The following is a 57671-nucleotide window of genomic DNA, read 5'->3' as shown; positions in this document are numbered from 1 at the left end:
TTTCATAACTAATAGATTGCGCTGCTGCCCGCAACCCCCCTAAGAGGGAGTATTTGTTATTAGATGCGTAGCCAGCCATCAATAAACCAATGGGTTGAATGCTTGACAAGGCAATCCACAAGAATACGCCCATGCCCACATTGCTAATTACGATATTCTGTCCAAAGGGCACAATCAGGAACGACAGAAACACCGGAATTACAACAATAATTGGCCCAAGGGTAAACAGCCAAGGGTCAGATTTGGCTGGTACTATATCTTCTTTAAATACCAACTTCAAACCATCCGCTACAGGTACCAGCAACCCAAAAGGGCCCTGGTATTCTGGGCCAATTCGCTGCTGTGCGGAGGCAGAAATTTTCCGTTCTAGCCAAGTAGCAACTAATACCCCGACTGTTGCCCCAATCAGCATCAGTACCATTGGCAGGGGCATCCAAATCGCTTTGGCTGTTCCTGCTGGTATACCTAAATCCCGGAGGGATTCAATAAAAGTTCCTTGGAGGTCAATTCCTGAATTCATGTTTCCGCTCTTTAAGACATCGAGTCATGGTGAGTTACAACTATTACTTGAACTAATAACTGTAAATTCACCCATTTATAATTTTTGCTGTGATGACGCCCGATTGAAAATTTGTTGCCAATTCCCATGCCTAGTATATCGTTGGATGGTTTGACCACTCTGAAGCGAGATAAGAACTTCTACTTATGGTTGGCATTGAGATTGGCTATTTAGGGGGCGCAAGGACAAGAGGACAAGGGGAATAATCTGCTCAATGCCCCATGCCCCATGCCCAATCCCCAATCCCCAGTTACCGTTGCTCAATAGGAGTATAAGTAACTTCGTGCAGACCGTTGTAAACCTGGGTAGGACGGAAAATCCGGTTTTCTGCTAGTTGTTCTTTCCAATGGGCTAACCAACCGGCAACGCGAGCGATCGCAAATATTGGCGTAAACAAGTCTGTAGGAATTCCCATCTTCCTATACACTAAACCAGAGTAAAAGTCAATATTGGGATAAATCCCCTTGCTACCGAGTTTTTCCTCTACCACTCGTTCCATTTCTTGAGCAATGTCATAAAACTTGTCATGGCCAAACTTTTCAAACAATTGCTCTGCTAGTCCTTGTAAAATTATGGCTCGTGGGTCTTTCACTTTATACACACGATGTCCAAAGCCCATAATCTTAGATTTACTTTCGAGACAATGGTCTATGTAAGGACGGACATTTTCCACAGAGCCAATTTTTTCCAACATCTGAATTACTTCTTCATTGGCTCCACCATGCAGAGGCCCACCCAAAGTTCCGACGGCACTTGCAACTACAGCGTAAGGATCAGTCAAGGTGGAAGCTGTCACCCTGGCACTGAAAGTAGAAGCATTCATTGTATGCTCGACCTGAAGGATCAAGCAGATATCAAACACTCGCGCCATCAGAGGATCAGGTTCTCGCTCATCAAGCATGTATAGAAAGTTGGCGGAGTAGTCTAAGTCATCACGAGGACGTACAGGGTCATTGCCTTTTCGCATCAGTTGGAACGCCGCCACCATCGTGGGAATGGTCGCTATCAGGCGCACCACCGACTCTCGAATGTAGACAGGGTTATGTAAATCGCGGAGCGAATAAAACAAGCCTAAAGCCGCAGCAGAGGCTTGCAAGGCATCCATTGGGTGGCCGCTTTCTGGAAAGCATTTCATCATGTCCCGAATGCGGTACTTTATTCGCCTGTGGAAACGAACTTCATGCTCAAATGTTTTTAGTTCTTCCTTGCTTGGCAGTTCGCCCCAGATTAAGAGATAAGCAGTTTCTAGGAATGTACTTTTTTCTGCTAGTTCTTCAATCCGAATGCCACGATATTCTAGTATTCCCTTTTGCCCATCAACATAGCTGATACTTGATTGAGCGGCGGGAATGCCTTCTAAACCAGGCTTGTATTCGCACACCATCATGGCAACACCATTTACTTTTTGAAATATCTGATCAAGCTAACTTACCAGAAATTTATTGTCGCCATAACAGTAGCCGTTCTAACAACAATCGAAAATGTTGAAAAACTGTTATAGCAGGTACTTGGGTGGTGTCAACCAAAACATCTGACTACGACCCAAAGGAGAACCTGTTTCTGGTAGTTTTATCCCAATCATACCTGCTTTTTTCAAGACTAAGCTTTCTTTGACTTCCCCCCATAGGAGAATTTCTGCCCAATTGGTCAAATCTGGTTCGTGTCCAACCAGTGCCAGTTGAGTATTTTGGGAATAATTTCTTGGCTCTAACCAGTCTTTTAGCCAACTAGAAAGTTGACCATCATGGACAAGGTGGCTAGATTCCTCTAACTGGGCGCTTAGTTTTTCTGCTATCAGGATATCAGCCGTTTGGCGGGCCCGCACTAAGGGGCTGCTGAGAATCAAATCAAACTTTAATCCCAATTTAACAAGTTTCTGGGCAACTTTCTCAGTTTTTTGCCTTCCTTCCTTGGTAAGGCTGCGCTCTTCATCCTTAATGCCTAATCCCTTGTCTTCGGCAATGCCATGACGAATTAAGTATAGTTCCATACTCTGTATTATGAGTTATCAGTTAGGCTGCTCTTATGCAATGTTAGAACGCTATCCACCACTTAGCAATCTGTCATATTCTGGATGCGATCCAATCCAAAACCATACAAAATTATCATCTTCTTTTACAGCAAGCGCCCGATAATATATACCAATACGCACTGACGAAAACTGACCGAATTTTTTGAAATTCATAATTTAGATAAATCAAGCTTGTCATTCTCTAACTTAAATATACAAGTACTTTCGAACAAAATAACTGAATTTATTTAGGCTAAATATTTTGATGCCATTTACACTGCTGCAACCTCTGCTTCAAAAATTCTTGGTTGGGACGGCACGTTTCATCTTTTGGAACTCGTATCTCTTTACCATCGATTGTTTTATATTCAGTTTCTTTGAGAAGAGGGGAAATATGTACCTTCATTGTTTTTGGATCGATAACAATGAGGTTTAAATCAAATAAGGTATGTAAGTCAGCACGTAACAACAAACCATTTGACGGATGATTATTTTCCGTTTCAATATAAGGAATAATGTGGGCAGCTTCAAGTGCAGCCTCAGCATCAAAATTTGTAATTGCACATTTGCAAGAATAGGCTTTCAGCAAAGATTGACGAAACTGTGATTGACCCTGCCTCCTAACTATTGATACAGCAATTTTTTGACGAGCCTCGGTATCACTTGTAAAAGTGAAGAAATTTTCCTTATCAAGCTCTTCTCTGGCAGGTAATAGTTCCTTCATCTCTGGCGATGTCTTCGCCAGAGATGATTTTTCAGGCTGCGGTTCTATTGGTTTTGGAGGCTTAGATATCTCCCTCTCCCTATTCAAAATTGATTTACAATTCTTTATTCTCTCAATTGCTTTGCCATCTTTTGGATCAACTTCTAAAGCTCGTTGATAAGCATCAATTGCAGCTTGATAGTCCTTTTTTTTCTTCCAGTCATCCCCTTGCTCCACAAATACGTCAACAAGTCTTCGCCCTTTTTCTAACCTTTGGTATTTGAGAGAATGTTCCTTCCATTCTGAATCCAAAGAGGAAGCAGCTTTACTATTAAATCTACAACCACTGCCTCCAAAGTTAAAATTGATACCTTGAAATTGAGGTAATTTTCTTAAATTCTTTTGTTCCAGAGGTAAATCAAAGTCAACAACTGAATCTATTTTAATGCAAACGAAAAAACATCCAGCAGAATCAAATATATATGCTGCACTTAAATCTAAATGTTTATATTTATCTAAAGTCTTGAGTTGTTGAGTTTCTGGTGCTGCAATCACATAACCAGCAGCAATAAAGCCAATAGGTTCATTACCAATATTTCCACTTCTCTTAAAATAGGCTCTATCCCCAACTTCTATAAATTTGGAATTTCCACAACTCCAGGGTGTTTCATAGTATTCTCCTGACGCAATCTCTGATTTTATTAAACCAGGAAGTTCCATATTTTTAATGACTCCTTTTTCAGGGTGGTCATATTCTGCTTCGCCGTTGCAAAGAAAAATTATAGTTTCCATCAAATATAAAAATGACTAATCATGATTATCATGATGTTAGCCATTTAGTATACTAAATATAAGCAGTATATTTACTTACTTTAAGTATGGCATCGTGATTGTCGTAGCGCAAATAACCTTACGATTATTCCTCAGCGTTAGGATAAAAGTCTAAGTCTAAAATCTCATCAACAGAAAACGGACAAGCGATCGCAAAGTTATCTTCTGATAAACTTGTTTCCACCATTGCCTCTCGCCGCGCTCTTTGATAGGTAGTATTTATCCACTCGGCATCATTTAAGAAACGTCGTAAGCTGGGACTTTCTTGCAGCAATTCATTTATATTCAGTCGCTCACGGGTAATGGTCACTTGCCAACTGTGGCTACGACGTTCTGGTGGATACTTCCACTTCAGCAAATGCGATAACACCAACCGCAACGCACTTTGCAACGCCCGTTGTTGACTCTTACCCAAGTCCACCACTTCCTCAATTAAGTGTTCTAAATCCAACGTGTCCCACTGGTGCGATTGCAAAAGCTTTACTGTTTGCTCTACCCAAGCATAAAAATCTTGCTCATATAGAGTTTGTAAGATTTGGAGTTTTATAGACTTCATGGCGCTTCTCCTTGGCAAATAAATAGGTAGGCGCAAGTTAACTTTGATTTAGTTGAGCATTCCTCATAAAAACCAAATTCCCGACTTTTATCAAAAATCGGGAAAGGATGCTATCTGAACAAACACTTTGACTGCTGCATTAGTTAGGAGTTCTCCGCCTCTCCTTGATACGTCTCTACTCCGACTGAATCGGATTATCTCTAGGATTAACTAACCTCAGCAATTTTTGCTTAATTTGAGTGTCAAATACTTCCCATTTCATTTTTGCATAAGCGGAATTTTCGTTGCTGCCGGATAAGAAGCCCATAGGAATTTCAAAACCGCCTGCGCTTGTCCTTCCACCGCCAAAAAAGCGCCCTGCACTATCTTGTCCAAAGGCTTCTTTGATGAATTCATCGGGGTCAAGGGTGAGTTTGCTGGTTCTCAGGGAGCCAATGACTATTTCTAGTTCTTCGTCTTCATCGTGAACAATGCCATAAACTACGGCGGTGTGGACGTTTTCTTCGGTGACGAGAAAATCAGCCGCTTGGGGAATGGCGTCACGGTCTTCGTAGCGTAAATAACCAACACCAGCAATGGAAAAGTTATTTTGGACGATACGATTTTTGAGCGATCGCTCGATCACATCCATTACCCGCTTGGAACGGTTCGCCTGTAAAATGGCGTTTAGCAGTTGAGCGTCATAAAATCGGCTTAAATACGCAGCTGCCATAAAGTCTTCTTCTTGCGCTTGCATTAACCGATTTGTATCCGATCGCAAGCCATGCATCAAGGCAGTAGCGCATTTAACGTGTTGATTTATGCTGGTATCTAATGCTAATAATCCCGTTTGCAGATATTGAGTAAAAATTGTTGCTGTCGCTCTTACATAAGGACGGATATCCTCAAACTCTGATTGCAGATCACCTTGGATACTGTGATGATCGATGAGTACCACTAGGGGAATTCCAGCCTGCTGCACCGATGACAGTAGTTGTGAAGTGGTTCCCTGATTATCAATTAATACAAAACCTTGATAACACGACAAATCTTTGGTTTTTAAGGTTTGCGGTGTCCAGCGATGGATCGGTAAATTAGTCAGCCTCACCAAGGCAATATTTTCTTGATGGCTTAATGCGCCAGCATAAATGATTTCACATTTGATATCATACTGCTGGGCAATTAACTGGTAAGCCCAGGCACAGGAAAGGGCATCAGGGTCAGGAAAATCTTGCAGAATTACCAGTTGGCGATCGTGTCGGTGTGCCAGAAGGGTTTTTTGCAGTTCTTCTGACTTTTGTTGTGCCAGAGAATTACCACGGTGATTGAGATATATAGCTCCTTCACCTACCGATGGCGGTAATGATGGACTTTTAAAGGCAACTTCCACTGGCGCTTTCTCGATTTCAGGTTCCTCTGGGTTTGGCTCTTTGGTTAACGACAAACTCTCAAATTGAGTAACGGGAGAATTCAAGTACATAGGAACTTTTTTAAAGTGTGAGGCTCCTTTAATTCAGAAATACTACGAGCAGCAATTCACTGAATTTAGCCACATTATTATGATCTTCGCAAAAATCTCAAGACATTGCACTATACATCTAAGTATATTTTTTATCAAGAACAACGCTCAACAATCAACTAAATTCCATTAGAGGGAGTATGGGGGTTTGAAAGTATATTCGGCTGTCTCTAGCAGCATAATTCTGTTTTCGGAGTTTTTCCTCTCTTCCATAAATTGAATCAACGGGATTTTTCTCTGACTTAAGGTATATTTTCTATTTTATACTTTAGGGTTAGTCCTTGATATTTGAAATATTCTTATGCTCAATATTCTCATTATTGTGACTATTGAGCAATTAGCAATTATTTTTGATGAATAATACGTGTTTTGTATCCCCTTTGAAATTCTGCTAATTTAGGGACTTTGAGTAAAAAAACTACTGTAGGGGCACAAGACCTTGCCATAGGTGTCAACTTAACGTAAAAACCAGTCTAGAAAAAGCTTTTAGGATTGCCTCGTTCCCCTGCTCCGACTGGGAATGCCCGTCGTTGGGGCTGCCGCCTCCCTTACTGGCGGCAGCAGCCCCAAGAGCAGCATTTCCAGCCCAGAGGCTGGAAACGAGATTTGAAAAGGCTTTTAGCTTAAGTTGACACCAATGAAGGCCTTGCACCCCTCTACTTTTTGCTCAAAGACCTATAACATACTTTTGCCACTCTGTATGCAGCCCACTCTTAAGATGTTTGCTGACCTCGAAATAGAGGCTGCTATAAGGTTGGCGAGGGGGATGACGCAAAGGCATGTGAGCTTCGTGGGGAGTCCTGCTGCCTTTTTTGACATTGCAACGGACACAAGCTGTCACAATGTTTTCCCAACTATCGCCTCCGCCGCGCGATCGCGGTATTACATGGTCTAGTGTCAACTCATCCCCTGTGTAGCCACAATATTGACAAGCATGACCATCACGGTGCAATATATTTCGGCGAGTCAGAGGAATTTCTTTATAAGGAACACGTACATAGTGACGCAACCGGATCACGGTCGGCAACGGGAAATCCGAGTAAAGGAATTTACCGTTGTGTTCCACGCGTTCTGCTTTGCCCTTAATCAACAGAACGACAGCGCGACGCCAGCTCGTTATATTGAGAGGTTCGTAAGAGGCGTTTAAGACTAAAACCTTCCCCATTTATCTGCGCTCAGGGTGTTAGCTTTACATAAATGTTAACACAAATACATCCTGCAAGGGAGATGAGAATAAATTATACTTTCGGAAGAATTCGGAAATTAAGTTATGAGTGAAAAGTTAGGAGTTAGGAAGTAAAATTTCTAACCAAACGCAAAAAAAACTTACCGTAGTTTAATGCAAAAAACGATGTTTTCATCTGGGTAGATGGTTTTTAGCTGAATGGGATGCTCTTTTAGATGGAACGCTTAAGGTTAAAAGACAATTATCTTAAGGGTTTGCGCTTATTTTAGTGTCATTGGTTTTAGAGAGTTTTTGCATAAGTCTTAAACTGCATTAACTCTTCACTTCTAAGTCACAAATCTTAATTTTTACTTTAATACCGCAATATCTTGTATCAATTTCAATATGAAGGTTAAACTTCCTAGTTAATCTGATCTCGCTTTTAGGAGCGTGTATAGATAAATAACTTGAAAGTATAGCTGTGGTGGGATAGGAGTAAGTACAAATGTTAAGTCGCAAACAAATCCCTGGTGTAATTACTAATCAGCAGTGCGACACCTACGCGTGGTTTTCGCAACGAGCTTGGGTAGAAATTGATTTAGGGGCGTTGTCGTATAACGTACAGCAATTAGTGCAGTTTTTATCGCCGCGTACCCAGTTGATGGCAGTAGTAAAAGCTGATGCTTATGGACATGGTGCGGTGACAGTTGCTCAAACCGTAATCGAATCGGGAGCTAGTTGGCTGGGAGTCGCTACAGTTCCAGAAGCTATTCAATTGCGAGAAAGGCGGGATTCAAGCGCCCATTTGATTTTAGGGGCAACTCATACACCAGAGCAGATTCATGCGATCGCAGAATGGAAACTTCAGCCCACACTCTGTAGCCCTAAACAAGCTTTGGTATTTTCTGACACTCTAGAATCGATGAATTATGGTTCTCCAGTGCCAGTACATATCAAATTAGACACGGGAATGTCTAGGCTGGGAACTAATTGGCGAGCAAGCTGGTGAATTTGTCCAGTTAGTCCAGCGCTTACCACATCTATCTATTGCCAGTGTTTATTCTCATTTGGCAACAGCAGATGATCCTGATACGACGGTAATGGAAGAACAGCATAGACGATTTGAGGAAGCGATCGCGCAAATCAAAGCAATGGGAATTCAGCCACCCTGTTTGCACTTGGCAAACTCAGCCGCCGCACTCACAGATTCAGCATTGCACTACGACATTGTGCGAGTAGGTTTAGCTGTTTACGGTCTCTACCCAGCAACCCATTTACAAAATTCGCTCGACCTCAAGCCAGTTTTACAACTTAAAGCACGAGTCACCCAAGTTAAAACAATTGCCGCAGGAACAGCTGTTAGCTACGGCCATCAATTTATAGCCCCGCGTGAACTTCGCCTCGCCGTCGTCGGAATTGGCTATGCTGACGGTGTGCCTCGCAGTCTTTCCAACAAAATGCAGGTGTTAATTCGCGGTCAGAGAGTGTCGCAAATCGGGACAATTACAATGGATCAATTGATGCTGGATGTGAGTGCTATACCTAATATCCAAGAAGGGGAAGTAGTCACCTTACTAGGGGAACAGGGAAAAGAACAAATTTCAGCAGACGATTGGGCAGAACAATTAAATACTATTTCTTGGGAAATTCTCTGTGGCTTTAAGCATCGTTTGCCTCGTGTTGCAGTCATGTAATTGGGAATGGGGCATGGAGAAGAGGCAGAGGGGTAGGGAGCAGGGAGCATTTCTTCTTAATCTCCCCCTGCTTCTTTCTCATTTTCTATTCACAAAAATAATTTCTTATGCTATGATAATAAACTGATGCGGATGTGGCGAAATTGGCAGACGCGCTAGATTTAGGTTCTAGTTCCGAAAGGAGTGAAGGTTCAAGTCCTTTCATCCGCACTTTGAAGAAATTAAATTGCCTTATTTAGGCTGGTAATGATACTTGAGTTAAAACTTCAAGGATAGTTACCAGCCTATTTTAATGTTGCTTAAATAAATAGATGAGCCGTTTTTTTGTCGCCCTCCTACCACCGCAAGACATTCAAGATTACGCCAACCAGATTAAGCAGTACTTTGCCGATCGCTATGCTAGTAGTAACGCGCTAAAATCTCCGCCGCATATTACCTTGCAACCGCCCTTTGAATGGGAAAATACCAGCTTGCCACTGCTAGAAGCATCCTTGGAAGAGTTTGCTAGTAGACAACAGCCAGTATTCATTACACTCAGGGGGTTTGATGCCTTTGCACCTCGTGTCATATACATTAATGTTGTCAGAAGTCAAGAGCTTTTAACTTTGCAAGCTGATTTAATGATTTATATAGAAAGCAACTTAGGAGTTGTTGACAAGGTTTCTAAAACCCGCCCTTTCGCGCCTCATATAACGGTTGCTTTTCGGGATTTAAAGAAGCAAAACTTTAAAGCTGCTTGGACAGAGTTTCAAAAGCGTGAGTTAGATTTTGAGTTTAGTGCTGACAAATTAACCTTGTTACTTCACGACAGTAAGCGCTGGAATATTAAACGAGAGTTTGATTTTTTCTCTGGTAATAATTGAGCTATTTTTTTGTAATTGACGCTGGCGAGATTTGATGCTGGAGCTAATTTTATTTTGGATTAATTGGTGATTTATATATTCTCTGATCATTGGCGCTATAGAAAAAAGAGTAGTATTTCTTTCTACGAGAGAGCGCTCTTGCAAAGATTCCAAAGCATCTAGTATTTGTTGTGGTGGTATAGCAGGTGATATTTGCGATCGCAGTTCTGAAAACGAAGCTGGCTGAGAATTATTTGCTAACCACTCAATAATGATATTTTCTATATCCGACAATCCTTTAAAGTACTCTTTTAAAAACTGGTTAATTTCGTCAAATACTAAGGTTTTTTGGGTTAAGAATTCGGAAATATTACCGTCAAATAACCTGTAAATTTTGTGAGAAGCTATATTTAATAACAATGGATTACCTGCATAGCTCTTAATCAATTGATGCCAATCACTACTTAAACCACAAAAATTACCCTTGGTTTTAAATATTTTTTCTACTTCTATTACTTGTAAGCCTTTTAATTGCAACACCCTAACAGGTAAATTTTCTCCTATCATTCGCCTAATTTCTTTCGGAGTTTCATTACTTGTAAGCACTAAGCAGCTTTGATGAAGTGTTTCTGATACTCGTGTTATGAGTTCGTTATAACCATCATCATCTTGACGGTAATATCTAATATCATATTTACCGGAAGTTTTTTGTAAAACTGTCTCTAAATTATCTAATATCAATAAACAACGGGTATTTTTTAAATAATGTATCAACTGCGAAATTCTACCGTCTAAAGTTTTTGATAAATTAGTTTCCTGCCCATTTGATAAAACTTTGATTAGTTCTGCTAACATATCTTTGGCTGGTGGAGCATTGCGGAGACTCCGCCAAATCACAAACTCAAACTCATGTTGAATTTGCTCTCCTAGCTTTACTGATAAGCTGGTTTTGCCCATCCCATCCATACCTAACAGAGTCACTAGTCGACAATGTTCTTCGAGAATCCAGTGTTTTAGTGTCTTTAGTTCTGCTGTGCGTTCCAAGAATGCAGAGATATCGGGTGCTTCACCCCAATCAGTTAAATTTTTGATTGAATGCTGATTACTAATTGCCTGATCTTTTTGAGCTAGTTGATAATCACTTGGTTCAAGTAATAAATTAAAAGCTCTGAAACAGGTGTTTAGAGTTTGCTTATCAACTCCTACTTGGCAATGAAACACCTTCATAACTGTATCTGGATCTAAGCCAGTGCGATCGCTTAAATCTTCTAAAGTGTAACGTTTATCTAGATTTTCCCAACTTTGTGCTTGACATTTTGCCGTTTGAAGTTTCTGAAATCCTTGAGGTGTAAGAATAACGCCCCGTTTACGCCTACGTTGTAGTTCCATTATTGGCCCTTCACTTTTGTACATACACTCCTAAAGTAATAATCAGTAGTTAGCGCCTATAATATGCCGTCAAATATCTATTCAACTAAAGAGGATGCTACAAAGATGAGATATGCTTTTCCTGAAATCAGGTTTGTTAAATATTATGAATATTTAGATTTTAAGTTTATTTCTTAAGTTTCTTAACTTCGGTTGTTAAAGCAGGGTTATACGTGCAGAATACAAAAAGTTTTCCAATTCAGAAATCCAGTGAAAAAGTTAAGTCGCATTTTCATAGTTATTCTCACCTTTATTCTTTGGCTAGGTGGGCTAAGTCCGGCTTTAGCAGATTCTCCTGCAAAAACAGTATTAGGTATAACCAGCCTTTACAACACCCCAGAGCAACAAAAACAAGGAGTTAAGGTTTATCAAGATATACTCAAATACGGAATTGCTACCCCTTTTGCTCTTCCTCCGAATTTTCAGATTCCTGCCACTAAAGAAGAGTTTGATGAAAAAGTAGTACCAGGACTAATCAAAATACTTGGAGATGGTTCAGTTACTAAAGCTTGGTTCGACTTCCAAGCTGGACAAGCTCAAATTGCTACCAAAGAATTATTTAGTATTGATGCTCCCTTGGGACAAAAAATATATAGTGTAGTAGCTGGAAAGCCTGTGCAGCAATGTCCGCTAAAAATTGAAGATACTCAAATTGATTTCTTTCTAGATTCAGATAAAGCAGCTAATAGAGCTAAAGAACTAGACGAGCAAGGTTACTTTATCTACGTTTCTCCTGTTGAAGAATTACGTCGGAAAGTACTTAATGGTTTGTACGATCAATATAGCAGTGGAAGTAATAATCCATCTTGTTTCTTAGTTAACGGCACTACTAAGAAGATTACAGTTGATTTCCAAGATCCAGATATTTACCCTTTACTTCCTCCTGAATTGCAGTCGCCAGGGAAGAACAAACCACTCGTTTTCTTACCTAAAAATGGTAATGAGTTTTTATACGTTGTCAATGCCAGACAGTTACTTAGCTAGGACTCCACCACATTAATTTTGATAAGTTCGTAGTGGGTAGCACAATTAGCTGTGCTACCTTACTGCGTAGTATCATCAATAGTTGAGAATAAGCGATCGCTCAATATTTTGACGCTGTGTACTTATCTACGCCGAACGTCTGCGAGAAAAGCAGCTTGTCGTTACGCATCGCTTAACTTTTAGAACGCCTTGCAAAGAAGAAATGTTAGATTTATTTATTCCTACTTACCCAATTTTTGTAAAACAGGATACATTAAATGGTAGTTTAGTAGCAAAGGAACCAAAAAGTATGGCCGTTAGCAGCCCTGAAGTCATCCGTCATATATTGATCGGACTGGGATATTTAGCTCCTGAGATTGATCTAAGCCGGATCTGACTAAATTTGCTCCCTGGAAACGGAATAACAACTCCTTGACAGATGATGCTACAGAAGAAGCCATTAAAAAGTTTCAAAAACAGTATTCACAAAAACTTAAGGTTAATGGTAACGCTGATGCGGAAACTCGAACTGTAATGGAAGATACAGTTAAAGGGCTTCAGAATAGATTGAAGTTTCACGGTTTTGCAACCAATGCCGAAATTCCAACAGACTTGCCTTTTTATGGGCCAGCCACTTATACAGCAGTCAAAAAATTTCAGAAATCTCAGGGTTTAACTGAAAATGGCATTGCTACTGTTGAACAGCGTCAACTTCTACAGCAACCTAGCCTAACAGGTAAACCTCAGCCTCAGCCCCAGTCACAACTCAAGTTGATAGATTTGTGCTTCCAATTCAAAAACAATCCTAAAAATCCTTCTTACATCGCAGCCCTAAATAACTTACAACTAAATCTACCCAAGGACGTTTTACACAAAGTTACTAACAAATGGAGGGGAACAAACGATCAAAATCCTGAGATTGTCAAGCTGACAAATCTGTTTACTTATTATGATGACAACAATGCAAACCATCGTGATGCATTACAGCACTTACAAAGTCAGATGACCCCAGCCATCTCTCAAGCATTTTTAAGTCTCTGGAATAAGAAATAAACAATTGAGACGTAGGTAGCAATCCACTCTGATTTTTACTCCCCTTCCCTGCAAGGGAAGGGGCTGGGGGTTAGGTTTTTATTGGATTCAACAGAAAAGCAAAATATATTTTTTCACTTTTGTATCTGTATCATCTGAGACATATTTTTTGATAATCTAAAAAACATCTAATTTGCATAATCGAATTAAATATAACTCTTGCGGGGTGGGCATCTTGCCCGTCCAGCTTATGCAATTTAAATGTGGAACAGCTTATTTTTTAGATTTCATCCTGTAACTAATTTTATTTTCGATTGAGTAGGAAACCTAGTTTTTTAACAATCCTGAATTCTGATTTAATACTCAATTCCAGGTTGTGCTTTGACACCTTGATCGCGGAAAGGGTGCTTAACTAGGGTCATTTCTGTTACTAAATCAGCACGCTCAATTAAAGCCGATGGTGCGCCTCTACCTGTGAGAATAACGTGTTTGTTGGCTGGTTTTTGTGCTAAACCTGCTAAAACGTCTTCTACTGGTAAATAACCCATTTTGAGGGCAATATTGATTTCGTCTAATAACACCAGATGAAAATCTGGATTGCGGATGTATTCTAATGATTTTTCCCAGGCGGCGCTAGCTTTGTCAAGATCGCGATCGCGGTCTTGAGTTTCCCAGGTAAAGCCTTCACCCATTGCGTGGAATTCTATCTGGTCTTCCCAAAAACTGAAAACCCTTTTCTCGGAAGGTTCCCAGCTACCTTTGATGAATTGGACGATCGCTACTTTATACCCATGACCTAGCGATCGCAACACCATCCCCAAAGCCGCAGTTGTTTTACCTTTACCGTTACCAGTATTTACAATAATTAACCCTTTTTCTGGTACAGCTTCTGCTATCCGCTTGTCTTGGACTTCTTTGCGTCGCTGCATCTTTTTGCGGTACTGTTCATCAGTCAAAGATGAAGACATGACTTCATCAATCAAGCGTCCAATCTCTTTGTCTGGGTTTAATTCTTCTGGTGTATCGTTTTTCATCAACCTTGTTTAGAAATTAACTGTTAAAAGTGTTGATAATGAACCAAAATCGTCTCACTTATCCAATTTCACTTAAATCACTCATTAAAAATGTCCAGTAAGTTTTCATTTGAAATATTTAGGACTTACGCAAAAACTCTCTCAAACTCTTATTATTTTGTGACGGCAGTCGCTCATGTGGGAAACCCCAAGACCGCGCTGCCTCTCCTTTGTGTCTTTCTCTAACGAGAGGCTGCGCGTAGCTTGCTTCGACCTAGGAGTATGCAGTTCGTTTTTCATAATTTTGCGTAAGTCCTGATATTAATAGTGTATTAGCTTTATTAACATGATTTACAGACAAGTATGGAAATATATATGATATACGAATTTAAATTATAATTTGAGTTTAGTATTACTGTTTTAAATAATTTAATATGCTTATTAAGGCACTTCACCAATAAAATTTTATCATTTTTTAGTTTGCTACAATCATAACTTATATCAAGTTTGGCTGAATATTTATTATATAGTTGTATATCCACAGTACAAACAAACCCTTCCTGCAAGCTGTTAGTACTTATTCGTTAATAAAAGAACAAGCTATTTATTCCATTTGCTTAATTTAACTAACCCACCTCTGCAATTATCCGTATCTTTGTATCTTTTTAAATGCCTTCATCCTTCATCTTCATCCGATTCATCATCTTCACTCCAATACTGTTGAGGTGCATTTCCATGAACTTCTAAAATCTTGGCTTTTTTGATTTTGTTATCAGGCGAATTAATTGCTTCTAACTGCACATCAAATTTCCAGTTGTCACCAAAATCATAAGTAATCGACCACGGGGCGATCGCAAATTACAACAAAGTTAAACCCATTGAGATCAAAGAGTTAGAGGTCAAAAGAAGCAGATAGCAGACTGATTCAATTTGAGAAATCAAACTGTATAAATTCGTGGGTTTTAAGCAGCATTTTTGACTCTTCAGCAGTGGCAAGAACTTGTGGAAGTAAAGAAGGAGTTGGCTGACCTTGGCGTTTAGCACTAACGGCTTGAGTCAAAAATTCCAAGACATTTCGACGCTGAGACTTAAGAGTGGTCACAACAGTCAACATCCTTTGCACAAAATAACTACCAGCCTGGGTTTGAGAACCAAAACTGGTACGTCGCCATATAACAGCAGGACGTATCGCCCTTTCAGCAGCATTATTAGTTGGTTCTACACCCTCAACTGTCACAAACAACCATAAAGCAGGTTCAACTTTCAGTATTTGGCGGCAAGTGCGGACAGTTTTAGCTAGTGGTGTTTTTTCCTTGGAACCAATCTCATAATTGGCAGCTTCTTCTAGAGAGGAATTAATGGTATTACGAATTGGTTGGACTAAAAGCTGAAACTCACAACGCTTCAAAGTTCCGTCTCTAACTCGATGCCACAGTTCAAATAATTTTTCTTGTTGTTTGACCAGAGCATTTCCGATGTCGCTTGAAACTCCGGGACGCTCGGATATTTTGATGAATTCTCGTTTCAAGTGTGCCCAGCACAATTGGCGTTGCTCTAAACCCACCCAATTGTATGCTGCATACCGATCTGAATTTAAAATCCCGCGAAAGTTTTCACCCAATAGATTACGGGCTGCATCCGAACAACGGGAAAGGGCAATCTCAAAAAACGTCACTAGTGGTGTAACCGCAACCCACAGCCAACCAAGACTTTTTTTGTCATTGCATCCATCAACATTTCCTTGGAAGAAGCTTGTTTCATCAGCTCCAACTACTTGGGAGTTCTGGACGTATATTTTCGCTTCTTCAACTGCACTTTCGACTGCATTGCTTGCTTCAAGTCTCAGGTTATTGACTGTACCCAAGGACATCGAAATTCCAAATATATCTAGCATGGCACTCTGCACCATCCTTTGACTGTGGCGGTAAAGTCCACTCAATACAGTTACAAGAGCCACTACTCTTACACCATAGCCACTTGGATACACATCTTGTGGTAATGTTGCACGAGTTAAAGTACCGCATTCCCCACACATTAGTTGGTGCAGGCGATGTTCTACGATTATTGGGCTGATGGGGGGAATTTCTACGATCTGGTGGCGGTAAGGGTTGGCATCTTCTCCTAATAATATTTCTCCGCAACACCTACAGGTCTTTGGATGGTGGTCTAAAACACTTTCACATTCGGACACATCGTACAAAAACCGACTATGACCCTTGTGCCCTGGTTGCCCCCCTCGCTTTTTACCACTCTTCTTTTTTTCTGGTTTTTTTTCGGCATGAAGTGGATCTAAAGACGGCGGAGATGAGGAATTTTTTGATGTGCAATTGATTTTTTCTAATAGTTCTTGCTGTTTGGCCTCAAGTTCCGCCAACTTTTCTTCTGATTTCTTGATATGCTGCCCCATTCTCTCCACCAGTTGTTTGACCCTGGCTGGAGTCAGGTACCAATCTGAGTCGGAAATTTCAATTCCGTAGGCGAGACAGTTTTCTTCCATGCCTCTTAATCTACCATCTACCTGTACCTATTTTTCACAGTAGCAGCACAACTTCTGTGAACGGTTACAATCATAAAGATAGATCATTTTTCCACCCGGTTCTAGAGGCAAATCACCAATATGTATTTGGTCTGCAAATGGTGGTGTTTCCATATAAGCATGACCGATTTTTATTATGCGACCAAAATGGTCTTTATAACTAAACTCGTACAGGTGATCGTAATCAAAGTCAAAAGCATCAAGAATTGTCTCTGCTAGCCAGCTTAATGGTTTTTTGGCGGGGATAGCAATGCGTCGCCAAGCCTTATAAATGGACACTTTGAAAATATAAATACCATCAGTAAAGCCTTGTTTTGGAACAAGTAAATTATGCTTCCATTCTGGAAAAAATGGTTCTAGATGTGACTGCAATTTTCCAAAAGTTACATTTACATCATCCTGTAATTCTCCGCGTATACCCAGAGGAAAGAGTAACTGTAAAAGAGCATCACCAAAGGGCAAGCGTTGTAAACTAGTGATGCGCCACCCCTTGCCTTCTTGAGGTTTTCCATGTTTGATAGATAACAATCCAAATAACTCTAACAGGGCAACGTTATGCAGACCGGGGTAATAACTAATATCGTGTTGGTGTTCATACTTAGGAAATTTTAAGCCTTTATCTGGGACACGCGGCCAAAGTTGAATACATCTAAATAAATTCCCTAATGAATCTTGATGTTCACCCAAAATTTCGTTATTTCCCCAAATTAACCAAGCTTCTAACAAGTTAAAATAGCGTTCTGTCGAGTTCAGATTTAACCATGATTGCAGAGTTGCTGCATCTAAAACTAAAACCTGCTTCTTCCCTTGGGATTTAATTTGAGCTATCCCAGAACTACGTAATAACAGGTATAGTCCATTAATGTAAGGGTATGATTTTTGTACGGGACGTTTGAGTTTAGTTTCAATTGGGTGACTTAACCGAAAATTAAGTTCTGATAGTATTTTTAGTGGTAGAAGGTTATTGACACTACTAACTTCTACCCCATTTGGTTGCAAAAAATCTATCAGAGTTTGAAAGTCATGTAGAATCGTGCCAGGTTGATTTTCGTTAATACTGAGTTCTTGTAGAAGTTGTTGTTGTGACTCTGTTAGGGAAGGTAGTTCAGGATTGAGGGTGCGTTCTAGTCGCGCAAATAAATCTTCCATAAATAAAAATTCAAAATTGCAAATTCAAAATTTAACCTTCCGTAAATCTTGCTATTTTTATACTATAAGTTCAGGAGTTACCCTAAGTGTCACCGCAGGACTATCAACACCGTAAATTTAATGAAATGTGAATGATAATATTTTCACCTTCTACTTGATAATCCCAGAAATTTGATATGAATAGTAACACTCGCCTACAGATGATTTTAACTGATACACGTATTGATACAGTATTACGTGCGATCGCTCAACTAAATCTACCTAACTGGTGGTTAGCCGGTGGTGCAGTCCGAAACACCGTTTGGTCTTCAATTTTTGGCAATGAATGTAGATTAGGTATTAAAGATTTTGATATTGCATTTTTTGATACAGAGGGGAACCGTTCTCAAGAACAAGCAGCAAAGACAACCCTCACAGAACAATTCCCTAATGACCTGTTTGATGTCAAAAATCAAGCTAGTTTTGCTCGTTGGCGTACTGGTAGTAGACCTTACGCTAGTACCGAGGAAGCCATTGCAGATTGGCTGCATACTGCTACTGCTGTGGGAGTTCGACTAGATGTCCAAGGACAATGGCAATTTTTCACACCCTACGGGTTAGATGACCTATTTAGTGGCGTTATTCGACCTACGCCAACACATACTCATAACTTAGATGCCGATAATAAAGCATCAGGGTTTTTGCAGAAATGTCCTTATCTGCGGTTGGCTTAAAAGTTACAGTTAGATTTTAGCCACTAGTTTCCCTTACAAGGGAATAACCGCTTTTTAATTTATAACTCCTGGGTACGGAATCTTAATGTTAATAATTTTCTCTAACTGGGAATCATTAAACTAGAACCCATTTCACTACAGAATGGGAGTGATGCTAATTTTGCAAGTTTATAGTCAAAAATCAATGCCAAATTGTACCGGATACCAAATCAACTCGACTCTCTACGAAGGAATCCAAACAATTATTTATCAAACACAAACACCAAAAACACAACAGCCAGTTATCCTTAAGCTACTTAAAAATGAATATCCTACACTCGAAGCCTTTACTCGCCTTAAAAACGAGTATCAAATTCAGCAAAGTTTAGACCATCCCAATATAGTTAAAGCTATCAGTCTCGAAACATTTGAAAATCGTGTGGGACTCTTATTAGAAGACTTTGGTGGTCAGTCTTTGAGCCAATTACTCAAAACAGAAAAACTGGACTTGATTAACCATTTGAAAATCGCTGTTCAACTGACTAAAGCTTTAGACTATTTGCATGAAAATCAGATTATTCATAAAGATATCAAGCCCAATAATATCATCATTAATTCCCAGACAGGTATTGTTAAACTCACTGACTTTGGTATAGCATCGCGCCTCAATAAAGAAAATCCCCAATTTAATAATCCTAACTGCGTTGAAGGCACACTTGCCTATATGTCTCCTGAACAAACCGGGAGAATGAATCGTATTCTTGATTATCGCACAGACTTTTATTCTCTTGGTGTGACTTTATATGAAATGCTCACTCAAAAAACACCATTTGTTAGCCAAGATGCCCTAGAAATAGTTTATAGTCATATTGCTGTACAACCAACAAATCCGCAATCATTAAATTCACAAATTCCATCTGCTATCTCTGAAATTGTGATGAAGCTGATGGCAAAAAATGCAGAGGACAGATATCAAAGTGCGACGGGATTATTAGCAGATTTAGAATTATGTCTCAAACAGTTAGAAACCAAGATTATAATTACTGATTTTGTTCCAGGCCGCTTAGATATATTGAGTCAGTTATTAATCCCCCAAAAATTATATGGGCGTGAAAAACAAGTTAATGAACTGTTAGCCGCATTTGAGCGTGTTACATCTGGGGCTAGTGAAATGATGCTAGTCTCTGGTTATTCTGGTATTGGTAAATCAGTTTTAGTAAACGAAATAAACAAACCCATTACTCGCAGACAAGGGTACTTTATTTCTGGCAAATTTGACCAATTAAAACGAAATATACCTTATGCTTCTTTAATTCAAGCTTTTGCTTATTTAATGCGATATCTATTGACAGAAAACAGTGAAATTATAGAAGCATGGCGCAATAAAATATTATCAGCTTTGGGGACAAATGGAAAAGTTATTATTGATGTCATTCCCGAAGTAGAATTAATCATCGGTACGCAACCGGAAGTTGCTCAGATTGGAGCAACAGAATCACAAAACCGCTTCAATCACGTTTTTAAAGAATTTATCCAAGTTTTTACTCAAAAAAAACACCCCTTAGTCATATTTTTAGATGATTTGCAATGGGCAGATTCAGCTACATTAAATTTAATTAAACTGCTAATAACTGATACTGATAGTAAACATTTGCTGTTTATTGGAGCATATAGAGATAATGAAGTTAGCCCGGCACATCCCTTAATCCAAAAGATAGAAGAAATTAAGAATAGCGGCACTATTGTTAATAATCTTGTATTGCAATCTTTAAATTTGGATAATGTGACTAATTTAGTTACTGAAACACTGCAAAAAACAGAGAATAATCAGTATGCAGAGGTCATTTGTAACAAAAAAAATATTAAGCTAGCAGAATTAATTTATAATAAAACAGGTGGGAACCCATTTTTTATAACACAATTAATTCAGGCACTTCATCAAGAGAAGTTGTTAAAGTTTGATTTTGTTAATGCTGAATGGCAATGGAGTTTAGAAAAAATTCAAGCAATTGGGATTACCGATAAAAACGTAGTTGAGTTAGTTGCCAGTCGAGTTGAAAAACTACCAAAATTCACCCAAGATGTTTTAAAATTAGCCGCTTGTGTGGGTGACAGATTTAGTCTAGATGTTTTATCGATAGTCAATGAAAAATCACCTTCTTTGACAGCAAATGATTTACACTCAGCTTTGCAAGCGGGATTGATTCTACCTTTAAGTGAAGCTTATCGCATTCCTTTGGTTTTTAACCAAGAAGAAGCGGTTAATTTAAATTTCGACAGTTCACGAGTGGGTTACAAGTTCTTACATGATAGGGTACAACAAGCCGCATATTCGTTGATTCCAGAAGAACTCAAGAAATCTACTCATTTAAGAATAGGGCAATTGCTCCTGCAAAATGTACCGCAGGAAGAAATAGAAGCTAATGTTTTTGATATTGTCAATCAGTTGAATGTCGGTATCGTTAACCTGATAGAGCAATCTGAAAAAACTGAATTGGCGAGATTAAATTTAATTGCAGGGCGAAAAGCTAAAGCTTCTACAGCTTATGAAGTGGCTCTAAAGTACTTCACAAATGGGATAGAGCTTTTAAATATAGACGCTTGGCAAACTGAATATGCTTTAACCATCGGTTTATATGAAGGAGCCGCAGAGGTAGCCTATCTGGGCGGTAATTTTGAGCAGATGCAACAGTGGGCTGAAGTAGTGCAGCAAGAAGCCAAAGTTCTTTTAGATAAAGTTAAAGTCTATGAAGTACAAATTATCGCTTCTATAATTCAAAGCAAACAACTAGAAGCCATCAAAATAGCAGTATCAATTCTGCAATTGTTAGGAATAAGTTTTCCAGATGAACCAACATCAACTGATATTCAGCAGGGGATGGATGAAATTGCTGCTTCTTTAAAAGGGAAAGCTATTGCAGATTTAATTAACTTACCATTAATGACTGATTATAACAAGATTGCAGCCATGAGAATCTTGATGGGAGTTCTTCCTGCGGCTTTTCAAACTGCTCCTGCAATGATGCCAATTATTGTATGTAATATGGTTAATTTGTCCTTAAAGTATGGGAATACGGCTGTATCTGCCTATGGTTATAGTCTTTATGGATTACTTCTTTGTGGAGTTCAAGGAGAAATTAATCCTGGCTATGAATTTGGGAAATTAGCTTCTAGTTTGGTGTCACAATTTGATTCTCAAGAACTCAAGGCTAAGATTTTGACGGTTGTTAGCGCCCATGTTATGCATTGGAAAGAGCATATTAAAGAGACATTAACATCATCAATGGCAGGGTATGCTAGTGGTCTGGAAACTGGAGATTTAGAATATGCTGGTTATTGTGGTTATATTTATCCTTATCATTCATTTTGGCTGGGTAAAGAACTTTGGGTTTTAGAAAAAGAACTCATAGCTTATTGTGATTCGCTGAAAAAAATCAAGCAGCAAGTAGCTTTAACTTGGAACTTAGTATATTTGCAAACAGTTTTAAACTTGAAAGGAAATTTTGAAAATGTGGACTGTTTAATTGGAGAAGCATACGACGAGCAAAATATGCTGCCAATTCATCAGCAATTAAATGATCTTTATACAATTAACCATTTATTTGTTAATAAACTAATGCTCTCTTACCTATTTGGGGAGTATTTTAAAGCTGTAGAAAATGCTGCGATCGCAGAAAAATCTTTAGGTGGTGTTACAGGCTTGTTTGTTGTTCCAATATTCTATTTTTACGATTCTTTAGCTCACTTGGCAATATATCATACTTCTAAAGAGTTTGAGAAGCAAGCTATTCTCGAAAAAGTTCAAGCTAATCAGCAAAAGATGGAACTCTGGGCTACTCATGCTCCTACAAATCACTTACATAGATTTTATCTCGTGGAGGCGGAACGATATCAGGTTTTAGGTCAAAAGCTTGAAGCTATGGATTATTATGAAACTTCCATTGCTAAATCTCAAGAAAATGGTTTCCTCCAAGAAGAAGCTTTAGCTTATGAGTTAGCTGGGAAATTTTATCAGTCTCTAGGTAAAGAGTTGATTCATCAAACTTATATAACTAAAGCCTATTATGCCTATATTCGTTGGGGTGCGATCGCTAAAGTTAAGCACTTAGAATCAAAGTATGTTTTTCTAGTAGGACAAACTATTACTATAGAAAACACTAATTCAAAAATTGATACAACTCATATTACTACTAACACTACTACCAGTAGCAGCTTGAGCGATTTTATTGATTTTAATGCATTCATCAAGTTTTCACAAGCGATTACTAATGAAATTATTTTAGAAAATTTATTGAGCAAGCTGATCAAAATTTTACTAGAAAATGCTGCCGCCCAAAAAGCAGTACTACTTCTACTTAAAGATAGTCACCTGTATATTGAAGCTTCTGGAAATGCTATTGACGATGTAGTGATGGTTTTACGCTCTATTCCTGTTGAAACCTATCAAGATTTACCTCTGTCTGTGATTAATTACGTTTTCCGAACTCAGCAATATCTTGTACTAAACGATGCAATAGCTACAGAACCTTTTAGCTTTGATATTTATATTCAGAAATCTCAAACAAAATCAATATTTTGTTTGCCCATTATGTACCAATCACAGCTTACTGGTATTATTTATTTAGAAAATCAGCTATCATCAGGAGCTTTTGTTCTCGGAAGGGTAGAGGTATTAAAAGTCTTGGTGTCTCAAATGGCGATTGCCATAGAAAATGCCAGCTTATATACAAAGGCACAAGATAAATCCAGGCAATTAGAACAATCTATAAAAGATTTACAAGAGGCGCAACTACAACTTATCCAAAGTGAAAAAATGTCTTCTCTAGGGAATTTAGTTGCAGGTGTAGCACACGAAATAAATAACCCCATTGGTTTTATTACAGGTAGTATTGCCCAAGCAAAAGATATTGTTAAAGATTTAATAGATTATGTGGAACTGTACCGAGATGAATTTCCTAATCCTGGCGCAAAAATTGAAGAAAAAGCCGAAGAAATTGATATAGATTTCCTGTTAAAAGATTTACCCAAAATGATTGACGGTATGACAGTAGGTACACAGCGTATTCGTAATATTAGTACCTCTCTTCGTACTTTTTCCCGCGCTGATACCACTTCTAAAGTACTAGCTAATATCCACGAAGGCATTGATAGTACTTTGTTAATTTTACAACATCGTTTGAAAGCGGATCATAATCGTCCCGCCATTCAGATTATTAATAATTATGGAAATATCCCGTTAGTAAAATGCTATTTAGGACAATTGAATCAAGTATTTATGAATATTATTGCAAATGCAATAGATGCTTTAGAAGAAGCAAATCTCGGTCGGAGCTTTTTAGAAATAGAAGAAAAGTATCCTAACATAATTACTATCTTAACTAGTGTAGAGCAGGAAAATGTAGTAATTAAAATTAAAGATAATGGCAAAGGAATGCCAGAAGAAGTAAAATCCTGCATTTTTGAAAATTTATTTACGACTAAAGGTGTAGGTAAAGGGACTGGATTAGGATTATCTATTAGTCAGCAGATTATAGTAGAAAAGCACGCTGGAAGTTTGATTTGTGAATCGACTCTGGGACAAGGAACGCAATTTATAATTTCTATTCCCATCTTGGGAGAATAATTTCTCCTAGCAAAATCTGATTCAGTTAGTGATGTTTGACTTCGGAATAAATTTTGATAGTTACTTACAAACTGCTGTAAATTAATCTCAAGAGGACTAAATACAATATTTACGTTTGAGTAGCGAAAGATGCTAAATATCAGGTTATTCAGATGTTAAAAAAGTATGCAAATACTAATTTTATTACTTAACAGAATCTACATAAACATAGTTAAAATAAACACATATAAAACTATTATTTACCTGTTATAACTGATGATATACATCAAATGTTGTACTAGCTTCATCATTTACTAGAAAAGAGTTTTTCTAGCTGATAGCGCACGTAATATCTATTAAAATGCAAGGATTTAGCCTATTGTTAGGAGCTAAATCCTCAGATTTAACTTGAGTTTACGGCAAGGTACAAGATGCGAAAATCTGAAACATTAAGGTGGGTATCTGTGGAAAAAAGAAGAGAAAAAGGACGAATAGTTGCAAATACTATCTCGTTTTTGTTAAATCGAATAACTTTCGTTGTGATTGCAATCGCTCTTGTGCTGTTTATTGGAGGTAGGTTTGAATTAGCAAGTGCAAGCCAACCTAATGCAGAATTAGAAATTCAAAAATTAACATCTTGTTATGCATTGGGAACTGACGCTATTGGAAGAGGAAATCTCTTAGAAGGAAAAAATATTTATCGTAGATTGTTTTACTCAAGATGCAGTTGTCACTGCTATTTTTCCTGATGGCGCGAGTGAAACACGTTATGGCACAGATTCTTGGGCAGATTTTGTCTATTCAGTATTTCAAGGAAATGAATATCAAGCTACCCAACACCTAATGGGTACGATAAATATTTCAGTTGAGAAGAATAAAGCAACGATGACCTCTTACCTCCATGCGACTCACAAACGTTCGGAAACGAGCATTGATGTCGCCAATGGCACTTATGAAGATCAAGTCATCAACAACAATGGTCGCTGGAAAATTCGTAATCGTACTCTTAAACTCATCAATTTCTTAAATCTCAGTTCCCCAAGCACTAATTCCTCATCTGCTAATTCTCGAACAATTAATTCTCCAAGTACTTTGACAATACCAAATATACCTCACTTAAAGTAGTAATTGTTCAGATGATGATAGCACTAACACAGTGTAGATAAGTATTCTTTATAGTCTGCAAAAAATCAAGGGGTGAATTCAAATATTCACCCCTTTTTCATTTTCCCCTTAACAAACTATGGTTTGTTTCAAAACACTGTTTTAAATCAAATAATTTAGTTAAAAAATATCCTAATCTCACCGTTAGTAAAGCTTTGAACTCAGGCTTTATTTTGTTTGATGTATGAGTAGAGAAGTTCGCGATCGCTCTGGGGATTTACAATTAAACATGGACTATTCCCGTGACTTCCGTTACTTACAACAACAACAGTAATACCTATCCGTGGACAAACGCCTAAACAACTGGTGCTAACGACCCGAAATTCACCCCATAATCCCTCAAACTTTAAACGACATTTCAACCAATTCTCTAAGTCTTCGGAAGCTGTTGAACCTGACTGCTCGTTTGCACATTGTGAACACACCAGCACCAAACCAGATTCCCATCGGGGAGAAACGTTAGGAAGAGAAGTTTCTAATAGTCGATAATTTATTAGGGGCGATGGTTGCTGAGAATTGGATGAAAACCTCTTAAGGATACGTTGGAGTAATGCTTTAATACGCTGGAGCAATTTCTTCATGGAGAACCCCACCTATTTCTCTGACAGAATAGTGTAAATTTCTTATTTAGTTTGTTCTAGTAGAACACCCAACAGCTAGTACAACACGGCATAAATAAGCCACCCATTCCAAATGAAGGAAATGCTTACACTGTATTCATTTTGACTTTTGACTTGCGGTACTAGCCTATGCCAAGTCGTTTGTAGGTAGAGGGGAGCAAAAGTTTCAGCCTCAAAGACTCAAATTATTATCTTTAATTGCAACTCAGTATTACAATCTAGGGGTTCCCACTCGCTGGGGAAACTATATGGAATTAAAACATGACTAAGCTGATTGAATACGAAGAAGCCAGCGACGAAGTACGTGCAGTGTATGACGACATCCGCGTTACACGTCAGAATGACTACATCAATAACTTTTGGAAAGCCATAGCCAACCATCCCCCCACCTTGCAACGAACGTGGCAATCTGTAAAGGAAGTGATGACTAGCCCCGGTGAAATTGATCCGCTCATGCGCGAACTGATTTATATTGCCGTGAGTGCAACTAATGGCTGTGAGTACTGCATTGCCTCGCACACAGCGTCGGCGCGTGCCAAGGGTATGAATGATACTATATTCGGGGAACTAATGGCGATCGCAGCTACAGCCAATATGACTAATCGTCTTGCCAATGGTTATCAAATTCCCGTGGATGAGAGATTCAAGACGTAGCAGCACGCCTTGTCTATTCCTTTTTAAAAATAAGATTTAGCAGAATTATTTACTATGCCCAAGGTTGAAATTAACGGGATTGATTTGTTCTACGACATTAAGGGAAGGGGTGAGCCTTTGCTATTAATAGCTGGCTATCTTTGCGATCATGCCTATTGGTCGCTGATCATGCCATCCCTGGTTTCGCAGTATCAAGTCATTCGCTTAGATAAACGACGGTATGGGGAGAAGTTCTGCTCCCGAAGACCCCTATAGTCTCAAAACAAATGGCTAGTGACGTTGCAGCATTGCTCGATCACATTGGGATTAGTCAGGTGCATCTAGCAGGCCATTCAATGGGTAGTCAGATAGCCCAAGAGTTAGTGTTAGCACACCCTGAAAAGGTAAAAAGTCTGATGCTACTTTCATCTTTGGCAAAGGGTGATGCATTATTCAACAGCATAATCGAGACTTGGGGCGAACTTCCTAGCAATGTAGACTTAAAGCTTTATGAAAAAGTTGTATTGCCTTGGATATTTACAGACACTTTCTACTCGATTCCTGGAATGATCGAAGGTCTGATCGAATTTGCCATCAGATATCCTTTTCCGCCTGCAACTCATTCGCTCTATCATCACAGTCAAGCCATCCTTAGCAGTGACACAACAGATAGCCTGCAACAAATTCATTGTCCTACCTTGGTTTTAGTTGGTAAACAAGATATTCTCACTCCATTAAAGTTTTCCCAGCAACTTACTCAAGGTATTCCTAATGCTGAACTTGTAGTTATAGACCGTGGTGGTCATGGCTTCTTGATTGAGTCGCCGGATGCTGTGGTTTCAGCTATGCTTAATTTTCTGGGAAAGTTAAAGAAGAATTCAGAAGTCAGAATTCAGGAGTCAGAATGAATTTTGTACAATTTGCGGATAGCCAGCATTAACGAGTCTGCGAACGTCTGAATAGACGGGTTTAGGAACTTCCAAATCCACCACCGCCAGGAGTTTCTATCACAAAAACATCTCCAGTTTTCATCTCTACTGTTGCTGTACTATCTAAATTCTCTTCAATTCCATCCTGACGTTGTATCCAGTTTCGTCCTACTTTTCCTGCTTCGCCACCATTTAATCCAAAGGGAGGAACAACCCGATGACTAGAGAGAATATTAGCTGTCATGGGTTCTAGAAATCGAATGCGGCGGACAACTCCATTACCACCTGAATATTTTCCTTTGCCACCGCTATCAAGACGAAGACTAAAACTTTCTAAAAGTACAGGATAACGGGTTTCTAAAACTTCTGGGTCGGTCAAGCGGGAGTTAGTCATGTGGGAATGAACACCATCAGTTCCATCAAAATTAATTCCTGCTCCAGAGCCGCCGCAGATAGTTTCATAATATTGGTATTGCTCATTACCAAAAGTAAAATTATTCATAGTTCCTTGAGAAGCAGCTATCACACCCAAAGCACCGTATAAAGTATCAACAATAGTTTGAGAAGTTTCTACATTACCCGCAACTACTGCGGCGGGATAGGTTGGGTTGAGCATACAGCCAACCGGGATAATAATTTCTAGAGGATTAAGACACCCAGCATTGAGAGGAATATTATCATCAACTAAAGTACGAAAGACATATAAAACTGCTGCTTGAGTCACAGCTTTAGGAGCATTAAAATTACTATTTAGTTGTGGAGAAGTCCCAGTAAAATCAATCGTGGCACTGCGGTTTTCTGGGTGAATGGTTACTTTAACTTGAATTTGTGCGCCGTTATCCATTTTATAAGTAAATGAGCCATCCTTGAGAACTGCGATCGCACGTCTAACCGACTCCTCAGCATTAGCTTGCACAAAGCTCATATAAGCTTGAACAATATTGAGCTTATATTGTAAAACCATTTTACGAAGTTCTTGAACTCCCCTTTCATTTGCGGCGATTTGTGCTTTAAAATCAGCGATATTTTGCTCAGGGTTACGAGCAGGATAAGTATGATTTGAGAGGTGCTGTCTGACTGCGGTTTCTCGAAAATTTCCCTCTTCAACCAAGAGAAAATTATCAAAAATAATTCCTTCTTCTTCTACTGTGGTACTTTGTGGAGGCATTGAGCCGGGAGTAATTCCCCCGATATCTGCTTGGTGTCCACGAGAAGCAACAAAAAATAGGGGGATTGGGTATGGATTATTTTCACTATTTTCCAGAAAAACTGGGGTAATTGCAGTGACATCAGGTAGGTGGGTTCCGCCGTTATAGGGATTATTAGATAGATAGACATTTCCCAGTTTGAGAGTGTCGCCTTTATCATTAATTAAACTGCGGACACTTTCACTCATTGAGCCTAAATGTACGGGAATATGAGGAGCGTTTGCTACTAATAATCCCGATGAATCAAAAATAGCGCAGGAGAAATCCAGCCTTTCTTTGATATTCACTGATGTTGCTGTGTTTTGTAACACAATTCCCATTTGTTCGGCGATAAATTGATAAAGATTTTTGAATATTTCTAAGCGGACAGGATCTGGTTGAGTTGTTGTGTACATTTTGATTCCTATTCTTTGCTAAAATTATCTACTAAAGTGATTAAAAGTAGTTTAATGAAGATTCGATTTGCTACACCTGATGACGTATTATTAATTCTTTCCTTTGTCCAAAAAAAATCTGAGTTTGATAGAAGCATTGGTGCTTATTCTGGTGTACTTAAAGTTACTGAGGATAAAATACGTAAAACAATTTTTGGAGCAGTACCTTTTTCTTACGTTTTATTTGCAGAAACTTCAGAGTGTGTGGTTGGGTTTGCTTTATATGGATTTAGATACTCCTCTTTTATAGGGCAACCGAGTATTTGGCTTGATGATTTGTACGTGGATGAAGATATGAGAAGCCAGGGAGCAGGAGCCATGTTAATGAATTATTTAGCTCAAGTTGCAAAGGATAATGACTGTACCCATCTTGCTTGGAATGCTGATGTTCGCAATAGGCGCGGACTTAGTTTTTATGATCGGCTAGGTGCAAAAATTACCGAGCAGAAAGGTAATCGCTGTTTTTTAACTTGGACACCACAAATACTTGCTGTATAAGCAGTTTATAGACGCTGTAAAATTAAATGATTGTCCGTAGTTAATCTTGCTTGCCAGTTAAGTTCCACTACAATTGTGCTAATTTTTTCGACAACGATCGCAGGGCTATTAATACTATCTTCTGGTTGTAAATCTTCTCGTCGGTAAACCAGAGTATTATACCATCTATCGCTACTAAACATCCTTACTGTTTCAAGAGATGCAGGAGCTTCATCTAAAGGGCGAGTACGAGTAATTAAGGGTTCTTCAGGAGTATCCATTTTCTGAATTACTTCTACTGAAGCTGATTCGACAATTAAAGTTTTATCTAATTGAATGAAACCATAACGGGATTTATGTTCAAGTTCAAACTCTTGCCGCATCTCTACCACATCATCGGCAAAATTAACAGTCAATGTAGAGTTAGTTCCTACATATTTTAAGTTGACTTTTTGGACTATTTCTAGTTGAATATTAGCTTCATTTATTTCACTTCTAGCTTGAGCTTCTAAATTTTCCATTAACTGCCATAATTTCGGGAGTAATGCTTGAGTTAAAGGCTGTTCTACACCTCCTTCTCTAATTGCTCGTACATCAGCTAATCCCATTCCGTAAGCAGAGAGAACACCGGCATAAGGATGTAAAAATATTTGTTTAATTCCCAAGGTATCGGCAATTAAACAAGCGACTTGCCCACCTGCACCACCAAAGCAACAAAGCACATATTGGGTAACATCATAACCACGTTGCAAACTGATTTTTTTAATTGCGTTTGCCATATTGTCCACTGCGATCGCAATAAATCCTGCGGCTACTTGTTCAGGAGTACAATCATTTAATGTAGCGCCTTGAATGTCTTGGGCTAATTGTCTAAATTTCTGAATGACAATATCTTTATCTAAAGGTAAATTGCCCTCAATTCCAAAAACTGAAGGAAAATATTGTGGGTGAATTTTGCCTAACATCACATTGGCATCAGTAACTGTTAATGGCCCGCCACGTCGATAACAAGCAGGCCCAGGATTTGATCCAGCAGATTTCGGCCCGACACGATAGCTAGAACCATCAAAAAAGAGAACTGAACCACCGCCAGCAGCAATAGTATTAATTGCTAATACAGGAACTCGCATCCGTGCCCCAGCAATTTCTGAATCTAGTTGTCGTTCATACTCTCCTTTAAAGTGGGCAACATCTGTACTTGTTCCACCCATATCAAAAGTGATAACTAACTTGAAACCTGCCCTTTTACTAGTTTGAACTGCGCCAACAATACCACCAGCCGGGCCACTTAAAATACTATCTTTTCCTTGAAATTGTTCGGCTGCAACTAAACCGCCATCAGATTTCATAAACATTAATTTAACTCCGGGTAACTGACTCGCTACTTGGTTAACATAGCGACGCAGAATAGGAGTTAAATAAGCATCGACTACTGTTGTATCTCCTCGGCTAACTAACTTCATTAACGGACTAACTTGATGGGATACGGATATTTGGCTAAAGCCGATTTTTAAAGCAAGTTGGGCTATTTGTTGTTCGTGATTAGGATAGCGATCGCTGTGCATAAAAACAATAGCGCAACTCCGAATTCCTGTCTGGTAAACTGCTTCTAAGTCAGTTTTTATTTGTTCAATATTAATAGGTATTAATTCGTTTCCGTTGGCATCGTAGCGTTCATCTATCTCAACCACTTGTTCATAAAGCATGGTTGGTAAAATTATCTGCCGAGCAAAAATATTAGGACGGTTTTGATAGCCAATTATTAAGGCATCTTTAAAGCCTTTGGTAACGAGAAGAACGACGCGATCGCCTTTCCTTTCTAACAGCGCATTTGTTGCTACTGTTGTGCCCATTTTTATCACTTCTATCGTTTCATTAGGAATGGGTTCATTACTAGAAATACCCATGATATCCCGAATGCCTTGGATGGCTGCATCTTGATATTGTTCGGGATTTTCTGAAAGTAGTTTATAGACTATAATCCATTGCTGATTAGGCAAATTCACAATTAAAAAACGTTCAGAATGCTTTAAAAGTCTATCTATAATTACTTGATTATTAGTAACAGCGACAATATCTGTGAATGTACCACCACGGTCAGCAAAAAATTTCAACATTACTCTGTTTACTCGATACTATAGAGGTAGCATAACAATAGGATTTAAAATGTTTATACTTAGCACTCAATGTTTCATAAACCACACTCAATAACCCGCAGGAATCAATATGTCTGAGATTCAAAACAAAGTGGTAATCATTACCGGAGCCAGCAGTGGTTTAGGTGAGGCAACCGCGAAGCGACTTGCTGCTAGTGGAGCCAAGCTGATGCTGGCTGCCCGGCGCGAAGATCGGTTGAAAGAACTGGTTGCAGCGATCGCTAAATCAGGAGGGACTGCAACCTATCGAGTGACAGATGTGGCAGATCGCGCACAAGTGGAAGCCTTGGCGAAGGAAACTTTGAGTACATACAGCCGTATCGACGTACTAATCAATAATGCAGGTTTGATGCCGCTCTCTCCCCTCGATCAAGTAAAGGTGGAAGAGTGGGATCAGATGATCGATGTCAACATCAAGGGCGTTCTCTATGGGATTGCTGCCGTATTGCCGATTATGCGTCAGCAAAAGTCTGGTCATATTATTAACCTATCATCAGTCGCCGGACATAAGGTGTTTCCGGGGTCAGCAGTTTACTGTGCTACCAAGTACGCAGTGCGAGCGATTTCTGAAGGGTTGCGGCTAGAGTCAAACGGCGAAATCCGTTCGACTAATATTTCACCAGGAGCCGTTGCCACTGAGTTGACTTCCACGATTACCGATAAAGACATAGCAGCCGGAATGGATCAACTTTATGCGATCGCTATTGATGCAGATGCTATTGCCAGGGCGATCGCCTACGCCATCGAGCAGCCTGCTGATGTTGATGTGAATGAAATGATTATCCGTCCCACGCGTCAAGAACTTTAGATTTGAGCTAACAAAAAAGGCGAAAGCCTTGTTTAACCTCGTTCCCTGTCTGAAGACCTACGGTGTACGCACAAGTCCTAAAAACCTAGCTTGATAAGACTTTCCTCGTTTTTCCTCGTTCCCAGTCTCAGACTGGGAATGCATTCATTGAGTCTCTGACTCAATATCTGACTAGAGACAGAGCCTAGGCTGTTGACTTTGATGAAATTTGGGCGTTTTTGACTCATACTATTTTTGTGTCAGGGCAAAATCTCTCTTGTGTCATTGCGAGCTTTGCGAAGCAATCGCAAAATCTCTGGGATTGCTTCTCTTCTCTACGAGAGGCTGCGCCAACGAGACGCTCCGCGAACGCTCCGCTCGCAATGACTACACATATTTTGCATGATTTGTTAACTTCTAAAAAGTCACAGAGTCAACACCCTAGCTGCTGCCTCCTCTTTCTTGACCAGAGGCAGAGCCTCCCAGAATGCGTTCCCAGGCTCCAGCCTGGGAACGAGGCAACACAAGACTTTGGACTTATCTTAGTGCCATTCGTTTTTAGCCTTTTACACACACAACTTGTTTCAAAGTAGCAACTATTTCAACAAGGTCTGTTTGTTGATTAATCACCTCATCTATAGACTTATAAGCACCAGGAATTTCATCTAATACACCCTCATCTTTGCGGCATTCTACGCCATTTGTTTGCTCTATCAAATCATCAAGTGTGTAAACGTTTTTTGCCTTATTTCTAGACATTAAACGCCCTGCACCATGACTACAAGAACAGAAGCTATGCGCATTACCTTTACCCTTAACGATGAAAGACTTTGCCCCCATCGAACCAGGAATAATCCCATAATCTTCAATTTGAGCGCGGACTGCACCTTTGCGAGTTACATATACATCCTCGTCAAAATGCACTTCTTTTTCAGCGTAATTGTGATGACAATTAACCTGCAATAAAGGTTTAGTTGCCTTCCCACCTGCCAGATGCTTCTCAACTATGTGCTTAAAACGCGCCATCATCACATCACGGTTGACACGCGCATAGTTTTGTGACCATTGCAAATCGTGCCAATATGCTTGAAATTCTGGCGTACCAGCGACAAAATGAGCCAAATCAGGGTCAGGCAATTTATTACCTGCCATTTTTGCTAATTCCCTGGCTGTGTGAATATGACACTGAGCTAGTTTATTGCCGATGTTGCGCGAACCAGAATGTAGCATCAGCCAAACTTGGTTCTCTGTATCGAGGCACACTTCAATAAAGTGGTTTCCTCCACCGAGAGAACCCATCTGTTTCATGGCTTTACTTTGTAGGTCTTGCACACCGCGATGCAAGTCTTTAAAATCATCCCAGTGTTGCCAGTTGCCGACAGATTTTTCAACGTCTTTATTTTCGTTGAATCCAGTCGGAATTGCTGCTTCAATATCCAGGCGGATTTTCTTCAGTTTACCTTCTAGTTGTCCAGCGTTAAATACTGTTTTGATCGCGCTCATCCCACAGTTATGAACAAATACTCCGGCTTTCAGCGCGAAATTATGGTACTCCGGTACTGTTAGACAGTAAACATCCTCTGTGTAATTTAGGGGATTTACTGCTACAACTTTGTGATTACATTGATGTTCTTTTCTGCGGTGATTGTGGAGTCCAATTGGAGTTTTGACATCTACACCACAAATTTCACAGCTATAGTATCGGTTAGCAATCTCTTGAGACTTTTCTCTCCCTTTTTCACTCTTGTTATATTCAATTAGATATTGTTTACCCCGATTACCATTACCTGCAACTGCATTTTTAAAATGCTCTGGTTGCTGTTCCATGTATTGAAGGATATTCTTAGTTCCCCGTTCAGCATAGTATTGGTATCCTTCTGGAGTTTTTGCTTTTTGAGCAAGGGAAGCAACTCTTTTTTGTTCAAATTCGACAGATTGCCAGTGTTGGTTACGCTCCACTAGAGAGCGGTGGTAAGCAGAATGATCGCGATTACCCATGAATTCAAGATTTTCTGGTCGATTATCAGATTCATCGAAATTCTGATGATGAATAACTGTTTTCTGTCCCTCAAATCTAGGAACCTTGCCTAGTAACCCAGACCTAGCAATAATCCAGTGTGCTTTTTGCCATCTGCTGGAGTATGGCTGAGTAATCAGGGTATAGCCATCTTTGTCAGTCTTAGAGTAAAAGGGCATTAAGGAAGTCTCTGCTTGAAGTAATTGAGCTTCTTTATAGGTTCCGTCCCGAAGCATGAATTGGTGATCGGGAGTACAAATAATTTCTTCGCTGTTATCCAGTATCACTTTCACAAGTGGAGCATTCCGTCTAGTCAATTTAGCAGTTGCTTGAGCCGCAACAATTTTTCCGGTTGGCGTACAAGCATAAACAATAAACTCTGTACCCCAGTCCATTAGGTCTTTAATACGATAAGATTTACCATCCGCTAGAGGAATTAAGGTATCTCCTATGAAGCAACCAATATCGACACCGACAGCAGCTGGAATAATTGCTTCTTTGGTTGCAATTACAGAACCTACTAAAGCACCTTTTCCTAAGTGAACATCGGGCATTAATGCGACGTGCTTAAATACAAATGGTAATGATGCCACATTCTTTGCCATCTTAGTTTCTTCTGGCCCCAAAGAATGATTTGCCCAAGATAAGACGGGTGCTGGTGTAGTAATTTCTAATTTTTCGTAGGGCATAATTTTTTGTATTTTGGATTTTAAATTTTAGATTTGGGATTAATCTGATAGTACTGATAATTATCAGTACCATTTACAACTCATTATTTAGTTACTTTTCAAGCTATTTTTTCGGGTTTATATGCAAGACTTTAGTACTTTTTACAAACTTGTTTACCCATCAATTTAAACTTGACAGCCTACTACTTAGTTGTAGCAATTTAAATGCTGTATTGTCTTTCATTTGGCTAGCTCAATTTTCGTGAAGCTGAAGAACTACTTTTAGGAAGTAATGCTTTGTACTACAAATGTAACCAAAGTAATTACAAAAGTCAAGCTGCTCGCTACAGAAATAAAAGATGTATTAAAATTTGTAAAGAAAATAACTCTGCTTGAAAAAACCTCTAACAATTTCTGACACAACACCTATGACAGTGCGTCAAGATACAATCTGGGAACGTTTTTTATCCCCTGTAGTGCGTCTTTTGATTGATGAGGAAGGGTTACGGCGTTACGCTGATAGTATTGATTGGGAAAAAGAGTATGATCGCTTCCGACGAGATGATGTCATAATTCCCACGTACTACAGCAGTCAAAACTTTCACGGAATTACAGGCGGATATCTCAATTACGGTGCAGCAGTGACTTACGATCCGATTACTCAATACGTTCTGCCGCCTAATGAAAGTATTGTCCGTCAGGCTTTAGTTGATGCTGTCAAGGTAAAACCACGACGCATACTTGACTTAGGTTGCGGCACTGGTTCCACTACCTTAATGTTAAAGCAGGCTTTTCCCCAAGCGGAAGTTATTGGTTTGGACTTATCACCCTATATGCTGGTAAGGGCAGAAGATAAAGCTAGAAATGCTGGTTTAGATATAGTCTGGCGACATGGGAATGCTGAAAAAACTGGTTTGAGTGCCGCAACATTTGACTTAGTGACAGCTTCTTTGCTATTCCACGAAACACCAAATGAGGTGTCTTTAGCAATTTTGCGGGAAAGCTTTAGGTTGCTGGTAACTGGAGGGCAAGTATTAATTTTAGATGGAAATCAAAAGACTCTGCGTCAGTTAGAATGGCTTAATAATGTTTTTGAGGAGCCATATATTCGTGAGTATGCTGCTGGTAGCGTGGACGCGAATATGGGTGCAGCCGGATTTGAAGCTGTGCTATGGCAGGATGTATGGTGGATCAATCAGGTAACTAGCGGCGTTAAACCAATAGCAACCGAAAATATCCGTCAGTACACTCCCACATCAATAGATAATAATGATTTGGAGGGGCTTGGTTCTCCAGCGTTTGGCATAATGGCATGAGTTTAAAGGCAGTTCTTTTTGATTTTAATGGTGTCATCATTAACGATGAGCCAATCCACCTGCAACTGATAGATGAGATTCTCATTGAAGAAAATCTCCAACCCCAACGCGTAAATGAGCGTCAAGCTTCTTTAGGACGCAGCGATCGCGCTTGTTTTCAGCAACTACTCGCTAATCGTGGTAGAGTAGCCAACGAAAACTATTTAACTCAGTTGCTGTACCGCAAAGCCCAAGCTTATACAGTGGAATTAGAGAAAATAGAGAAACTGCCTTTATATCCAGGTGTAGAAGATTTAATATTTCAGGTGCGATCGCGAAATCTGAAACTAGGATTAGTCAGTGGCGCTATTCGCCAAGAAATAGAATTAGTACTTCATCGAGCTAAACTAGCTGAACATTTTAAAATTATCGTCGCCGGTGATGACATCACCACCAGTAAACCAGAACCCGACGGTTATCTTCTGGCAGTGAAACGCCTGAATAAAGAATATCCTGACTTGAATCTTCAACCACACGAGTGTCTGGCAATTGAAGATACTCCAGCTGGTATCGCAGCAGCGAAGCGATCGCACATGCAAGTTGTAGGTGTAGCGAATACTTACCCATTCCACATGCTCCAGCGCTGCTGTAACTGGACTGTTGATTATCTCAGTGATTTGGAACTGGAGCGTGTACAGAAGGTTTATTCTCAAAAACAGCCTCAACCATCGGCAACTGAATGTTAAAATAACTTATGGTGAATATGTATTGAGTTAATGAGTAATATTACTCTTGACTTAGCATCAATTAAGGGGAATTAGCTCAGTTGGTAGAGTGCTGCGATCGCACCGCAGAGGCCATCGGTTCGAATCCGTTATTCTCCACTCGTGTTGTTGAGCGACAAAATAATTGTCAAATTACCCAGAGCGACAAATTATTTGTCATTACAATTCTGAAACATTTTTTATTCAGCTTGATTAACCGGACATGAGATTAAATAATCAAAACTAATAAGTTGTATCAGGTTTACTGAAGTAATAAAAGTTGATTAAAAATTGTAAAGCATTGTAAAGTACATTCACAGGCAAAAACAAAACCGCCTGATTCATACATAACTAACCGCACTTATAAAACAATGACAACAACCTTACAACAGCGCTCAAGCGCCAATGTATGGGATCGATTCTGCGAATGGATCACCAGCACCAACAACCGTATTTACATCGGTTGGTTCGGCGTAGTCATGATTCCAACCTTGTTAGCCGCTACCGCCTGCTTCGTAATCGCCTTTATCGCAGCACCTCCAGTAGACATCGACGGTATCCGTGAACCAGTTGCAGGTTCATTAATTTACGGAAACAACATCATCTCCGGTGCAGTTGTTCCTTCCTCCAATGCAATCGGCTTGCACTTCTACCCAATTTGGGAAGCAGCATCCTTAGACGAGTGGTTGTACAACGGTGGCCCTTACCAATTGGTAATTTTCCACTTCCTGATTGGCGTATTCTGCTACTTGGGTCGTGAATGGGAACTATCCTACCGCTTAGGTATGCGTCCTTGGATTGCTATAGCTTATTCTGCACCAGTAGCAGCAGCAAGCGCAGTCTTCTTGGTATACCCAATCGGACAAGGTTCTTTCTCAGATGGTATGCCCTTGGGTATTTCTGGAACCTTCAACTTCATGATCGTGTTCCAAGCAGAACATAACATCTTGATGCACCCCTTCCACCAACTCGGTGTAGCAGGTGTATTCGGTGGAAGTTTGTTCAGTGCAATGCACGGTTCACTTGTAACTTCTTCCTTGGTTCGTGAAACAACCGAAACCGAATCACAAAACTACGGTTACAAATTCGGTCAAGAAGAAGAAACCTACAACATCGTTGCAGCCCACGGCTACTTCGGTCGTCTAATCTTCCAATACGCTTCATTTAACAACAGCCGTTCACTGCACTTCTTCTTAGCAGCATGGCCTGTAATCGGCATCTGGTTTACCGCCTTGGGTGTAAGCACAATGGCGTTTAACTTGAACGGTTTCAACTTCAACCAATCGATCATTGACTCTGAAGGTCGTGTAATTGCAACTTGGGCAGATGTAATCAACCGCGCTAACTTGGGTATGGAAGTAATGCACGAGCGCAACGCTCACAACTTCCCTCTAGACTTGGCTGCTGGTGACTTTGCTCCTGTAGCTCTAACCGCTCCTGCTATCAACGGTTAATCATAATTTGAGATAAGCTCTTAACGCTAATCCATAAATAAAAGACGCTCTCCCGAAAGGGGGGGCGTTTTTGCATTGGGTTAATTGCTACGTTGAGTATGGCACTAAACTCTTTTTTGAAACGCCATAATCATGGGTGTTGCATCAAAATTAGAGGGCTATAGTTGAGAACTTAGGCAATATATTATCAAAAAGTAAATTTTACGGGTAATAATTGCTAGCAGCGCAGATAATTGCCTGAAAGCTCAAGTATAAGGAAAAGCCAAGAATGATTATACACCGTGGACATAGGGTAGTAGCTGCTTTGTTGCTCTCAGTGGTACTACTGACAACGGCCTGTACTCCAAAAGCACCTGGACGTTTTGACCAGGCGCAAAAAGAAAGCACTCAACAGAGCAAGGGTCTTGCAGTGGCTAAAACTGCAACTCAGGGTAGCGAATTTAATAAACTTTTTCCAAAAGCTAGTGATGGCTACCAGGGCGTCTATACCCAAGAGAAAAAAGGCTTTGCCAATTTGAAGTTGAAAAAAGGCGGTAAAGATATAGCATTACTATCTATTTCTGATACTACTGGCACACCTGCGGCAGCCAAGTTCTCGAAAAGCACCAAAAAAATTGGTGGTTATCCCGCAATAGAAGTTGGTAAGACGCAAACTGCAATTTTAGTAGGTAAGTACCAAGTAAAAGCAATTTCCAGCAATCCGTCATTTACAGCTAGCGATCGCGCAGATTGGCTAGAGAAGTTTAATCTTAATGGTCTGGCTAAACTGAAATGATTTGCACTACGAACATTTAGATAACAAAACTTAGATAAGGAGATTTTTGTGAGCAAATCGATTGTTGATTTGGTTGATCAATTGCCAACTGGTGGCTTAACCATTTCTCTGTTGAAGTCCCTTGATTTTGTTGCTCCTGGAGAGTGGCAAAATACCGTCGGCTTTGTCAACACCATTAAGATCGTCACTGGCGAAGACGACGAAGATTTAATTCAGCAAATTGGTGAAAGAGCGATTTATTTATTCAACGACAAATCGCAAGGATACCAAACAGCCTTATGGTTATATCAAACCGTTGATGGTACAGATAAAGCACTTGGTGCAGCAGCATTAGCTAACAAACTTGGTGAGAAAATTCCTTTGTTGGGTTTCTTAAACTCTGTTACTCCTAAACCTGATAAAGCCCAAACCATAGATTTGACATTGAAATTAGTCGCTGAGTTAGTAGCCTTCTGTCAAATTAACGGCATTCCTGGAGATAGTATTGGGGATTTTGTCGCCTCTTTGGGTGAGTATAGTGGTGAGTCACTCATCCGTATGGTGGCATTAATTTGCGTTGATGGTTTGATACCCCTAGGCCCAGACTTCATCAGCAAAGCAATATCTGGGCTTAATCAAATAAATCCACAGGAATTAGAAAAAAACTCGACTTTCCAAAATATCAAAGATGTGATTCCAGGGAGCAATGCTGGTAATAAACTCAACTTTATCGGCGAAAGCTTTGACTCAGTTAAAGGTTGGATGAGTGGATTAGTCTCTGCCAATGATTTAACGCCACAAAAGGTTGTCCATCACTTGCAAAGCTTTGCCGATATTGCCGATGATAAGTTAGACTACCTCGCGGCGTTCCTAGATGTCGCAACGAATTATTATGAACACACCGGCACGCAAACTTTAGCACGTCGCTTGATTGAACGGGCGGTAGCTGAAATTTAGGTTGATGGGGGCTGGGGACAATACTCCATGCCCCATGTCAATTAGGGTAAACGCAAATCTGCTGCGATCGCATACAAGTAAGGTTGAAAAATAGCTAAGTTTTCTAGTTTATCAAACTTACCTGTTTGTGTACCTGTGTCAAATGCAGTGGTAATTACGTAAAGTTTACTGCCATCAAAGGCAACATGACCGATATGTTGCTCTTGTACTCCACCTTTTTCCTTGAGTCCAGCAAACCCATAACGGATTCCCTGAAGCTTACCAATGGGTACTGCTTGCGGTGGATAGGTTAAGAAAGTAATCTCTTTTCCATATTTACCCTGACGATCTTTCGCAAAAGCAGCGTAGTGGTCTTCAACCCAAATCTTTAGTACTGATAATACTTGGGTTTGGTATTTGGAATTTTGGTAGTCCACTTGAGAACCAGGTGGAATACCAGCTGCTACAAGCTTTTTTGGAAATCTTCATTGCTTGCTAAGGGGTAAACGTTAATTTCAACAGTACCTAAAAGTTTCCCTTTGGAAGAGACACACAACAGGGGTGCATTTCCCTCACAAGCCGCAACTTGCCAGTTAGTTGGAGGCGCAGTATTTCCCAGGATTTTCTGCCAGATATTTCCCTCATTCGGGTTGGCAAGTTTTGCAACAGCAGCGGGTTTTACTGTTTTGGGTGGAGAAAATTGGGGGAGAATAAATTTTGCTCCCACTGGTATTGACACCAGCAAAATAGAACCTAGTAATAAATGATAAAGTCGTAACATTTTCCTGAATATCTAGAGTTAAGGATTTATGAGTGATGAATCGTTCACGATGAACTAGGATTTTATTGTATATTTAATTACTTACTTTATACAATTAAGTAAAGATTGTTATCAGTGTAGATGCTTATAAACCAAATTAAAAAATATTCATTCTCGGCGTTGCTGAAACTGTAATGAACTAAGCAGGTAAAGGACGATAGGTTTCGAGGAACTGGCTACCACACTGCAAAACTTGTAGCATTGCCTGTCTCGACGATGCCCATTTTTAGTAGTTTGAGTTGAGTTGCATTTAGGACACTTCATTCCTCTATTTTGCCAAATCAAGCATCACTCTTTCAGCAACGCCGATTTTAGAAGAACTTTTATCGGTAATTTATTAGATGCTGGCGCAGATATCGTCACGATAGCGAAGCTTGCAGGTCATACGTCACCAAGTACAACCAGAGTAAGTATGACAGGCGAGGAGAAGCTGCCAAGAAACGGTCGATTCTTTAAAGGATTTGGGACAATGGCATACGGCACTAAGTGTGATGTCAATAAAACAACAAAGTAGTTAACTATCAAGGATTGTAAATTCTTTGATTCGTACATCTAATATCCAGTCATAATCTAAATATACGAAAATATTTTTGAGAAGAAGTTTAGATATCTTCTCGGTAGCAAGGCTTTCAGACGTTACATGGCGGCTTATGTCATGCTTGCTGATACTGTTGGCGAAAAATTGCTTAACACTATGAAGCATATCTGAAAGGATTTCCCACAATTCAAGAAGGCAGAAGCCTGTAAGTATTAATCAAAATTTTAGTGGTGGGTGATTGCCCACTACCATAACAATAAATTGTGTCGACAAGTGTAATACCAGACACAAAGTATTCTTGCTTCAATCCTATGTTTTTAAGCGTGGGATTAAAGCAAAGATGCCTTCATTCCTTCTGTCTTCTGAATGCATTTTTCATCAAAAAACAACTCTAGCAACATCACTACAAATTCACATGAACATTAAAAAATTTGGTGTATTACTGTCTTTATCTACAATTTTTGGAATGAACGTTATTGCCACCACGGCTTTGGCTAAGGTATCGCCTAGTATTACTTTTAGAAAGGCAATTGCATCTGGTGGTGGATGTGTTGTTACAGATCAGCTTCTTGGATCTGACGGTAGAAGCTTATCGCTCCTCTTGGATAAGTTCAATGCAAAAGAGGGTGCGCGTCAAAGGTGTATTTTACGTATTGATACTATCATTCCAAGTGGCTTCATTGTCCAAAATGTAGAGATACTGTACCAAGGAAGTGTTGATGTTAAACCACTGAGTAGAGGTACGACCTTAAGCAGAAGCTATATCTTTAATGGTGGTGCTCTTGGTGGTATAACCTCAGCTCGCCCTATAGTTACCCAGTTTAAATCTAGCAATCTTCTTTTTCAGGAGCAAGATGATGTTTTTGTTGCAGCTGCTTCGTGTGGTGGACAAGGACAATTAGGTATTAATATGATTGCACAATCCTCATCAGGAAGTGAGATTTTTGTTGATTCAGCCGATCTAAGTGCTGGGGATGTGCTATTGCGTATAGACCTAGCTCCTTGCTAATTTGCTTATTGTTGTGGAATTTAAGAAGATAATGATATTAGTAAAAACTTTGTTGTTTGACTAATCTCTAATCCCACACACCGCAGGTTGGCAACTTGGTATCAGATGTTGTTTTCCTAGTTACTGGCTATGATTGAGGTAGTTATTTATTCGCCCTAGCACCCCTTTTTCAGGCAGGGCTATTTCATTCGCTATCTTATAAATTTTGTCAGCAGTATGAATGAGAAATGTGCTTGAGTTGGGAATCGAAAAACTACCAATTCTACAAGTAAATCTCAGTGAAAGCGCCATTTGATTGTCCTTCTTATTTTTGAGCAAAACAGAATACATTCGGCAGAATTCAGTTGAGTATCCTCACCGCAAAAGCGGACGAATAGACGGTAAAATACCTCACTAAATCCGTATTTTTGTGGTCTTCAATCAATGGTGGGTTCTAAATGCCCTACTCATTGATTCTACCGAATGTATTCTTTCTTACTTATTGAAGATTCCAAATTTCTGTATATGGAGAGTAGATTATGTTGAGATTAAGTGACACACGTAATTTTTTCACCTTAATATCCTTGTTTTTTTTATATTCTTATGGTGCCAATTCATCTAGCATTGCTAGTGCAATAGAAACTCAGCCACAATTTTCTGTTAATAAGGGATGTAATATAAATTTCAATCCGAAAACAAATGAGTTGAAACTTAGCTCTCGGATAGCTGTAAGCCCAAATTTATCAAGGACTACATGTATCATTAGAATTAATACTTCTAATAGTCAAAAGCAATTTAGGCTTGTGCCTTTAGCTTTCAAAGGCGAAGTCAAGAAAGCACCAGCACAAGTAGCTATTTCTTCATTTTTAATTGGCGATAAACCCACTCGTTCCTTATATGAAAGTCCGTTGTCTGCAAGTTCTCTGAAGTTTGATTTGACCAAAAAAATACTTCCAACTAACTATACAACTAAAGGAAAAAGTGTTTTAGGCATTAATGTAGTATTAATAAGCACCGGAGGAGAATTAGAGGTGACAGATATAAAGTTTGCACTTCAACAAAAATAATAAGCTCAATTCTGGGCGTTGCATAATTGAAGTATGAATTTGAGCGATGGCTACGCCCGCCGTTCGCGTAGCGTCTTGCAGAGAAGGCATTGCCATACAGTGTCCAAGGTGTGGATCAACTCGTATCTGCATGAACGGCAGAAAATATGGTGAACAAAATCATATTTGTGTTTCTTGTGGTTATCCACAACCTCTTAGAACTCTTGCAAAAGTGCTTTTTGCAAGAGGGGGAAAAGGGTAAAGGTTAAAGGGGAAGGGGACAATACAGAACCTTTTCCCCTTCTCTTTCTCCGACTTATGCAAGAAGTCTCTTGTAAAGAACTAGCAGTGTTAGGTCTCTAAATTCTCATGTCTCTATTAGTCTTGGTCAAACTGCGCTAAAATCTTTTCTGCTTCCTTGCACAGCAGTTCGTGATATTCACCGTTACTAGCAAGCAAACCTCCCCATTGATTGATATCACCAGTGTTATATTGCAACGGGGTACCATCGAAGTGGGTAAACTTACCACCAGCTTCTGTTAAAATTAGTTCTGGGGCTGCTATATCCCAATCTTTGGGCGCAGACTTGCCAGAAAGGGAAATGTAGATATCTGCGTGTTGCTCAATAATGGTGGCGATTTTGCACCCGACACTACCCACAGATTTCTGATTTTGACAGGGTAAGTTTTGTAGTAGGTAATCTAAGCGTTGATTGCGGTGAGAGCGACTAACGACTAAGGTTAAATCCTCAACTCGTTTGCCTGACGACACTTGTAAAGGGAGAGATCCATCACGGGTTTCTACAAATGTCCCTCCGCCTTTGGTAGCGTAATATAATTTTTGAGCCTCTGGTACTGCCACCACTGCCAACACTGGGCGTGTTTCCTTGACTAAAGCAATGTGAACCGCATAATCTCCAGTTTTTTGGATAAAGTCTCGTGTGCCATCCAAAGGGTCGATTATCCATACCCAAGGTGCAGAAGCCTGTGCTACACCGCTTGGCAATTGGTAAGTTTCTTCACTGATATAAGCAAAATCTTCGTTACCTAAAGTTGCTTGTAGCCTCTGCAAAATGTATTGACTCACAGCTACATCGGCAACGGTAACAGGCTCATTTTGTTTATATTGTACTTCTAAATTAGGGTCTTTTGCAGTTCCGTGATAATACGATCGCAGTATCTCTGCTGCGCCCCAACCTACCTCACGAGCGATCGCTAATATTTCTTGTAAGTCTTTCATTAAATTTGACCTGAACTAAAAATATGTATAAGCGTGATTAGGGTAGCATACCGATACTTAGTTTAACTAATTACGAATTACGAATTACGAATTATCTTAAATCCATCCAGCGCCGCGTACCAAAAAATTTACATGAATCAGCAGCAATATTAGCTGCCAGTCTCAGTGCATCAGTAAAACTTTCCCTTAAAATGTAATTACAGAAAGCACCGTGAAAAATATCTCCAGCCCCCAATGTATCAACCGCTTGAATCTGCGGCACATCTACGATACCAGTTTTAGTGCAACTCAAGTATTCAATTGGTTTTTGTCCGTGGGTAATGGCGACGTGAGGAATGTTAAATCCATTCAGGTAGGCAAAAACGTCTTCTCCAGTCTGGCAGTTCGGGGGATAAAAATTAGCCGAACAGATGGCATAATCCACGAAAGGCAGAATTTGCTCAAATCCAGGTTTCCAGCTACCACCATCAATTACTACTGGGATATTCTTGGCTTTAGCTAGTTGGGCTGTGGCATAACTAACTGCCATCTGATGCCCATCAATTAGTACTATATCGACATTTGGGAAAATATTCGACGGGATAGATGCGCTGCTGGCTTGAGTTTTTACAGCATTGATGGAAACCACAGCTCGTTCACCCGTAGCTTGAGTGACAATGATTGAAGAGACAGGCGGTGCTAAATCAGTGGTAGGCTCAAGGTCTGCGATCGCAACTTTGTAATTCGCCAAATCACCTCGAATTAGCTGCGTCATGGGGTGAGAACCCACTACACCCAAGACTGTAGCCTGATTTCCTAAATGGCTGAAAGTCACAGCCGCGTTTGTAGCTGGGCCACCTGCCGCTACGGTATAGTCAGTAGCGACAATCTTCTGATTATTCTTAGGGGCAGAGTCAGCAAGGTAAATCAAATCTAAGGTTACTAAGCCGACAAATAACCCACGAGCCGATTTCAGATTTTGAATTTTGGATTTTAGATTATCCATTTATCATTTATCTTCGTATAGGTGCATCAATTATTTTTAACTCCTGCACAGACGCGATTCATCGCGTCTCTACAAACTCCTAATTCTTGCTCATGCAAACCGATCCAAAACCAGGAACACTTTACGTTGTCGGCACACCAATTGGCAATCTGGAAGATATAACCTTTCGCGCGGTGAGAATTTTACAGACTGTAGATATCATTGCTGCGGAAGACACGCGTCACACAGGGAAACTATTACAGCATTTTCAAGTTAAAACACCCCAGCTAAGTTACCACGAACACAATCGTACCAGCCGCATCCCAGAATTATTAGAGCATTTAGTTAACAATAAAGCGATCGCTCTGGTGAGTGATGCTGGGATGCCAGGTATTTCCGATCCAGGATATGAACTGGTGAAAGCCTGCATTGAGGCGGGAATTTCAGTAGTTCCCATTCCTGGCGCTAGTGCAGCAATTACGGCATTGAGTGCAGCTGGATTACCAACGGATCGGTTTGTCTTTGAAGGCTTTCTCCCGGCGAAAAATCAACAGAGACAAGAGCATTTAGAATCTCTGCAAACAGAATCTCGCACATTGATTTTCTACGAATCACCCCACCGTTTGCGAGATACTTTACAAGATTTAGCTCTTGTTTGGGGAAGCGATCGCCAAATTGTGCTAGGGCGGGAGTTAACGAAATTATATGAGGAATTTTGGCGAGGGACAATTGCTGAAGCGATCGCTCACTACAGCCAACGAGAACCCCAAGGTGAATATACATTAGTAGTGGCAGGAATTCCAGCCAGTCAGCCTCAGCTGACAGAAGAGGAATTGAAAGCCGAATTAAAACAGTTAATTAGTCAGGGAATATCGCGATCGCAAGCTAGCCGTCAGTTAGCAAAATTTACCTCCCTTCCCCGCCGTCAGCTGTATCAACTAGCTCTTTCTATAGTCCTCAGTCCTGAGTCTTGAATTCCTAATATCGCTTTTTTGAAAATCCCAAATTCACTCAAAATAAACGTATAGGCTTTGTTTGTAGCTTAGAACTAATTGAGCTTACCCGATCAACGACAGAAATCATGTATTTGTAATTTGGTACTTGTCCATTGGGTACATACCCCACCTCTTCGGCTAAACCTGAAGGCACATCACTCATTACTTTGCGAATAAACTCTTGACGGTTAAGTTCTATATTCGGCCCAATCAAAACCATACCTAACGGTACATAGTGAGGGTCTTTAAATAGGATGCGGAATTCGGTTTGTCCCAACTGTGAACCGTAGAGACTCAATTCTGCCTCCGAAACAGCACAAGCAGCAGCTTTCCCTTGAGCGACTAATTCTAGTGCGGCTTTAGGTGTGGGTGCAAATAGTATGTCAGCTAGTGTTATACCATAGAGATTGTAAAGAGGAAGATAATATCCTGTTGCTGAACCTAACTGTCCTAAAGCGATTATTTGCCCTTGTAGCTGTTTCAATTCGGTGATCGGATTATCTTTACGAACAACGAAAATGGAGCGCAAATTACTAATACCTATTAAAGGAAATAGGGGAACATATTGGTGACGTGCGATCGCAATAGCCGCTAAACCTGGTGGAGCAAATACCAAAGACCAAGCACGAGCCTCAAGGCGTTCAACCGCTCTATTTTCATTAAAAACAGGCTCTAGCTGAATATATGCATTAGTTTTTTCACCCAAGTAACTATTGAATTTAGCATATTGGTTAATTATCTGTTCGCCTCCACCGTAGTTGATAACGCCGATAGTTATCGTACCTTCAAACGGTTTTGGTTGACAGGCAACAAATGTGAAGCCTAGCAGATGAAACAGAAATAACCGACGGGAAAATCGCAAATACATCGCTAATTATGGTTAAGGAAGTAACTTGACTTTCAGGACTGATTCAGATTAAGTTTGACTGCTGCTTAAATAGGTTATATTGCAGTCAAAATTTAATATTTATTTAAATTTTGTTAAGATGCTTTTTAACAGGTATAAATAAATATTAGACAAGCTCAGATACCATCTTGGTTGGTTAAGTTATGTTGAACAATATTACGTTAAAAAACTTAAAAATAGGCGCTAAATTTAACTTACTTTTAATATTAGTCTTCATCGTCAGTATTTTGGGAAGTGGCGTTGCCTTATCCAGTGTACTTCAAGGGAGAGCGCAAAATGAAGTAACTTCTCAAGCGCAGATTCTCATCCAAATGGTGAACGCAGTTAGAGATTATACGCAAAATCGGATAAATCCCTTATTAGAACCTCGACTAGAAACTAACCCAACATTCATGCCTGAAGTAGTACCAACTTTTTCTTCTAAAGAAGTTTTTGAGAATTTTCGGAAAAAGTCTGAATATAAAAACTTTTTTCATAAAGATGCAACACTTAATCCAACTAATTTAGCGGATAAAGCTGATAAATTTGAAACTCAACTTGTAGAGCGTTTTCGTAGCGAACCCAATACTTTAGAAATTACAGGGTTTCGTAACTTGTCAGAACAAGAAGTCTTTTACATTGCGCGACCACTAAAGATTACACAAGCAAAATGCTTGCGATGCCATTCTACACCAGATCAGGCTCCTAAAACTCAGTTGGCAACTTATGGCTCAGAAAATGGTTTTGGCTGGCAACTTAATCAGATTGTTTCTGCTCAAATAATCTCTGTTCCTTCTCAAGAGATTTTTGCCAATGCCAAACGGACTTGGGTATTGATAATGGGACTTTTAATTGCAATCTTTGCGATTGTAGTTTTCTTAATTAACTTTTTAATCAAAAAGTATGTAATTTTACGTATCAGAAAAATAGAGAAAATTGCCCAAAAAGTTAGTGTTGGTGATATGAGCGCAGATTTGAAGAAAGCTCTAATGATGAAATTGGCGGATTAGCAGAAGCATTTAATCGGATGAAAGCTAGCTTAAAAATAGCTATGGAAATGCTGAATAATCAAAGCTAACAATTCGGAATTCACAGACAGAAAAACGCAATATTTAAAAAACTAAGAAAGTAGATGCTGCTGAAATTGTAAAGCTTTTTGAGGGTCGGGTATATGTGATGCTAAAATTTCTACAAGTTCTGCACGAGAAATTTGTCTAGAAGATTTAAGAGCTTTTGGAACTAAAAACTTAGCTATTGGGCCAATTAAATCAGCTAATTCCCGTTCGCATTGATGTATAAAGTTATCGCTGATTACTTGATGTTCTTGACTAGGTAAATTATTTGACTTAATTTCCGATTTAACAGTAAGTTCCTGTATGAAAGTAGGCTTCTCTAAGAGGAATATTGTTTTCTTCTGAAAATCAATTTGTTGATTGACTCGAAGATGAACGGCTAATTGATTAATTAGTTCTTCAAAATTAGACGATGATGCCGCAACTTGCCGTAGTAATCTTGAGGCAACGGGGCCGACAAATTCCAAAAGAATTGTTTCCAAGCGAGTGTAATTTTCCGCAGACAGGATAGAAGTATGCGGATACTCAATTGAGTTTTGTTGAGAAAACGAAGCTTGAGACGGTTGTGTAAAAGATGGTGGTTGAAGTGATTGTGCTTCTATTTTAGTATCAAGATCCTTAAGCGCCCGTAAAACTTCAGCCGCAGACTGATAGCGCTGTTTGAAGTGGTGTAGAACCATCTTAGATAGCACAGATGCCAACTCAGGACTGACATTAGCTTGATGCTGCCAATAAATTTCTCCTGTATCTGGCTCTTCTTCAAAGTTTATCGGATGTAACCCCGTCAGCGATTGAATACCAATAATACCCAAAGAATAAATATCGCTATTGGGGCGGGGCTTGCCTTGCCCCTGTTCTGTAGACATATATCCTGGGGTGCCGATGATAATAGTAGCCCCCGTATATCCTGGCATTGTCAGTAGTTGAGTTTGGACTTGTTTAACTGCCCCAAAGTCAATCAGCACTAGTTTACCGTCTTGTTGCCGCCTGATTATATTGTCTGGCTTAATATCTCGATGGATAACATTGTGGCTGTGAATAAATTGCAGAATACTCAACACCTGTTGGAGCAGTTGAATTACTTTTGCTTCTGTCCAAGGTTGATTGGGGAACAGTTCTGCTTTCAGAGTAGGCCCTTCAATGAACTCTTGCACCAAGAAAAACTCTTGGTTATCTTCAAAATAGGCTAAAAGCCGAGGGATTTGATCGTGGTTGCCCAGTTGTTCTAGTGTTTCTGCCTCACTGGTAAATAGCCGTCTGGCAGTTTCGATAAATTCAGGGCTGCGAGTCACGGGCTTAAGATGCTTGACAACGCATTTAGGCAAACCTGGTCGGTGGGTGTCTTGGGCAATGTAGGTTTGACTGAATCCTCCTCCACCTAACACTTGAAGGACTTGGTAACGTCCGTCTAATAATTGTCCTAACATTGTGTCACAAGCCTTAAGTCCTCAAATTAATCTTGGCACAACTACCAGCTAAAGGCGAGGTGATTCTTGATGCTTCGGTCAAATCTACAAATCCATTCGTGTGAGTCCCAGCAATGAGAGTTTTTTTCCAAGGTGCATTTTATTTTTACAGAAAAATTATCTCGTTGCTCCCTGCATCTGCTGCCCATTTCGTGCCCATAGTAGATGCAAGTTCTACCTCAAAACGCCAGCAGTGGCATAATTGGCAGGTTCGCCTCCCTCCTTCCTGGCTTCACCCCTTACTGAACTTGATATGGTTGATTGTTGGCATTAGTTTACGCCTAGCCAACTTGACTGCGAAGCCTCCTTGGACTGATGAGTTTTCCACCTTGGTGTTTAGCTTGGGGAATACTTTTTTATCAGTTCCCCTAGATCAAGCGATCGCACCTGATATCTTATTGCAACCACTGCAACCAAACCCAGCCGCTACTGTTGGTGATGTGGTTCATAACTTAGCTACGCAAGATAATCATCCACCACTGTATTTTGTGCTGGCTTATTTGTGGATGAAATTATTTCCTAGCGAAGGAGGATTAGTATCGCTGTTTGCGGCGCGATCGCTACCAGCTATAATCGGTGCTGCTTCCATTCCGTGTGCTTACGTATTAGGTAAGGTAGCGTTTCGCTCAAAATTAGTGGGACACTTGACTGCTGCTATGATGGCAGTATCACCTTATGGCGTATTTTTAGCACAAGAAGCGCGTCATTACACTTTGGCAGCCTTATGGGTAACTGCTTCCCTCACCTGTTTAGTAATTGCTACACGGCATATTCAAAACCGCACACCTTTACCTATATGGATAGCACTTTCATGGGTAGGAATTAATGCTTTAGGATTTGCTACTCATTACTTCTTCAGCCTCACCCTCTGCACAGAAGCTGTAGTTTTAATTTTTCTTGCTTGGCATCAATTGCAAACTAGCAACAAATTTTCTCTCCTCTTTTCTCCTCCCTGGCGGCGCATCTATGCTGTTGCTGTAGGTACTTGTGTGGCGGGTTTAATTTGGATACCAACCTTGTTAGAGAATGAAAATCGTGGTGCTTTGACCGAATGGATTCGAGGTTCGCGCGTTGGACTAGATTGGTTAAGCCCAATTTTTCAAGCTTTAGGAACATTGATTGCTATGATTTCTCTGTTACCAGTTGAGTCTTCACAGTTATTGGTTGTGATCCCTTCTGGAGTGGTGATGCTGACTTTCTTTATTTGGGCAGTACCAATTTTGTTGCGTGGAATCAAGATTCAACTACAGCACCCAGAAAACCGGATTATGATTCAGGTGCTTGCTGGAGTAGTTATCAGTGCGATCGCTTTATTCTTTATTTTTACGTACTTTTTGGGTATTGACCTAACGAGGGGTGCTAGATATAACTTTGTTTACTTTCCTGCGATCGTTGTTTTACTGGGGGCAAGTCTCGCGGTTTGTTGGCAGCCTCCCAAGGAATTGACGGAAAGAGAACAAGGGAAAAATGAGATAAAAAGCATAGGTAAATGGGGAATAAACGGAAAAAAAAGCCGTGATGTTAATTTGGTTAATGGGATTTCTCAGTGCAGTTACAGTAATCTGCAATCTCGGCTATCAAAAATATTATCGCCCTGACCTGTTTGTACAACTAATTCAACAAACATCCTCAACACCAGTACTGATTGCTACCACCCACAAAACTTATATACACACTGGGGAAATGATGGGAGTAGCTAGGGAGATTAAACTTGCCAATTTACTCCAAAACCCTCTGTTTCTCCTTGCCCACCAAGGCCAAGACCCGAATACTTCTACTATTGCTCTAGCAAATACTTTAAAGAAATTACCACGACCTTTTGATTTGTGGCTGGTAAACTTTCACGCCCCTGTAGCAGAAGCCGTAAAAACATGCGTTACATCTGATACTAAATCAATGCCTAGCGTAGACGGCTACGAATATAAACTTTATCATTGCCAATAAGCTGGGAACTGGGGGAAAGAGGGCAGGGGAAGTAGAGGGAGAACTTACAACAAATCTTTCCCCGCCTCCCCAAGTCCTCTTTCCTATACCCAATACATATTGCATCTTGTGGAAGTTCCTCAAATATGAATATCCATAGGACACTAAAGAAGGAAGAACAAAATATATCTCATCGATCTTAAAGCAGCGAAAGCTGTTAAATAGCTAAGGAGGATTTATGCGTGCAGTACTAATGGCGGGGGGTTCAGGAACGCGGCTTCGCCCGTTAACTTGCGATCTGCCTAAACCGATGGTGCCGATCCTTAATCGACCAATTGCCGAACATATTATTAATCTCCTTAAACGACATCAAATTACAGAAGTGATTGCGACATTGCATTATTTACCTGATGTCTTGCGAGATTATTTTCAAGATGGCAGCGATTTTGGTGTCCAGATGACTTATGCCGTCGAAGAAGATCAGCCTTTGGGTACAGCAGGCTGTGTGAAAAATATTGCTGAACTTCTTGATGAAAACTTTTTTAGTCATTAGCGGTGATAGCATAACAGATTTTGACCTGACGGCAGCGATCGCATTTCACAAACAAAATAAGTCGAAAGCTACTTTGATTTTGACCAGGGTTCCTAACCCCATTGAGTTTGGAGTGGTGATTACCGATCAGGAAGGACGAATTAGCCGATTTTTAGAAAAGCCCTCTAGTAGTGAAATTTTTTCCGATACCGTCAACACTGGCACTTACATTCTTGAACCAGAAGTTTTGGAATATCTGCCAGCAAACATTGAATGTGACTTTTCTAAAGATTTATTCCCCTTGCTACTAGCAAAAGATGAGCCAATGTATGGTTACATTGCTCAAGGTTACTGGTGTGATGTTGGTCACTTAGATGCTTATCGTCAAGCTCAGTATGACGCTTTAGATGGGAAAGTGCAATTAGATTATGCCTACAAACAAGTTTCCCATGAGTTATGGGTGGGTCAAAATACTTACATCGACCAGACGGCTGTGATTGAAACGCCAGTAGTGATTGGTGACAATTGTCGGATCGGTGCAAGAGTCCAGATTGAGGCAGGAACCGTAATTGGCGATAATGTCACTATTGGCGCTGATGCAAATCTCAAACGTCCTATAGTCTGGAATGGGGCATTTATTGGCGAGGAAGTAGCTCTTTCTGCCTGCGTTATTTCCCGTGGCACTCGTGTAGACCGCCGCGCTCAAGTATTAGAAGCTGCTGTTGTCGGTTCGCTTTCTACGGTGGGAGAAGAAGCCCAAATTAGCCCCGGTGTGCGTGTTTGGCCCAGTAAAAAGATTGAGTCAGGTGCAGTTTTAAACATTAACTTAATTTGGGGGAACACCGCCCAACGAAATTTATTTGGGCAACGTGGTGTGCAAGGATTAGCTAATATCGACATCACCCCAGAATTTGCCGTGAAATTGGGATCTGCTTACGGTTCTACCTTGAAACCAGGATCTAAGGTAACAGTTTCCCGTGACCAGCGTAATGTCTCTCGAATGGTGACGCGATCGCTCATTGCTGGTTTAATGTCAGTAGGTATTGATATTCAAAACCTTGATGCTACAGCTATTCCCATTGCCCGCACCGTTATACCCACAATGTCGGTAGCTGGTGGTATTCATGTGCGGGTACACCCCGACCGCCCTGATTACATTTTGGTTGAATTCATGGATGCCAAAGGCATTAATATCACCAAAGCCCTGGAAAAGAAAATTGAAGGGGCTTACTTTAAGGAGGATATGCGGCGGGCGCTAATTCATGAAATTGGCGATGTGTCTTATCCTAGCCAAGTCATGGATCGCTACTGCACTGCTTTTGAGAAATTATTGCATGTTCATACACTCCGCAACAGTCGCGCAAAAGTAGTAATTGACTATGTTTATGCCGTATCGGGGGCAGTTCTACCCCAAATGTTGGATAAATTTGGTGCTGATGCAGTCGTATTGAATGCTAGTGTCAATAAATCGGCAATGTCAATCACCGATCGCGAAGGACTGCTGACTCAGTTAGGTCATGTAGTGGAGGCATTAAAAGCTAACTTTGGTGTGCAAGTATCCGCTAATGGAGAACAACTAATTTTAGTTGATGAATCCGGCTACCCAATTCGCGGAGAAACTTTAACTGCACTGATGGTAGACATGATTCTAACGGCTAACCCCAGAGGAACTGTAGTTGTACCAGTTCATGCTTCCAGTGCTATTGAACAAGTCGCCCGTCGTCATGATGGCAGAGTGATTCGCACCAAAGCTAACCCGACAGCTTTAATGGAAGCTTGTCAGAAAAACTCTAATGTGGTGTTGGGAGGTAGTGGAGAGACTGGTTTTATTTTCCCGCAACTGCATCCGGGATTTGATGCTATGTTCTGCATTGCGAAGATAATTGAGATGTTGACTATACAGGAGCGATCGCTCGCTGCTGGCGCGATCGGAATTGCCCCGTGTAATTCACAAAACTTATACAATACGCTGCCCGTGGACTGCCAAAGGTGCTTTGATGCGTTACCTTGGTGGAAACTCACCCACGCCCAAAACCTAGAACTCATTGATGGAGTGAAAATTTGTCAACCCTACGATGACAGTTGGCTGTTAGTTTTACCAGATGCTAGCGAACCACTGGTGCATTTGTATGCAAATAGCAACGATCGCGAATGGGTAGATGAGACTGTGAGAAACTACCGCACCCGTGTTCAGACTTTTGTGGAAAGACAACAAGAATATCAACCAGCCGAAGTGTAATTCGTAATTCGTAATTCGTAATTTAATTTTTTAATTACGAACTACGAATTATCTTGACCATCAGCCCAATTATCAGAAGGAAAGTACCCGGATTTCTCACCACACCTCTTAAAGCCTGTGCAAGTGCCGGGGAGAAGTAATAAGTAATAAGTAATAAGTAATAAGTAATAAGTAATAAGTAATAAGTTTTTACTCATTACTCATTACTTCTCTTCTGCTCCATCAAACGCCTTGAGCTTGTGAGAAATGCGTGAGTAGGCTTTCACTTTTATGTCTGTAGTTTACTCAAAATATTAAAAATAGGTAATTTAGATTTATAAATTATTCAATTTAAAATACTACCAAAGAAAAAATCTTCATAAATTATTCGTGAAAAGTTAGATTCCCGACTTCTTAAATAAGTTGGGGATCTGGACACTGCAAATTTTCACAAATTAAATATAATTCCTATGGCTAACCCTCCCAAGCTGCTTTGAGAAGGGTTAAAAATTATTATTGAACATTCTGACATTCAGGTAAATTCTTACCAGCGTAGTTGCAATCAAAATAAATTAAAGCTTCCCCAGTAGAGGTGAATGCTCTACTTGTGTAGTATGCTTCACTATTTGGACTTGCTTCAGATGACCAGATTTTCAAATAGTAATAACTATTATCATCAGTAGACCATAATTCGTAACGGGAATTACCTCCTGAACCCTGACTAGTTAAATAGTCAGCTAGTGCTTTATTTGATGCAGACAACAAGCTCAACACAGTCAAAACAGGAATTACAGCTACTTTTAGCGTTTGGATGAATTTCATAAATGTACAAAAATTTACTTTCTCTAGCTTCTTCTGCCCATGTATGTTTTGAAACCAGTAATAATTCTGAATATTGTGTGAGCATATCGTAAGCTACTTACAAAAAGTAGGGATGGAATGAAGCGCCACCTGCCTTCTCGGTTTGTTTCCTAAAATCCTTTACAAAATTTAACTTAAACTAAATGATAAAAGCTTTCAATAATTCTGGTAGGATATCTTCAGACTTATTGAGATAGATATTCATTAAGCAAAAATATATTTCAACAAGGCAAATAGGTATTTTGGCGATACCTTCGGTGAGCTTCGCTAACGCAAATCCATATATCAGGTAAAAATATGTCGAAAAAAACTAGTCTGTTCTACGGTACTCAAACTGGTAACACTGAATCTGATGCTGAAAAAATTCGGCATGAGTAGGGTAGCACATCTGAAATTGATAATTTAGAAGTTATAGGTATTTATGTCTGATTCATTTGATGTTCTGTGGTTAAATGCCAGTCCTGTTTTGAAGCGTTTCGATAAACCATTACTTGAATATTTATCTGGGTATATGAGAATCGCCCAGTGGGAATACCAGCAAACCAAAGATGAAGCCAGTTCCATAGATCAAGCTGTAGAGTTGCTATATAAGTTTTTAGAATGGCACGATCGCCCCATGCATTTAGCCGGTCATGGGATGGGTGGTGCGATCGCTTTAAGCTTTGCGCGGCGATTTCCGCAAAAAGTGCGATCGCTCACTCTGCTGGCTGTAGCTGCTCAACCTGCAAACAATTGGCAAGCTCACTATTACTTTCAACGACAACTTTTTAGCATTAGCCGTGAGCTAGTTTTAGCAAGCAGCGTTCGCAGTCTATTTGGAAATCAACCACCTCATACTACTAAAAAGTTAGTAGCTGCCTTAGATAAAGATTTAGAACAATCTCCCACATCACACTCTTTATTTAAGTTGGTTTATTTACCCAAGGGTGGAGTTTCTATGCCAATGATGATCTGTGGTAGCAAGACTGATCCGGTAGTCAACTCAACTGTATTGCATGACTGGTTAAATTGGTTGAAGCCAGAAGATAAACTCTGGGAATGCCCAGAAGGATACCATTTTTTTCATTACTTCTATCCTCAACAGGTTGGCGAACAAATTTTGAGTTTTTGGAAACGCCACAATCTACATTTAGTAGAAGCATCTGCACTATCTTTTAGCAGTTCTACAAATTAGTAACTTTGAGAGTGCGATCGCTAATCATTTTCCACTAATTATTGATGGTTTATTCTTTCCAGCTAGATGTAATCATTCAGTTAGGTGTTCTCGAAAATAAAGGCGATACCTCGAAGTCGTTTTGAGGTACTCCAAAGTCGTGTTGAGGTACTCCAAAGTCGTGTTGAGGTACTTCAAAGTCGTGTTGAGGTACTTCAAAGTCGTGTTGAGGTACTTCAAAGTCGTGTTGAGGTACTCCAAAGTCGTGTTGAGGTACTTCAAAGTCGTTTTGAGGTACTCCAAAGTCGCTTTGAGGTACTTCAAAGTCGTTTTGAGGTACTTCAAAGTCGTATTATAGCGGTTCCCATTCAGATGTAGTACAACATTACATCACGAGGT

General features: G+C 39.9%; 40 protein-coding genes, 2 tRNA genes and 10 pseudogenes (1 of these 52 only partly in view). 28 read left to right on the top strand and 24 right to left on the bottom strand.

Going from position 1 to position 57671, the window contains the following annotated elements; translation table 11 throughout:
• From nuoH to ANSO36C_RS23560, 7 genes are all read right to left on the bottom strand, one after another.
• Positions 1-520, bottom strand: the beginning of a protein-coding gene (gene nuoH / locus ANSO36C_RS23590; protein ID WP_251956482.1) for an NADH-quinone oxidoreductase subunit NuoH. Its footprint begins 599 nt before the window's first position; 520 of the gene's 1119 nt are visible here — the first part of the coding sequence; the start codon lies at positions 518-520; the stop codon falls past the left edge of the window.
• A gap of 289 nt (positions 521-809) precedes the next feature.
• A complete protein-coding gene (locus ANSO36C_RS23585; protein WP_251956481.1) occupies positions 810-1946 on the bottom strand; it encodes a citrate synthase in 1137 nt (378 codons plus the stop codon).
• Between the two features lie 108 nt (positions 1947-2054).
• Entirely contained in the window at positions 2055-2549 is a 495-nt protein-coding gene (gene sixA / locus ANSO36C_RS23580) for a phosphohistidine phosphatase SixA (protein ID WP_251956480.1), read from the bottom strand.
• A gap of 274 nt (positions 2550-2823) precedes the next feature.
• Complete coding sequence (locus ANSO36C_RS23575; RefSeq protein WP_251956479.1) at positions 2824-4065, bottom strand: HNH endonuclease; 1242 nt, start codon at positions 4063-4065, stop codon at positions 2824-2826.
• Positions 4066-4189: 124 nt separating this feature from the next.
• A complete protein-coding gene (locus ANSO36C_RS23570) occupies positions 4190-4660 on the bottom strand; it encodes a DUF29 domain-containing protein (protein ID WP_251956478.1) in 471 nt (156 codons plus the stop codon).
• A 175-nt stretch (positions 4661-4835) separates the two neighbouring features.
• On the bottom strand, positions 4836-6119 hold the full coding sequence (locus ANSO36C_RS23565; protein WP_251956477.1) for a DHH family phosphoesterase: 1284 nt from the start codon (positions 6117-6119) through the stop codon (positions 4836-4838).
• Between the two features lie 706 nt (positions 6120-6825).
• Positions 6826-7323: an HNH endonuclease gene (locus tag ANSO36C_RS23560; protein ID WP_185584956.1), complete on the bottom strand. Its 498-nt coding sequence runs from the start codon at positions 7321-7323 to the stop codon at positions 6826-6828.
• A 505-nt stretch (positions 7324-7828) separates the two neighbouring features.
• On the opposite strand from ANSO36C_RS23560, the pseudogene alr reads away from it, so the two are divergent.
• The 3 genes and pseudogenes from alr (at position 7829) to ANSO36C_RS23545 (ending at position 9880) form a co-directional block, all read left to right on the top strand.
• Positions 7829-9017, top strand: a pseudogene (gene alr / locus ANSO36C_RS23555) (alanine racemase).
• Between the two features lie 128 nt (positions 9018-9145).
• A tRNA-Leu gene (locus ANSO36C_RS23550) sits at positions 9146-9227 on the top strand.
• Between the two features lie 101 nt (positions 9228-9328).
• Positions 9329-9880, top strand: a complete 552-nt coding sequence (locus ANSO36C_RS23545; RefSeq protein ID WP_251956476.1) for a 2'-5' RNA ligase family protein — start codon at positions 9329-9331, stop codon at positions 9878-9880.
• On the opposite strand, the gene ANSO36C_RS23540 is transcribed toward ANSO36C_RS23545, so the two are convergent.
• Positions 9815-11248: an NB-ARC domain-containing protein gene (locus ANSO36C_RS23540; protein WP_251956475.1), complete on the bottom strand. Its 1434-nt coding sequence runs from the start codon at positions 11246-11248 to the stop codon at positions 9815-9817. The genes ANSO36C_RS23545 and ANSO36C_RS23540 overlap by 66 nt on opposite strands.
• Before the next feature lie 249 nt (positions 11249-11497).
• On the opposite strand from ANSO36C_RS23540, the gene ANSO36C_RS23535 reads away from it, so the two are divergent.
• Together ANSO36C_RS23535 and ANSO36C_RS23530 are read left to right on the top strand one after the other, a co-directional pair.
• Complete coding sequence (locus ANSO36C_RS23535; protein WP_251956474.1) at positions 11498-12271, top strand: hypothetical protein; 774 nt, start codon at positions 11498-11500, stop codon at positions 12269-12271.
• Between the two features lie 411 nt (positions 12272-12682).
• The gene (locus ANSO36C_RS23530) at positions 12683-13303 is read left to right on the top strand and encodes a peptidoglycan-binding domain-containing protein (protein WP_251956473.1); all 621 of its coding nucleotides are present in this window, start codon (positions 12683-12685) and stop codon (positions 13301-13303) included.
• A 335-nt stretch (positions 13304-13638) separates the two neighbouring features.
• On the opposite strand, the gene cobO is transcribed toward ANSO36C_RS23530, so the two are convergent.
• From cobO to ANSO36C_RS23510, 4 genes are all read right to left on the bottom strand, one after another.
• Entirely contained in the window at positions 13639-14316 is a 678-nt protein-coding gene (cobO, locus tag ANSO36C_RS23525; protein WP_251956472.1) for a cob(I)yrinic acid a,c-diamide adenosyltransferase, read from the bottom strand.
• 654 nt (positions 14317-14970) lie between these two features.
• On the bottom strand, positions 14971-15096 hold the full coding sequence (locus tag ANSO36C_RS23520) for a hypothetical protein (RefSeq protein WP_251956471.1): 126 nt from the start codon (positions 15094-15096) through the stop codon (positions 14971-14973).
• A 124-nt stretch (positions 15097-15220) separates the two neighbouring features.
• Positions 15221-16792 carry an IS66 family transposase gene (gene tnpC / locus ANSO36C_RS23515; RefSeq protein ID WP_251955770.1) on the bottom strand — a complete coding sequence of 524 codons (1572 nt, stop codon included), beginning with the start codon at positions 16790-16792 and terminating at the stop codon, positions 15221-15223.
• Between the two features lie 27 nt (positions 16793-16819).
• Complete coding sequence (locus ANSO36C_RS23510; protein WP_251956470.1) at positions 16820-17980, bottom strand: plasmid pRiA4b ORF-3 family protein; 1161 nt, start codon at positions 17978-17980, stop codon at positions 16820-16822.
• 176 nt (positions 17981-18156) lie between these two features.
• Between ANSO36C_RS23510 and ANSO36C_RS23505 the strand changes: the two genes are divergently transcribed.
• The 4 genes from ANSO36C_RS23505 to ANSO36C_RS23490 all read left to right on the top strand — a co-directional run bounded on the left by ANSO36C_RS23505 (position 18157) and on the right by ANSO36C_RS23490 (position 25399).
• The gene (locus ANSO36C_RS23505) at positions 18157-18693 is read left to right on the top strand and encodes a nucleotidyltransferase family protein (protein WP_251956469.1); all 537 of its coding nucleotides are present in this window, start codon (positions 18157-18159) and stop codon (positions 18691-18693) included.
• A gap of 184 nt (positions 18694-18877) precedes the next feature.
• A complete protein-coding gene (locus tag ANSO36C_RS23500; protein WP_251960426.1) occupies positions 18878-24295 on the top strand; it encodes a trifunctional serine/threonine-protein kinase/ATP-binding protein/sensor histidine kinase in 5418 nt (1805 codons plus the stop codon).
• A gap of 410 nt (positions 24296-24705) precedes the next feature.
• The gene (locus tag ANSO36C_RS23495) at positions 24706-25023 is read left to right on the top strand and encodes a hypothetical protein (RefSeq protein ID WP_251956468.1); all 318 of its coding nucleotides are present in this window, start codon (positions 24706-24708) and stop codon (positions 25021-25023) included.
• A complete protein-coding gene (locus ANSO36C_RS23490) occupies positions 24968-25399 on the top strand; it encodes a nuclear transport factor 2 family protein (protein WP_323374613.1) in 432 nt (143 codons plus the stop codon). Before ANSO36C_RS23495 ends, ANSO36C_RS23490 begins: the two co-directional genes overlap by 56 nt.
• Before the next feature lie 200 nt (positions 25400-25599).
• Here ANSO36C_RS23490 and ANSO36C_RS23485 read toward each other — a convergent pair whose 3' ends face one another.
• Positions 25600-26019: a (2Fe-2S) ferredoxin domain-containing protein gene (locus ANSO36C_RS23485; RefSeq protein WP_251956467.1), complete on the bottom strand. Its 420-nt coding sequence runs from the start codon at positions 26017-26019 to the stop codon at positions 25600-25602.
• 300 nt (positions 26020-26319) lie between these two features.
• Here ANSO36C_RS23485 and ANSO36C_RS23480 point away from each other — a divergent pair, with 300 nt between their 5' ends.
• The gene (locus ANSO36C_RS23480) at positions 26320-26712 is read left to right on the top strand and encodes a carboxymuconolactone decarboxylase family protein (protein WP_251956466.1); all 393 of its coding nucleotides are present in this window, start codon (positions 26320-26322) and stop codon (positions 26710-26712) included.
• Between the two features lie 54 nt (positions 26713-26766).
• Positions 26767-27599: pseudogene (locus ANSO36C_RS23475) on the top strand (alpha/beta fold hydrolase).
• Between the two features lie 61 nt (positions 27600-27660).
• Here the strand turns inward: ANSO36C_RS23475 and ANSO36C_RS23470 are convergent.
• Complete coding sequence (locus ANSO36C_RS23470; RefSeq protein ID WP_251956465.1) at positions 27661-29223, bottom strand: hydantoinase B/oxoprolinase family protein; 1563 nt, start codon at positions 29221-29223, stop codon at positions 27661-27663.
• 15 nt (positions 29224-29238) lie between these two features.
• Here ANSO36C_RS23470 and ANSO36C_RS23465 point away from each other — a divergent pair, with 15 nt between their 5' ends.
• On the top strand, positions 29239-29760 hold the full coding sequence (locus tag ANSO36C_RS23465; RefSeq protein ID WP_251956464.1) for a GNAT family N-acetyltransferase: 522 nt from the start codon (positions 29239-29241) through the stop codon (positions 29758-29760).
• A gap of 5 nt (positions 29761-29765) precedes the next feature.
• Here the strand turns inward: ANSO36C_RS23465 and ANSO36C_RS23460 are convergent, their stop codons facing one another.
• Positions 29766-31856 (bottom strand): hydantoinase/oxoprolinase family protein, encoded by a 2091-nt coding sequence (locus ANSO36C_RS23460; protein ID WP_251956463.1) that lies wholly within the window; start codon positions 31854-31856, stop codon positions 29766-29768.
• A gap of 109 nt (positions 31857-31965) precedes the next feature.
• Between ANSO36C_RS23460 and ANSO36C_RS23455 the strand changes: the two genes are divergently transcribed.
• Positions 31966-32703 (top strand): SDR family oxidoreductase, encoded by a 738-nt coding sequence (locus ANSO36C_RS23455; RefSeq protein ID WP_251956462.1) that lies wholly within the window; start codon positions 31966-31968, stop codon positions 32701-32703.
• A 537-nt stretch (positions 32704-33240) separates the two neighbouring features.
• On the opposite strand, the pseudogene ANSO36C_RS34430 reads toward ANSO36C_RS23455, so the two are convergent.
• The 3 pseudogenes from ANSO36C_RS34430 to ANSO36C_RS35310 form a co-directional block, all read right to left on the bottom strand.
• Positions 33241-34191 (bottom strand): annotated as a pseudogene (locus ANSO36C_RS34430) (RtcB family protein); the annotation flags it as partial.
• 30 nt (positions 34192-34221) lie between these two features.
• A pseudogene (locus tag ANSO36C_RS34425) lies at positions 34222-35106 on the bottom strand (RtcB family protein); the annotation flags it as partial.
• Between the two features lie 48 nt (positions 35107-35154).
• Positions 35155-35388, bottom strand: a pseudogene (locus ANSO36C_RS35310) (RtcB family protein); the annotation flags it as partial.
• A 407-nt stretch (positions 35389-35795) separates the two neighbouring features.
• Here ANSO36C_RS35310 and ANSO36C_RS23445 point away from each other — a divergent pair.
• The 6 genes from ANSO36C_RS23445 (at position 35796) to ANSO36C_RS23420 (ending at position 40591) form a co-directional block, all read left to right on the top strand.
• Positions 35796-36683, top strand: coding sequence for a class I SAM-dependent methyltransferase (locus tag ANSO36C_RS23445; RefSeq protein ID WP_251956460.1), 888 nt, complete (start codon positions 35796-35798; stop codon positions 36681-36683).
• The gene (locus tag ANSO36C_RS23440) at positions 36680-37408 is read left to right on the top strand and encodes an HAD family hydrolase (protein ID WP_251956459.1); all 729 of its coding nucleotides are present in this window, start codon (positions 36680-36682) and stop codon (positions 37406-37408) included. The genes ANSO36C_RS23445 and ANSO36C_RS23440 overlap by 4 nt, the downstream gene beginning before the upstream one ends.
• Positions 37409-37473: 65 nt before the next feature.
• A tRNA-Ala gene (locus tag ANSO36C_RS23435) sits at positions 37474-37546 on the top strand.
• Positions 37547-37797: 251 nt separating this feature from the next.
• Positions 37798-38880, top strand: coding sequence for a photosystem II q(b) protein (gene psbA / locus ANSO36C_RS23430; RefSeq protein WP_251956458.1), 1083 nt, complete (start codon positions 37798-37800; stop codon positions 38878-38880).
• 268 nt (positions 38881-39148) lie between these two features.
• On the top strand, positions 39149-39655 hold the full coding sequence (locus tag ANSO36C_RS23425) for a hypothetical protein (RefSeq protein ID WP_251956457.1): 507 nt from the start codon (positions 39149-39151) through the stop codon (positions 39653-39655).
• A gap of 48 nt (positions 39656-39703) precedes the next feature.
• Positions 39704-40591: a hypothetical protein gene (locus ANSO36C_RS23420; protein WP_251956456.1), complete on the top strand. Its 888-nt coding sequence runs from the start codon at positions 39704-39706 to the stop codon at positions 40589-40591.
• 41 nt (positions 40592-40632) lie between these two features.
• On the opposite strand, the pseudogene ANSO36C_RS35030 reads toward ANSO36C_RS23420, so the two are convergent.
• Positions 40633-41351: pseudogene (locus tag ANSO36C_RS35030) on the bottom strand (hypothetical protein).
• A 331-nt stretch (positions 41352-41682) separates the two neighbouring features.
• Between ANSO36C_RS35030 and ANSO36C_RS23410 the strand changes: the two are divergent.
• From ANSO36C_RS23410 to ANSO36C_RS23400, 3 genes and pseudogenes are all read left to right on the top strand, one after another.
• Positions 41683-41846, top strand: a pseudogene (locus ANSO36C_RS23410) (tyrosine-type recombinase/integrase); the annotation flags it as partial.
• Between the two features lie 380 nt (positions 41847-42226).
• On the top strand, positions 42227-42937 hold the full coding sequence (locus tag ANSO36C_RS23405) for a DUF4360 domain-containing protein (protein WP_251956455.1): 711 nt from the start codon (positions 42227-42229) through the stop codon (positions 42935-42937).
• A 518-nt stretch (positions 42938-43455) separates the two neighbouring features.
• A complete protein-coding gene (locus ANSO36C_RS23400; protein ID WP_251956454.1) occupies positions 43456-43983 on the top strand; it encodes a hypothetical protein in 528 nt (175 codons plus the stop codon).
• Between the two features lie 357 nt (positions 43984-44340).
• Here ANSO36C_RS23400 and ANSO36C_RS23395 read toward each other — a convergent pair whose 3' ends face one another.
• Both ANSO36C_RS23395 and ANSO36C_RS23390 read right to left on the bottom strand, forming a co-directional pair.
• Positions 44341-45201: a 3'(2'),5'-bisphosphate nucleotidase CysQ family protein gene (locus ANSO36C_RS23395; protein ID WP_251956453.1), complete on the bottom strand. Its 861-nt coding sequence runs from the start codon at positions 45199-45201 to the stop codon at positions 44341-44343.
• Positions 45202-45292: 91 nt separating this feature from the next.
• Entirely contained in the window at positions 45293-46186 is an 894-nt protein-coding gene (locus ANSO36C_RS23390) for a sugar kinase (protein ID WP_251956452.1), read from the bottom strand.
• 92 nt (positions 46187-46278) lie between these two features.
• Here ANSO36C_RS23390 and rsmI point away from each other — a divergent pair, with 92 nt between their 5' ends.
• Positions 46279-47139: a 16S rRNA (cytidine(1402)-2'-O)-methyltransferase gene (rsmI, locus tag ANSO36C_RS23385; RefSeq protein WP_251956451.1), complete on the top strand. Its 861-nt coding sequence runs from the start codon at positions 46279-46281 to the stop codon at positions 47137-47139.
• 37 nt (positions 47140-47176) lie between these two features.
• On the opposite strand, the gene ANSO36C_RS23380 is transcribed toward rsmI, so the two are convergent.
• On the bottom strand, positions 47177-48028 hold the full coding sequence (locus ANSO36C_RS23380) for a phosphate/phosphite/phosphonate ABC transporter substrate-binding protein (RefSeq protein ID WP_251956450.1): 852 nt from the start codon (positions 48026-48028) through the stop codon (positions 47177-47179).
• A gap of 182 nt (positions 48029-48210) precedes the next feature.
• On the opposite strand from ANSO36C_RS23380, the pseudogene ANSO36C_RS23375 reads away from it, so the two are divergent.
• A pseudogene (locus ANSO36C_RS23375) lies at positions 48211-49124 on the top strand (c-type heme family protein).
• Positions 49125-49166: 42 nt separating this feature from the next.
• On the opposite strand, the gene ANSO36C_RS23370 reads toward ANSO36C_RS23375, so the two are convergent.
• The gene (locus ANSO36C_RS23370; protein WP_251956449.1) at positions 49167-50546 is read right to left on the bottom strand and encodes a serine/threonine-protein kinase; all 1380 of its coding nucleotides are present in this window, start codon (positions 50544-50546) and stop codon (positions 49167-49169) included.
• Between the two features lie 113 nt (positions 50547-50659).
• Between ANSO36C_RS23370 and ANSO36C_RS23365 the strand changes: the two are divergent.
• Together ANSO36C_RS23365 and ANSO36C_RS23360 are read left to right on the top strand one after the other, a co-directional pair.
• Positions 50660-52529 (top strand): annotated as a pseudogene (locus tag ANSO36C_RS23365) (glycosyltransferase family 39 protein).
• Positions 52530-52746: 217 nt separating this feature from the next.
• Positions 52747-55279 (top strand): annotated as a pseudogene (locus tag ANSO36C_RS23360) (sugar phosphate nucleotidyltransferase).
• Between the two features lie 492 nt (positions 55280-55771).
• On the opposite strand, the gene ANSO36C_RS23355 reads toward ANSO36C_RS23360, so the two are convergent.
• The gene (locus tag ANSO36C_RS23355; protein ID WP_251956448.1) at positions 55772-56080 is read right to left on the bottom strand and encodes a hypothetical protein; all 309 of its coding nucleotides are present in this window, start codon (positions 56078-56080) and stop codon (positions 55772-55774) included.
• Positions 56081-56540: 460 nt separating this feature from the next.
• On the opposite strand from ANSO36C_RS23355, the gene ANSO36C_RS23345 reads away from it, so the two are divergent.
• Both ANSO36C_RS23345 and ANSO36C_RS23340 read left to right on the top strand, forming a co-directional pair.
• Positions 56541-57293 (top strand): alpha/beta fold hydrolase, encoded by a 753-nt coding sequence (locus tag ANSO36C_RS23345; RefSeq protein ID WP_251956447.1) that lies wholly within the window; start codon positions 56541-56543, stop codon positions 57291-57293.
• 84 nt (positions 57294-57377) lie between these two features.
• Complete coding sequence (locus ANSO36C_RS23340) at positions 57378-57650, top strand: hypothetical protein (protein WP_251956446.1); 273 nt, start codon at positions 57378-57380, stop codon at positions 57648-57650.
• Positions 57651-57671 lie beyond the last annotated feature (21 nt).

This window comes from Nostoc cf. commune SO-36 (assembly GCF_023734775.1).
In the GTDB taxonomy this organism is placed as follows: Bacteria; Cyanobacteriota; Cyanobacteriia; order Cyanobacteriales; family Nostocaceae; genus Nostoc; species Nostoc commune_A.
The sequence above is the reverse complement of the archived record's forward strand: the minus strand, read 5'-3'. Positions and strand labels throughout refer to the sequence as shown.

Bases quoted from the DNA above. Each gene is read 5' to 3' on its own strand.
- ANSO36C_RS23585 (WP_251956481.1), bottom strand. From the start codon at position 1,946: ATGATGGTGTGCGAATACAAGCCTGGTTTAGAAGGCATTCCCGCCGCT.
- sixA (WP_251956480.1), bottom strand. From the start codon at position 2,549: ATGGAACTATACTTAATTCGTCATGGCATTGCCGAAGACAAGGGATTA.
- ANSO36C_RS23575 (WP_251956479.1), bottom strand. From the start codon at position 4,065: ATGGAAACTATAATTTTTCTTTGCAACGGCGAAGCAGAATATGACCAC.
- ANSO36C_RS23570 (WP_251956478.1), bottom strand. From the start codon at position 4,660: ATGAAGTCTATAAAACTCCAAATCTTACAAACTCTATATGAGCAAGAT.
- ANSO36C_RS23565 (WP_251956477.1), bottom strand. From the start codon at position 6,119: ATGTACTTGAATTCTCCCGTTACTCAATTTGAGAGTTTGTCGTTAACC.
- ANSO36C_RS23560 (WP_185584956.1), bottom strand. From the start codon at position 7,323: ATGGGGAAGGTTTTAGTCTTAAACGCCTCTTACGAACCTCTCAATATA.
- ANSO36C_RS23545 (WP_251956476.1), top strand. From the start codon at position 9,329: ATGAGCCGTTTTTTTGTCGCCCTCCTACCACCGCAAGACATTCAAGAT.
- ANSO36C_RS23540 (WP_251956475.1), bottom strand. From the start codon at position 11,248: ATGGAACTACAACGTAGGCGTAAACGGGGCGTTATTCTTACACCTCAA.
- cobO (WP_251956472.1), bottom strand. From the start codon at position 14,316: ATGAAAAACGATACACCAGAAGAATTAAACCCAGACAAAGAGATTGGA.
- tnpC (WP_251955770.1), bottom strand. From the start codon at position 16,792: ATGGAAGAAAACTGTCTCGCCTACGGAATTGAAATTTCCGACTCAGAT.
- ANSO36C_RS23510 (WP_251956470.1), bottom strand. From the start codon at position 17,980: ATGGAAGATTTATTTGCGCGACTAGAACGCACCCTCAATCCTGAACTA.
- ANSO36C_RS23505 (WP_251956469.1), top strand. From the start codon at position 18,157: ATGAATAGTAACACTCGCCTACAGATGATTTTAACTGATACACGTATT.
- ANSO36C_RS23500 (WP_251960426.1), top strand. From the start codon at position 18,878: ATGCCAAATTGTACCGGATACCAAATCAACTCGACTCTCTACGAAGGA.
- ANSO36C_RS23495 (WP_251956468.1), top strand. From the start codon at position 24,706: ATGCGAAAATCTGAAACATTAAGGTGGGTATCTGTGGAAAAAAGAAGA.
- ANSO36C_RS23485 (WP_251956467.1), bottom strand. From the start codon at position 26,019: ATGAAGAAATTGCTCCAGCGTATTAAAGCATTACTCCAACGTATCCTT.
- ANSO36C_RS23480 (WP_251956466.1), top strand. From the start codon at position 26,320: ATGACTAAGCTGATTGAATACGAAGAAGCCAGCGACGAAGTACGTGCA.
- ANSO36C_RS23470 (WP_251956465.1), bottom strand. From the start codon at position 29,223: ATGTACACAACAACTCAACCAGATCCTGTCCGCTTAGAAATATTCAAA.
- ANSO36C_RS23460 (WP_251956463.1), bottom strand. From the start codon at position 31,856: ATGTTGAAATTTTTTGCTGACCGTGGTGGTACATTCACAGATATTGTC.
- ANSO36C_RS23455 (WP_251956462.1), top strand. From the start codon at position 31,966: ATGTCTGAGATTCAAAACAAAGTGGTAATCATTACCGGAGCCAGCAGT.
- ANSO36C_RS23445 (WP_251956460.1), top strand. From the start codon at position 35,796: ATGACAGTGCGTCAAGATACAATCTGGGAACGTTTTTTATCCCCTGTA.
- ANSO36C_RS23440 (WP_251956459.1), top strand. From the start codon at position 36,680: ATGAGTTTAAAGGCAGTTCTTTTTGATTTTAATGGTGTCATCATTAAC.
- psbA (WP_251956458.1), top strand. From the start codon at position 37,798: ATGACAACAACCTTACAACAGCGCTCAAGCGCCAATGTATGGGATCGA.
- ANSO36C_RS23425 (WP_251956457.1), top strand. From the start codon at position 39,149: ATGATTATACACCGTGGACATAGGGTAGTAGCTGCTTTGTTGCTCTCA.
- ANSO36C_RS23400 (WP_251956454.1), top strand. From the start codon at position 43,456: ATGTTGAGATTAAGTGACACACGTAATTTTTTCACCTTAATATCCTTG.
- ANSO36C_RS23395 (WP_251956453.1), bottom strand. From the start codon at position 45,201: ATGAAAGACTTACAAGAAATATTAGCGATCGCTCGTGAGGTAGGTTGG.
- ANSO36C_RS23390 (WP_251956452.1), bottom strand. From the start codon at position 46,186: ATGGATAATCTAAAATCCAAAATTCAAAATCTGAAATCGGCTCGTGGG.
- rsmI (WP_251956451.1), top strand. From the start codon at position 46,279: ATGCAAACCGATCCAAAACCAGGAACACTTTACGTTGTCGGCACACCA.
- ANSO36C_RS23380 (WP_251956450.1), bottom strand. From the start codon at position 48,028: ATGTATTTGCGATTTTCCCGTCGGTTATTTCTGTTTCATCTGCTAGGC.
- ANSO36C_RS23370 (WP_251956449.1), bottom strand. From the start codon at position 50,546: ATGTTAGGACAATTATTAGACGGACGTTACCAAGTCCTTCAAGTGTTA.
- ANSO36C_RS23355 (WP_251956448.1), bottom strand. From the start codon at position 56,080: ATGAAATTCATCCAAACGCTAAAAGTAGCTGTAATTCCTGTTTTGACT.
- ANSO36C_RS23345 (WP_251956447.1), top strand. From the start codon at position 56,541: ATGTCTGATTCATTTGATGTTCTGTGGTTAAATGCCAGTCCTGTTTTG.